The following is a 52,520-nucleotide window of genomic DNA, read 5'->3' on the forward strand; positions in this document are numbered from 1 at the left end:
GAGACCGACACTTGTTTCTGCACACTCTCCCCCAACCCCCCGCTCTCCCGATCTCGCCGCGGCCCACCACACCCGGGCCGCGGGGACGCCACCGGCCGCCTGGGGCGGGCCCGCCCGCCCGGCGTCGGCACACCGCCGACGCCGGGCCCTTTGCCATGTCCGGCCTCCCTCTCCACGCACATCCGTTCTAGGCAACCGGTCGCATCCCCCGGCTCAGCCGTTCGCTCCCGCTCCATTGACCCTCTCGCGAGCGCGGCCATACCGTAGAGACCGGTTGCTATAGAGACCGGTTGCTACGACATCCCCCGAGCCGGAGGCCATGCCTTGCCCGAGCGCCCACTGGCGTTGTTCGCCATGAGTACGAAGACCCTGCCCAGCGTCTACCCGCCCGAGGTACTGGACCGGCTGCGGGCCTCCGTGGAGGTCGATCCGTCGCTGATCGCCGAGGATTTCCGGGATCCCCGGGTGCGGAGCGCCCTCGGCCGGGCCGAGATCCTGCTGACCGGGTGGGGCTGCCCGTTGATCGACGCGGCGGTGCTCGACGCCGCGCCCAAGCTGCGCGCCGTGCTGCACGCCGCGGGCTCGGTCAAGGGCATCATGGCCCCCGGCTGGTGGAAGCGCGGGCTGGTCGTCTCGTCCGCCGCGGACGCCAACGCGCTACCGGTCGCCGAGTACACCCTCGGCATGATCATCCTGGCGGGCAAGGACCTCTTCGCCGCCCGCGAGCGCTACCGCTCGCTGCGCACCTTCCCCCTCGCCGAGATCATCCCCGGCATCGGCAACTTCGGGCGGCGCGTCGGCATCGTCGGCGCCTCGCGGATCGGACGGCGCGTCATCGAGCTGCTGCGCCCGCTGGACTTCGAGGTGTTCCTCGCCGATCCGTACGTCGGCGAGGCCGAGGCGGCCGCGCTCGGCGTCCAGTTGCTGTCGCTGGACGCACTGCTCCAGCGCAGCGACATCGTCTCGATCCACGCCCCCGCGACCCCCGAGACCCACCACCTGATCGGCCGCCGTGAGCTCGCGCTGATGCCGGACCGGGCGGTACTGATCAACACCGCACGTGGCAGCCTGGTGGACCACGACGCGCTGACCGAAGAGGTGCGCACCGCGCGGCTCAGCGCCGTCCTCGACGTCACGGAGCCGGAGCCGCTGCCCACAGACTCCCCACTCTTCGAATCGCCGGGCGTCTTCATCACCCCGCACCTGGCGGGGTCGCAGGGCAACGAGGTACGCCGGCTCGGCCTGTCCGCGGTGGGCGAGTTGGAGCGGCTGCTGGCCGGGGTGCCGCTGTCCCATCAGGTGGATCACACGGAACTGGAACGCGCCGCGTGAGCCAGGCGGCCCCGGCCGGCGCCCGCCCCCGCCCCGCCCCCTAGCAATCGATCTCTATCCGAAATCGCGCCGGACTCCGAGCTACCGGTTCGTACCACCGACCATGAGCAGCGAATTTACCGCGGTCCGAAAATTTCCGCGCACGACATCTTGTCCAGTTGAACCCCCACCTCTAGCTTCCATAGAGACCGATTTCTATGGTCTGAAACACCGGCTCCCCGGGAGGAACCCATGAACAGCAAGCGGGTCAGAGTGGCCACCTGTGCGGCGGTGGTGCTCTCCGTCGTCCTGACCGGCTGCGGCGGCAGTGATGACGGCTCGACCGGGAAGGCCGAGGGCCCGGTCACCATCGAGTACTGGAACTGGCTCGAGGCCAAGAACGTCGACCCGGTGGTCGCCAAGTTCAACGCGACGCACAAGAACATCAAGCTCAAGTTTGTGAAGCAGGCCGACAACCCCGGCACCCAGCAGAATCTGCGCAACGCGGTCGCCGCCCAGAAGCACGTCCCGTGCCTGGTCCAGAACTTCGGCGAGGCGCCGTCCCTGGCCTCCGAGGGGCTGGCCCAGGACGTGACGGACGAGCTCACGCCGTATCTGAAGAAGGGCCTGTTCGCCGAGTCGGCGCTGCCCTCCGCGCGGGCAGTGGACAAGTACTACGCGGTCCCGGGCGGCGCCACGCCCCCGTTCATGATGATCAACCGCAAGGTGTACGACAAGTACGGCGTCAAGACGCCCAAGACCTGGGACGATGTGATCGCCGCGGGCAAGGAGTTCAAGAAGCACGGCATCTACGTCATGAATCTGGCGGGGGAAGACCCGAGCACCCTCATCGAGCTGGTGCAGCAGGCCGGGGGCTCCTGGTACAAGATCGACGGAGACAAGTGGAAGATTGACTTCCTGTCTCCCGAGTCGCTCAAGGCCGCCGATGTCATCCAGCAACTGGTCGACAACGACCTGGTGGCCCATCAGACGTATACGGACCGGCCCGCGCTCATCAACTACTTCGACTCCGGGAAGATGGTGTCCCTGCCCACCTCCACCTGGCAGTTGCAGAACTACGAGCGCGAGTACAAGAAGTCGCTGGGCGACTGGGAACCGGTGGACCGGCCGCAGTTCAAGGACGCCACCGAGTTCGTCACCCCGATGCACTCGCCGACCAGCGGTCTGATCGTGCCCAAGGGCTGCGACCATGCGAAGGAGGCGGTCGAGGCCGCGGTGTGGCTGAACACCTCGAAGGACTCGACCAACGCCTCGTACCAGAAGGACACCAAGCAGTACACCTGGCCGGGCGCGATCCCCGACCCCTCCCCGTGGGTCGACTCGGCGGTGCCGGAGAAGCTCTTCGGCACCAGGAAGTCCGAGGCGCGCGGCGTGATCCTCAAGTCCGTCAAGGCGGGCCGGGACAACTGGGTGGCGGGACCCAACTACACCGGCATGTTCGCCGAGCTCCAGGACCAGTGGGCGAAGGTCACCGCGAAGAAGACCACCATGAAGGCGGCGCTGGAGCATATGCAGAAGTGGACGGTCGCCGACCTCAAGCGGAAGAACATCAACGTCGATGGCTGACACGTCGATGGCCGACACGTCCAAGCCCGACACGTCGAGGGCTGAGACGTCGAGGGCCGAGGCCAAGGCCACGGGCTCTCGGCCCGCGCCAAGCGGGCCGGGTACGCCCGGCGCGGCGGCGCCACGGCTGCCGTGGCGCCGGATGATGGCGCTGAAGGGGGCGTCCTTCACCGCCCCCTTCTTCATCGGCTTCGCCCTCTTCACTCTGGCCCCCGTCCTCCTCGCGCTGCGCGAGAGCCTTTACTCCAAGAAGAGCTCCGGGCTCGGATTCGGTGAGAAGACCGTCGAATTCACCGGGTTCGACAACTTCGCGCGAGGCCTGGAGGACGCCCACTTCTGGGCCGCGATGCTGCGGGTGGCGCTCTTCGCCGCGGTCGCCATCCCCACCATCATGCTGCTCAGCCTGATGATGGCGCTGCTGCTCGATGCGCTGAGCCACCGCCTGGCCGCCCGCTTCCGGGTGCCGCTGCTCATCCCGTACATGATTCCGGGCATTGTCGCCATTCTGATCTGGATCTATATCTACAGCCCGGTCGTGGGGCCGCTGACGCCGTTTCTCGCCCTCTTCGGGATCGACGCGAACTTCTACAGCGGCGAGATGATCTGGATCTCGCTCGGCAATCTGCTGGCCTGGAGCGGCGTCGGCTTCAACATGCTCATCGTCTACTCGGCGCTGCAGGCCGTACCGCGCGAGATCTTCGACAGCGCCCGCGTGGACGGCGCCTCCGAGTGGCGCATCGCCTGGTCGATCAAGGTGCCGCTGGTGCGCCGGTCCCTGGTGCTGATCACCGTGCTCAGCATCATCGGCACCCTGCAGATCTTCAGCGATCCGATGCTGTTCCGGACCATGACCCCGGAGACCGTGACCCGCGACTTCACCCCGATCATGGCGATCTACGACTGGGCGTTCCAGCAGGGCGAGTTCAACTACGCCGCCGCGCTGTCCATCATCCTCGCCCTGGTGGTCGGCGCCGCGTCCGCCGTCTTCTACAAACTCACCAACAAGGCCCCCGTATGACAGCGACACTCCAGCCCGCGCCCGCATCCGCGTCCGCCAAGCGGCGCGCCGTACGCCGCCGCACCGCGCCCGGTGCGGTCCGGCACGGTACGCGCACCAAGGTCCTGGTCATCACCGGTCTGGCGTTCTTCGTCATCTACTCGCTGGCCCCGGTGTGGTGGCTGCTGGTGGCCGCCACCAAGAGCCAGAACGATCTGTACACCTCCGACGGCCTGTGGTTCTCCCGGATCCACCTCGGCGACAACCTCCACCAGCTGTTCACCTACCAGGACGGCATCTTCATCCGGTGGATGTGGAACACCGTCTACTACGGGGTCGTCGGCACCGCCGGGATGACACTGATCTGCGTCGCCTGCGGCTATGGGCTCGCGATGTACGAGTTCCGCGGCCGGGGCGTGCTGATGGGCTGCATCATCGGCTCGTTCCTGGTGCCCAGCGCGCTGCTCACCATCCCCTCGTTCCTCCTCTACAGCGACCTCCAGCTGATCGACACGCCCTACGCGATCATCCTGCCCGGCTTCTTCAACGCCTTCTCCGTCTATCTGGCGAAGGTGTACGCGGAGGGGGCCATCCCGCCCGAACTGCTGGAGGCCGCGCGGATCGACGGTGCGGGCGAGTACCGCATCTTCTTCCAGATCGGTGTCCGTCTGATGTCGACCGGGGCCGCCACCATCTTTCTGCTCGGCTTCGTCGCCAGCTGGAACAACTTCTTCGGACCGCTGATCTTCCTGCGCAGCCAGGAGAAGTGGACCGTGATGCTGGGCCTCTACTCCTGGCTCAAGGTCAAGATGGACACCTCCACCGATCTGACCGGCATGGTCGTCGTCGGCTCGATCGTCTCGCTGCTGCCCATGGTGATCCTGATGATCTCCTTGCAGCGCTTCTGGCGGTCGGGCATCACGCTCGGCAGCCTCAAGTGACGCCGCGCACACCGTGCGCGCAGCGCCCGCCGTGAAGCGGGCGCGACACGCCGGGCCCGACCACACCGCCGTGGGGTGCCGGAGAGGGGCACGTCTACCCTGATCTGGCCGCCCTCTCGGCGGTGTGTTCGGTTTTGGGAAGCGACAGGAGTCCACGATGACCACTTCCACCCCAGTGGAAGCCCCTCCGGAGGGGCCGGGTGAGAGTCGTTTGCGCGCCTGGATGCTCAAGGGCCTGTCCGATATGGGCAAAAAGCCGGGCGCGCAGACCGAGGGCTCCGAGGGCTCCGAGGGCTCCGGGGGCCACCCCGCTCAGCGATGGTGGCGGGTGATGTGCCTGACCGGTGTGGACTACTTCTCCACCCTCGGCTATCAGCCCGGTATCGCCGCCCTGGCCGCCGGGCTGCTGTCCCCCATCGCCACCCTGGTGCTGGTGGCCGTCACCCTGGCCGGCGCGCTGCCGGTCTACCGGCGGGTCGCGCAGGAGAGCCCGCACGGCGAGGGGTCCATCGCCATGCTGGAGCGGCTGCTGACCTTCTGGAAGGGCAAGCTGTTCGTCCTGACGCTGCTGGGGTTCGCCGCCACCGACTTTCTGATCACCATCACCCTCTCCGCGGCCGACGCCTCCACCCACCTGGTCGAGAACCCGCATTTCACCAGCACCCTGCACGGCCATGAGGTCGTCATCACGCTGGGCCTGGTCGCCCTGCTGGGCGCGGTCTTCCTCAAGGGCTTCACGGAGGCCATCGGGGTAGCGGTGGTCCTGGTAGGCATCTATCTGGTGCTCAACGCGGTGGTGATGCTGGTCGGCCTGTGGCATGTGGCCACCGCCTCGCATGTGATCACCGACTGGTCCCAGGCGCTCACCGCCGAACACGGCAATCCGCTCGTCATGGTCGGCCTGGCGCTGGTGGTGTTCCCCAAGCTGGCGCTCGGTCTGTCCGGTTTCGAGACCGGCGTGGCCGTCATGCCCCATGTCGACGGCGGCCCCGGTGACACCGAGGAGCGGCCGGTGGGGCGGATCCGGGACACCAGGAAGCTGCTCACCACCGCCGCGGTGATCATGAGCGTCTTCCTGATCGCCAGCAGCTTCATCACCACCCTCCTCATCCCCCAGGACGAGTTCAAGGACGGCGGCCAGGCCAACGGCCGCGCGCTCGCCTTCCTGGCGCATGAGTACCTGGGCTCCGGGTTCGGCAGCGTCTACGACGCCGCGACCATCGGCATCCTGTGGTTCGCCGGCGCCTCGGCCATGGCCGGGCTGCTCAACCTCATGCCCCGCTACCTGCCCCGCTACGGCATGGCACCCCACTGGGCCCGCGCCGTACGCCCCATGGTCATCGTCTTCATCCTGGTCGCCTTCCTGGTCACCTGGATCTTCGACGCCGACGTCGACGCCCAGGGCGGCGCCTACGCCACCGGGGTGCTGGTCCTGATGACCTCCGCCGCGATCGCCGTCACCATCGCTGCCCGGCGCGCCGGGCAGCGCGGCTGGACCATCGGCTTCGGCGTCATCTCCGCCGTCTTCGGGTACACGACCGCGGTCAATGTCGTGGAGCGGCCCGACGGTGTGAAGATCGGCGCCTGTTTCATCGCGGGCATCATGGCCGTCTCCCTGCTGTCCCGGCTGGCCCGCGCCTTCGAGCTGCGCGTCACCGAGGTGGACCTGGACCCCATGGCCGAGCGGTTCGTCCGTGACACCGCCACCCGCCGGATGCGGTTCATCGCCAATGAGCCCGACAGCCGCGACGCGGCCGAGTACCGCGACAAGATCCAGCAGATCCGGGCGGACAACGACGTCCCCGTCGACGAGGACTTCGTCTTCGTCGAGGTCACCGTCCGCGACCCCTCCGACTTCGAGTCCGCGCTGCGCGTCCGGGGCGAGGTGCTGCACGGGCGCTACCGGGTGCTCACCCTCGACGGCTCCAGCATCCCCAACTCGCTGGCCGCGCTGCTGCTGCATGTACGGGACCTGACCGGGTGCCGGCCGCATATCTACTTCGAGTGGACCGAAGGCAGCCCTTTCGCCCAGTTCCTGCGGTTCTTCCTGTTCGGCCAGGGCGAGGTCGCCCCGGTCACCCGCGAGGTGCTGCGCGAGGCCGAGCCCGACCGGACCCGCCGCCCCCACGTACACGTCGGCTGAGCCGTCACCGGGCCTCCGGGGTGGCCGCTCGACGTCACCTGTCACCGGCCAGCGCGGCGTTGAGCTCGACGACGTTCACCCGCTTCTCGCCGAGAAAGCCGAGGACCCGGCCCTGGACGTGTGCGGCGACGAGTCGGCGTACCGTCGCGGGCCCCAGACCGCGGGCCTTGGCGACGCGGTTGACCTGCTGATAGGCGTACGTCGGCGAGATATGCGGGTCGAGGCCGGAGCCGGACGCGGTGACGGCGTCGACCGGTACGTCCTCGGGGTCGACCCTGTCGTACGCGGCGACGGCTGCGCGCCGCTGCTCGACCGTCTTGACCAGGTCCGGGTTGTTCGGCCCCAGGTTGGACGCGCCGGAGGCCAGCGGGTCGTATCCGCCGGCGGAGGGGCGGGGCCGGAACCACTGGGGGCCGGGGCCGGTGTTCTGGCCGATCAGGCTGGAGCCGACGGTCCTGCCGCGGCGTTCGATCCGCGAGCCGTCCGCCTGGTCCCGGAACGCCAGCTGCGCCACGCCGGTGACGGCGAGGGGGTAGAGGATGCCGGTCACCGCGGTGAACACGAGCAGCAGCCGCAGGGCGGACAGGTGGCGGCGGACCGTGCGGGGAAGGGGGCCAGGCATGGGGTCGCCTTCTTCCTGTGTCGGTGGTCAGCCTGTGTCGGGGTCAGCGCAGTCCCGGGATGAACTGGACGATCAGGTCGATCAGCTTGATGCCGAGGAAGGGCAGGACGAGCCCGCCCAGGCCGTAGACCCGGATGTTGCGGCTCAGCAGGGACGCCGCCGAGGACGGCCGGTAGCGCACTCCGCGCAGCGCGAGCGGGATCAGCGCGACGATGATCAGTGCGTTGAAGACGATCGCCGAGGCGATGGCCGAGGTGGGGCTGTGCAACCGCATGACGTTGAGTTTGTCCAGGCCGGGGTAGACCGCGGCGAACATCGCGGGGATGATCGCGAAGTACTTGGCCACGTCGTTGGCGATCGAGAAGGTGGTCAGCGCACCACGGGTGATCAGCAGCTGTTTGCCGATCTCGACGATCTCGATCAGCTTGGTCGGGTTGGAGTCCAGGTCCACCATGTTCCCGGCCTCCTTGGCGGCCGAGGTGCCGGTGTTCATGGCCACGCCCACGTCCGCCTGGGCGAGCGCCGGGGCGTCGTTGGTCCCGTCGCCGGTCATCGCGACCAGCTTGCCGCCCGCCTGTTCTGTCCTGATGAGCGCCATCTTGTCCTCGGGCGTGGCCTCGGCGAGGAAGTCGTCGACCCCCGCCTCGTCGGCGATCGCCCGGGCGGTCAGCGGGTTGTCACCCGTGATCATGACGGTGCGGATGCCCATCCGGCGCAGCTCCTCGAACCGCTCCCGCATACCGTGTTTGACGACGTCCTTGAGGTGGATGACGCCCAGGACCCGGGCGGTCCCCTCCGTACGCTCGGCGACCACGAGCGGGGTGCCGCCCGATGCGGAGATCCGGTCCACGACGCCCTGGACCTCGTCGCCGGGCCGTCCGCCGTGTTCGTTCACCCAGGCGGTGACCGCCGCGGCGGCGCCCTTGCGGACCTGTCGGCCTTCGACGTTCACGCCGCTCATCCGGGTCTGGGCGGTGAAGGGCAGGTATTCGGCGCGGGCCAGCTCGCCCTCGTCGCGGGCGCGCAGTCCGTACCGCTCCTTGGCGAGGACGACCACCGAACGGCCCTCGGGCGTCTCGTCGGCGAGCGAGGAGAGCTGGGCCGCGTCCGCGAGGTCGTCGACGTCCGTCCCGTCGACCGGCAGGAACTCGGCGGCCTGGCGGTTGCCGAAGGTGATGGTGCCGGTCTTGTCCAGCAGCAGGGTGTTGACGTCGCCCGCGGCCTCGACGGCCCGGCCGGACATCGCGAGCACATTGCGCTGGACGAGCCGGTCCATCCCGGCGATGCCGATCGCGGACAGCAGGGCGCCGATGGTGGTCGGGATGAGCGCGACCACGAGGGCGACCAGGACGACGATGGTCTGCTCGGCGTGCGCGTAGACGGCGAACGGCTGGAGGGTGACGACCGCGAGCAGAAAGATGATCGTGAGCGAGGCGAGCAGGATGTTCAGCGCGATCTCGTTCGGTGTCTTCTGCCGCGCGGCGCCCTCCACCAGGGCGATCATGCGGTCGATGAAGGTCTCCCCCGGCTTGGAGGTGATCTTGACGACGATCCGGTCGGACAGCACCTTGGTGCCGCCGGTCACCGCGGACCGGTCGCCTCCGGACTCGCGGATGACCGGGGCCGACTCGCCCGTGATCGCGGACTCGTCGACCGAGGCCACGCCCTCGACGACATCGCCGTCGCCCGGGATGGTCTGCCCCGCCTCGACGACCACATGGTCGCCCAGCCGGAGGTCGGCCGCGGGCACCGACTCCTCGCCCACCGCGTCGCCGGTGGCCCCGTTGGCGGTTTTCGCACCCGGCCGCCAGCCGGTGAGCCGGCGGGCGACCGTGGCGGTCTTGGTCCGCCGCAGGGTCTCCGCCTGGGCCTTGCCGCGGCCCTCGGCCACGGCCTCGGACAGGTTGGCGAAGACCGCGGTCAGCCAGAGCCATACGGTGATCACCCAGGCGAAGACGCTCGGGTTCTTGATGGCCGAGAGGGTGGTGAGGACCGCCCCGACCTCCACGACGAACATCACCGGGTTCCTGACCATGGTCCGGGGGTCGAGCTTTCCGACCGCGTCGGGCAGGGAGGTGAAGAGCTGTCGGGGGTCAAGCAGACCGCCCGAGACCCGGTGCGCCGTAACTTCGGCGGTGGACGGGGACATCACCGGTGACATCACTGAAGACCTTCCGCGAGCGGGCCCAGGGAGAGTGCGGGGAAGTAGGTGAGACCGACGACGATCAGGACCACGCCGGTCAGCAGCCCGACGAACTGCGGCCGATGGGTGGGCAGGGTGCCTGCCGTGACCGGCACCGGCTGCTGCCGCGCCAGCGACCCGGCCAGCGCCAGCACGAACACCATGGGCAGATAGCGGCCGAACAGCATGACCAGGCCGAGTGCGGTGTTGTACCAGGCGGTGTTCGCGCCAAGCCCGGCGAAGGCGGAGCCGTTGTTGTTGGCGGCCGAGGTGAAGGCGTACAGCACCTCGGAGAAGCCGTGCGGCCCGTGGTTCAGCATGGCGGCCCGCTGGCCGGGCAACGCCATGGCCAGGCCCGCGCCCACCAGCACGATCGCCGGTGTGGTCAGGATGTACAGGGACGCGAACTTGATCTCCCGGCTGCCGAGCTTCTTGCCCAGGTACTCGGGGGTGCGGCCGACCATCAGCCCGGCCACGAAGACCGCGATGATCGCCAGGATGAGGATTCCGTAGAGGCCGGAGCCGGTGCCGCCGGGCGCGATCTCGCCCAGCATCATGTTGAAGATCGTCATCCCGCCGCCGAACGGCGTGTAGGAGTCATATGCCGAGTTGACGGCGCCGGTTGAGGTGAGCGTGGTGGACGCGGCGAACAGGGCCGAGGCCCAGATGCCGAAGCGCTGCTCCTTGCCCTCCATCATTCCGCCCGCCGCATGGCCCGCCTGGCTGCTGACGCTGTGGAGCTCGTCCACGGTCACGACGGCGATCGAGGCGGCCCAGATCACGGCCATGACCGTGACGATCGCATAGCCCTGGCGGTGGTCCCCGACCATCCGCCCGAAGGTGCGCGGCAGGGAGAACGAGATCACCAGCAGGAGGTAGATCTCCAGCCAGTTGGTGAAGGGGTTGGGGTTCTCGAAGGGGTGGGCGGAGTTGGCGTTGTAGAAGCCTCCGCCATTGGTGCCCAGCTCCTTGATCGCCTCCTGTGAGGCGACCGGGCCTCCGATGAGGTTCTGATGGCCCCCGGCAACGGTCCGGATCGACTCGACGCCATGGAGGTTCTGGATCACCCCGCCCGCGACCAGCACGATCGCGAAGACGAAGGCGATGGGCAGCAGCACCCGCAGCACGATCCGGGTGAGGTCCACCCAGAAGTTGCCGACCTGCTCGGTGCGCTCCCGGGTGAAACCGCGGATCAGGGCCGCGACGACGGCGATGCCCACGGCCGCGGAGACGAAGTTCTGCACCGCGAGCCCGGCCATCTGCACCAGATGGCCCAGCGTCGACTCGCCCGAGTACGACTGCCAGTTGGTGTTGGTGGCGAAGGACACCGCGGTGTTGAACGCCTGGTCCGCGGGCATCGGCCGGCTGCCGAGCGAGAGCAGCAGATGGTTCTGCAGCCGCAGGAATCCGTACAGGAAGAGGACGGACACCGCGGAGAACGCGAGCACCCCGCGCAGATAGGCGGGCCACCCCTGGTCGGCGTCGCCGTCCACGCCGCCGAGCCGGTAGACCAGCCGCTCGGCGGCGAGATGCCGGGAGGTGGTCAGGGTGTGGGCGAGGTGGTCGCCCAGCGGCCGGTACGACAGGGCCAGCGCGGCCACCAGCGCGAGGATCTGCAGCCAGCCCGCGAGGGCGCCGGTCACGAGAACTTCTCCGGGAAGATCAGGGCCAGCACGAGATAGCCGAGGAGGGCCACGGCCACGACGAGCCCGACGACGTTGTCGACGCTCAAAGCCGCCCGGCCCCCTTCGCCACCAGGCCGATGACGGCGAACACCACGACGGTGACCGCGATGAACAGCAGATCCGGCATTTGGGCAGCACCCCGAAAGGTCGTGAGGGGACCGCTCCCCCGGCGGGGTGGGCGGTTGTCGGCGGTGACCGGCGCCCTCGCCCAAGCGCCGGATGCCACCGCCGACGCCCCTTGTTAGCGCGCCGGTGCCCCCTGGTCCTGGGACGTCGGCGTGTCTTGCCGCAAATCGGACCGATCGAGTGAGTGTGCCGTGACGCGCGCGCCCCTCAGCCCGCCGCCGGCGGCCGGAAGCGCAGTCGGCAGATGACCGCGTCGGTGTCGCGGCGCAGCGCGTGCGCGACGACGGCGCCGGCGGCTTGGCTGGTGGCGCCCGGGCCGGCGAGCGGCGGCCGGGCGGTTTTCGCGAGCGCACCATGGAAGTGCGGAGCGCGTGAGCGTGTCGCGCCGCGCCTCCACATTGGACAGGAGTCCGCCGATGGCCCGTGGACGGTTGCGGATCTACCTCGGGGCGGCCCCCGGGGTCGGCAAGACGTACGCCATGCTCCAAGAGGGCCAGCGCCTGCGCTCCCTGGGCACCGAGGTGGTCATCGGCCTGGTCGAACCGCACGGGCGGCGCCCGACCGCGGCGCTGGCGGAGGGCCTTGAGAGCATCCCCCGCCACACCCTGGTCCACCGCGGAGTGTCCTTCACGGAGCTGGACCTCGACGCGGTGCTGGCCCGCCGCCCGCAGATCGCGCTGGTCGACGAGTTGGCGCACACCAATGTGCCGGGGTCGCGCAACGCCAAGCGGTGGCAGGACGTCGAGGAGCTGCTGGAGGCGGGCATCGACGTGGTCACCACGCTCAACGTCCAGCACCTGGAGTCCCTGAACGACGTCGTACGCCAGATCACCGGTGTCACCCAGCACGAGACGCTGCCCGACGAGGTGGCGCGCCGCGCCGACCAGATCGAGCTGGTGGATCTGCTGCCCGAGACGCTGCGCCGACGCCTTGTGCATGGCGACGTCTATCCCCCGGACCGTATCGAGGCGGCCCTGACCCACTACTTCCGCGTCGGCAACCTCACCGCGCTGCGCGAGCTGGCCCTGCTGTGGCTTGCCGACCGGGTGGAGGAGGGTCTGCAGCGCTATCGCGCCGAACACGGCATCACTGCCCCGTGGGAGACCCGGGAGCGCATTCTGGTGGGCCTGACCGGCGGCCCGGAGGGCGAGACGCTGATCCGCCGCGCCGCCCGGATCACCGCCCGTACGCCTGGCAGTGAGCTGCTGGCCCTCCATGTCGTGCCCGGCGACGGGCTCGCGCGGGGCGACCCGGCCGCGCTGTCCGGGCAGCGCTCGCTGGTGGAGTCGATGGGCGGCAGCTACCACCAGATGACCGGCGAGGACATCCCCGAGGCGCTGCTGCAGTTCGCGGAGGCCGAGAACATCACCCAGGTCGTGCTCGGCGCCAGTCGGCGCGGCAGGTTCTCCTTGCTGCTGCACGCGGGTGTGGGACAGCGGACCATCCATGACTCGGGCCCCATCGACGTCCATATCGTCACCCATGAGGCGGCGGCGGGCGCCGCCGCGCCCCGGCTGCCCCGGCCCGGCCACGGCGGCACCGGACCGGTGCGGTACTGGTCCGCGCTGGTGGGAGCCGCGCTGCTGCTGCCCCTGCTGACGCTCGTGCTCACCGAGCTGCGCACCGGCGTCGGCCTGTCCGGCGCCCTGGTGCTCTACATGCTCGCCGTCGTGCTGGCCGGGCTCGTCGGCGGACGTCTCCCCGCGCTGCTCACCGCGGTCGCGGCGGGTCTGCTCGCCGACTACTACTTCACCCCGCCGCCGCACTCCTTCAAGGTCGAACGGGGCGTCGACGTCGTCGGGCTGGTCGTGTTCCTCGCCGCCGCGTGGCTGGTGGGCACCGTGGCGGGGACGGCCGCCCGCCATACGCACCAGGCCGTCCGCGCGACGTCCGAGGCCCGGGCGCTGAGCCGGATGGCGGCAGCCATGATGCGCGGGGAGCCCCTGCCGACCCTGCTGGAGCAGGTGCGGGAGAACTTCTCCCTCACCGCGGTCAGCCTGCTGGAACGCGATACGGGCCACGGCCCGGAACCCCGCTGGTACGTCGTCGCCAGCACCGGTGTCCGGCCACCCGAGCGACCGTACGACGCGGATGTGGAGGCGCCCATCGACGACCGTCTCACCCTGGCCGCCCGCGGCCGGGGCCTCAGCGGCGACGACCGCCGCATCCTCACCGCGTGTGCCGCGCAGATCGGCGTCGCCCACACCCGGGGCGGACTCGCCCGGCGCGGCGCGGGGACGGACCTCGACGAGCAGGTACGACCGCGCGCCGGAGCGCTCTATCTGCGCCCGGTCGACCTGGACGAGGCGCTGACCGCGGCCCTCGACGACCTCGGCCCCGGCGGCCACTCCATCTCGCTGCGACTTCCGGAGCGGCTGCCCGATGTCATCGCCGACGCCGCCCTCCTCGCCCGGGTGCTGGCCACGCTGGTGGCCGACGCCCTGCGCCACAGCCCGCCCGACGCCCCGCCGACCCTCACGGCCGAGGCGCTGCCGGACCGGCTGACGGTCCGGATCGCGGGCGACACCACCGGCGCGGCGGCAAACGGCGAGCGCGAGAGCCCGTCGCTGCGGCTGTCCCGCGACCTCACCGAGGCCATGGGCGGCACCGTGGAACACACCACCGGCGGCGGGGCGGCCTCGGTGACGATCACGCTCCCGACCGTGGCATATCACCCCGACGCACATCACCCCGACCCCGACGGGTGACATTAGTGTGTGCCGCACAGTATCGTGTGACGCGTGTCCGTAGAAGAACTGACCCTTGCCCAGGCTCAGGAGCTTCGCCGCGGGACGGTCGTACTGGCCTGTCTGGCGCTGCTCCGGAAGCCGAGTTACGGCTATGCGCTCCTGGAGACGCTGAACGACGCGGGGGTTACCGTCGACGGCAACACCTTGTACCCCCTGCTGCGCCGGCTGGAGAAGCAGGGCCTGCTGACCAGCGAGTGGAACACCGACGAGTCCAGGCCACGGAAGTTCTACCAGGTCAGCCCCGACGGCTCCCGGGTCCGCACCGGTCTGGTGCGCGAGTGGCAGGACCTTGTCTCCTCGATTTCACGACTTACCAAGGAGAACGGATGAGTACGAGCGTGCTCACTGAGCGATATGTGCACGAGGTGGTCCGGCGGCTCCCGGCCGAGCAGCGGGACGATATCGCCGAGGAGCTGCGCACCACCATCGCCGACACCGTCGAGGGGCGCGGCTCGCCCGATCCGCGGGTGGCGGAGCGCGAGGTGCTGAGCGAGCTGGGCGATCCGGTCCGGTACGCCGCTCGTTATACGGAGCGGCCGCTCGCGTTGATCGGCCCCGACCTCTATCCGACGTATATCCGACTGCTCGTCACCCTGCTGTGCACGTTACTGCCGGCGGTCACCTTCGGACTCGTCGTACTGGACGTGCTGGACGACGACAACCTCGGCTCGGCCATAGGCACCGGCATCGACACGTTGTTCACGCTCGGCTGCCAGATGATCGCCGTGCTCACCGTGGTGTTCGGCGTGATGGAGCGGGTCCGGCACCGCAAGGGCGTGGTCGATGCCGCCACTTGGACACCCGACGACCTGCCCGAGGTCCGGCAGCCGGACAAGGGCGGCGTGGCGGCCTGCGCGGCGGCGGTGTGGTACGGGCTGCTGTTCGGGCTGATCATCTGGCAGCACACCGCCGAGCCCTACCGGGTGGACGGCGCGGGCGGCGACGGCAAGCGGATCGAGGTGCTGGATCCGCACCTGTGGTCGGGCTGGGCCTGGCCGATGCTCGCCGGGCTCGCGGGGCTTGTGGTGGTCCAGCTGGCCCGGGTGGCCGCGCGCGGCTGGACCGTCCCCCTGGCCGCTGGGAACGCCGTGGCCCAGGCGATGTTCGTGCTTCCGCTGGCCTGGGTGTTCAACGAAAAGTCCGTCTTCAACCCGGACTTCCTCGATGACGCCGAGACCCTGTGGTCGTCAACGGACCAAGCCTATGCCGGCACGGCGCTCATCGTGCTCGCCCTGGGCGTGAGCGCGGTGTTCAAGAGCTTCCGCGCGGCGCGTGGGTGACGCTCGCCCCGGCCAGGGACTCCCTGATCCGGTTCCGGTCGATCTTGCCGGTGGAGGTCCTGGGCAGCGGGTCCGCCACCGTCTCGATCACGCCGGGAATGGCCGCCCGCACCGTGCGCTCCGCGCAGTACTGCCGCAGGGCCAGCACCCCCACCGAGCCCGGCTCGGCGAGGCGCAGCCGGGCGTGCAGCCGGTGTCCGGCCACCGGGTCGGGGATCGCGACGACGGCGGCCTCGACGACCGCCGGGTGGTCCAGCAGGATGCCCTCGACCTGCTGGGTGCTCACCTGGAAGCCCCGGACCTTCACCATGAAATCGGTGCGCCCGAGGATGCTGAGGGAGCCGTCCTCATGCCGGGTGGCGATATCGCCGCTGTGGTAGTAGAAGACGCCGGGGACGCCGTCCGGATGCGGGCCGAACTTCTCCTCGCTCGGCACATTCGCGTAACCGGTCGTCTGGAAGGGCGTGTTGACCAGCAGCTCGCCCTGTCCGGGGCCGGTCAGCGCGCGCCCGTTCCCGCCGACGATCAGCCAGCTGACACCCGGCAGCGGGCGGCCGATCGGCAGCGGGGTGCGGACCGGGTGGGTGCGGTCCACCTCGTGGAGAAAGCTGTTGTTCGTCTCGGTGCAGCCGTAGTTGTTGTACCAGCGGGCCTTGGGGAAGACCGTGAAGAGCCCGGCCAGCACCCGTGCGGGCATGCTGTCACCGGCGAAGACGAGGTGTTCGGGCCCGGCCGGTGACTCTTCGCCGGCCGCCGCGTCCACGAGCAGTTGGAACAGCAGCGGCACGCCCTGGATGAGCGAGACGCGGTGGTCGACGACCAGATCGCGCAGATAGCCGGCTGAAGCGCCCCGGTCGGGGTCGACCAGGACGACGGTGCCGCCGTACGCGAGGGTGGTCCAGACATCCAGCAGACACAGATCGAAGTTGAGCGGCGCGTAGTTGAGTACGGCCGTGCCCGGCGTGATCCCGAAGGTCTCGGCACCCCATGCGGTGAACCGGGTGACCGCCCCGAACGACAGCGGGACGATCTTCGGGAGGCCGGTCGAGCCGGAGGTGGTGAGCATAAAGCCGATGGCGTCGTCAGCGACCGGTGTCGGCGGCGGCCCTCCGGCGCTCCCGGACACCGTGTACGGGTCCACCACCCGGTCGATCAGCACGCCGGCGGCCAGGCCGAGGACGACACCGCATCCCGCCTGCTCGTACAGCTCCTTGGCCGGTGCGTCGGGCAGTTCATGGGACGGCAGCAGAATGCGGCGCCCGGCCATCAGGGCGCCCAGCACCAGGGCCACCGCCCCGGGGGATTTACGCATCCGCAGGCCCACCGGGCGGGAGGCGTCCGGGGCCGCGGTCTCCACCTGGGCGCGGGCCCGGCAGGCCATGGCGTACAGCTCGGCGTAGCCGATCGCGCGGTCCTCCCAGATGAGCGCGGGCGCGGCGGGCCGGGTGGCCGCGTGCCGGGCGAACCTCGTGACGAACGTGTCGGTCATACGTGTCCCTCTCCGGCCGGCCCCGCTCCGGCCGCCGCGCGTTCGGCCGTGGTCCGGATGGTGCTCACCGAACGGAAGTTTCTGCTGGTCAGCTCAGTGTCGGGGACGACGATGCGATGGCGGTCCGCCAGCCATTCGGCGATCCGCAGCACACCGAGGCTGTCGATCACGGCGGTGGCCAGCAGGTCGTACTCCGCGTCGAGTTCGGCCGCGTCGACGCCGGGCAGAAACCGCTCGACGACGAAGGCCGCGATGTCGTCCTCGGAGACGACGGGAGTGGCCGGCGGTGCGGTGTGGGGCTGGGGGGACATGTTGTTTCCTTCCGCTGATTCCTGGCGTCCTCACACCTCGATGAGCGTGCAGAACCAGTGCATGCCCGGCGCTGCGACGCCCACCAGTGCCACGAGATCCCCCGGCGCCACCTCGCCGTCCTCGATATGGCGCCGCAGACAGATCAGCTGGTCGGCGGCGCCCATATGGCCCAGTTCGCGGGCGAGTTCGGCGTTGGTGCGCTCGATGGGCAGGCCGACGGCGTCGGCGGCCTCGCGGATCGCCTGCTGGTTGTCGTTGAGGTAGATGAGCCGGGCCAGTTGGGTCCGGTCCTTGCCGGCGCGCGAGAGGGCCTGGTCGACCACGTCCGCGATCCGCCCGCTGATCTCCTTCATGAACGCCTGGAAACGCCCGGGGTCGCGGTCGAAGTGGCGGAAGATGCCGACCATCGGGTCCGCGTGCAGATTGGCGCGGCCCACGGGCGGTACGGGAGCGGCGGAACCGCCGAACTCGATGCGGAAGAAGTCCGCGTACTCGGGGTTGGTGAAATGGGCGGAGGAGAGCCGGCGCAGGCGTGGGTGTCCGCGCCGCAGCACGGCGGCGACGGCGCCGTCGCTGGCGATGGCCCCGTTGAAGTCCATCCTGTTGGTGTGCGCCTCACTGGCCGCGTTGACCAGGACCACCAGTACGGTCTCGGTGTCGGCCGAGAGCGCCATCGCACCGGCCGCGTGGTCCAGCGCCACCGACCAGGCGGCGCACACCTGCGTGCACAGCACGGTGGGGGTGCCGTACGCGCCCAGCGCCCGGGCCACGGCCGCCGAGGAGTCCCAGCCCGGATACTCGGGGACATCGGAGTGGCCGACGACGATCAGGTCGATGTCGACGATGTCGAGTTCCGCGTTCGCCAGCGCCTCGCGGGCCGCCTCGGCGGCGAGGTCGGTGGCGGTGACACCGTCGGCCACCCGGTGGTAGGTCCGGTACCCCAGGGCGCCGACGGCCTCGGGGTCGGGCACATACGCACCGGCCGTCTCGGCCACACCGCGCTGTTCACCGAAGGACGTGCCCGTCGCGACGATGCCCATCTCCACTGAAATGGCCACGTGTTGTCCCTTCGCTCCCACGGTGGGTGTTCACCGCTTCAGGGTCGAGCCCCCGGCGTGCGGGGGAACGGGTTCGGTTTCGGACGGACGGCCGGCCGCCGGGGGCGGGGCCGGAAGTTCGACCACCTCGGCCAGCGGGATGTCCAGGACGCTCAGTTGGCGCCGGGCGGTGTGCAGGGCGAGCGCCAGCAGGGCCATGGCCACGGCCAGGATCAGCACGGCCGCCTCCACCCCCAGGGCGTCGGCGAGGACACCGGCCGCCAGCGGGCCGATCCACTGCAGTGCCTGGAAGAAGAACTGGCTGGTCGCGGCCACTCTGCCGAGATACGCGTCCGGGACCAGCCGGACCTCGTACGACTCGATGACGACGTTCATCGGCACCATGCTGATCATGCCGGCCATCAGGACCAGGCCGATCTGCCACGGCTCGGGCACCAGCGCCACCACGGCGAAGGAGGCCACGAACACCCAGGCGGAGAACAGCAGCACCCGGCGCGCGCCCAGTCTGCGCATCAGCCACGGTCCGGCGACGGCCCCGATGACACCGCCGACGACCGCGAGCGAGGTCGCGACGCCGACCTCGGTCGGCCCGCCGCCGCGGTGCCGCACCAGCACGACGAACAGCAGGGTGAGCCCTTGCGCCACGGTGTTGAGCAGGGCTCCCCACGCGAGGGTGAACACGAGATAGTCGCTGCGTCTGATCAGCCGCAGACCGTCCCTCATGTCCTCGGCCAGGCCAGTCCGCTCGCCGTCGGTGTGCCGGTCCGGGCCGAGGGGGCGGCGGATGAACAGCGAGCTCAGGGTGATGAAGACGAAGGAGACGGCGTCGAAGAGGAACGGGATCCAGCGGGCCATCGAGTACAGCAGCCCGCCGAGGGGGGCGCCGACGAGCTGTACGACCATGTCGCGGCCCATGCCCTGCGCCGTCGCGGTGGCGATCTGCTCCTTGGGGACGATCCGGCGCAGCACCGGCGTCGAGACGCCGACCTTCAGCCCGGCGGCCAACCCGCTGACCAGCGCCAGCGCGTCGAGCCCCAGGACCGGCGGGTCCCCCCGGTACACGAGCAGGGCGACGGCGGCCATCGACACCGCCTCGACCAGGGGGACCAGGCACAGGATGGCGCGGCGTGACACGCGGTCCGCGAGCGCTCCGCCCACCGCGAGGGTGCCGAGTTTGCCGAGCATATGCAGCACGGTGATGGTGCCGGCCTGGGTCGCGGACCCGGTGGCGTAGAGCATGAGCAGCGGGAAGGCGAGCGTGGAGACGCTGGTGCCCAGGGTGGACAGACCGTTTCCTGACCACCAGTACAGGTAGTCGCGGTTGCGCCAGAGCGACGGTCGCTTCCCTTGAGCGCCCTGTGTCTCCTCGGACTCCTCGGACTCCTCAGACTTCCCGGACTCCCCGGACTCTTCGGGACGTGACCGCGCCATTGACTGCGCCCCCCCCTGTTCCTTCGCCGTCTCGCCCGTTGGGGCTCCGGGCCCCGCGTGGATCCCGCGCAGCATGCTGGTCGATGCGCGTTGACCCGGGCCAGGCAGTGCACCGGCAATTCACGGGGAGATTTGCCGCTCACCGAGCGGAGCGGTCGGGTGACAAAGAAAGAATGTTTCAAGAGCGCGTAATGTCGGGATGTCCACTTCGGGCCGCATTGGCGGAGTTGTCAACTAGTGGACACTTGGCGCTTTCATGTCAAGACTACCACTCCCACTCGGCCGAGTTGTCGAGTAGGGTCCGGTTCTTGCCACACCGTCACACCTCGGTCTTCTTGCTGTTCTACGGGGACATTGTCATTGCGTGCACATGACTTTTCGGGTTCTGGAGCATGCACAAGCGGGGAAGCAAGGGGGACTCACTCCATGGTGATTCCAAATGAATTCATGTCGTTCGACGGGACCGACATTCATCAGTTGCGCGACTTTCTGCTGAGCCAGCGCCGAATCTCCGGCTGGACTCAAGAAGAGCTCTCCGAGCGCTCCGGAGTGAGCGTGCGGACGATCCGTAATCTGGAGACGGGCTCCAACACCAATCCGCGCAGAACCTCGGTGGCTTTGCTGCTCAGCGCCTTGGGTGCGGCGCCCGCGGCGCCACCGGAAACGGCGCCCTGGGGTGCGGACGACATGGCGGCGCTGCCCGAGCAGCGCCCGGAGGCGTACCGCGTCCGCTCGTCGGAGCCCTCGCCGTGGCACGGCCCCCGGCCGCTCGGCGATCCGTTAGTGGGCAGACAGCTCGATATGCGCCACGTTCTGGCCTCCGCCCAGCGCAGTCGGCTGATCGTCCTCACCGGTCCTGGCGGGGTGGGCAAAACACGGCTGGCCCTCGCGGCGGCGTCGCGGCTGCGCCCGCTGTTCCGCGGTGGAGTCGCCGTCGTCGAGTTGCGCGACTGCCCGCCCGAACATCTCGACCCGGCACACGCACGTGCCGAGTTGACGCGCGTCACACGGGAGTTCACCGGCGTAACCGGACATTCTCTCGCGGGCGCGCGCGGCGGCCGACGGCTGCTGGTGCTCGACGGCGCCGAACATGTCGCGCAGCAGACGGCCCGCGCCGCGCGGCAGTTGCTCGACGAGCATCCCGGGCTCCATCTGCTGGTGACCTCACGCCGTGCCCTGGCCGCCAGCGCGGCCGAGACCTGGGAGGTCGAACCGCTGCGCGTGGACGGCCCCAAGGGCCGTGACATGCCCGTGCCGAGCGCGGTGGAGCTCCTGCTGCGCCGGGTGCAGGCCGCCCTGCCGACCTTGGATCTCGCCCATCACCTCCCGCTGGTCACCACGTTGTGCCAACTCCTGGACGGGGTGCCGCTGGCCATCGAGATCGCCGCACAGCGGCTCCGATCGCTCCCGCTGACCTCTCTCCTCCAGGAAGACACGCTCTTCCATCTGCTCGGCCAGGCCGATACGGGGGGCCTGAGCGCGCATCGCACACTGTCCGACAGCGTGCGATGGAGCTACGATCTGCTCCCCGCGCCACACCGTGAACTGCTGCACGACCTGGTCGCCCTGCCCGACGGCTTCTCGCTCGACGATGTGCTGACCGCCCAGCCGAGCCGCCGCCCCGAGATGGTGCGGGTGGCCCATCTGCTGGCCGAGCTCGCGGACGCCTCGCTGGTCCAGACCCACCGGGAGCGGCAGTACACCTATCGCATCCATGCCCTGGTGCGGCATGTCGTGACGCAGTTGGCCCGCCACTCCCAGAACACCGCCGCCTGAACGGCGGCCGGCCCCCGCTCAGCCTTCCGCCGTTCCGGCGGCTGCCTTGACGGCCCGGAGCGAGAAGTACTCCGGGCCGTCGAGGCAGCCGAACATCAGCTCCTCCAGCCAGGGCAGCAGACTCTCCTCAAGACCGGCCGTGGGGTCGAGCCGGGCGAGCAGCCGTTGCAGTACGAGGACCAGCCATCCCGTACCCCCGGCCGAGGCCCGCTCCCCCGCGAAGGAGTACAGCCAGGTGTACAGACATGAGGCGGCCGCGTGGTGGACGCAGTGCTCCGCGGCCCGGTCCTGTCCCTCGGTCGTCGCCGCGGCCGGCGACTCGGCGGCGATCCGCGTATAGAAGGCCGCCCGGCGGGCCGACAGCGCGTCAAGGACCTTCAGCAGCACATCGGCCTCGGACACCGGCAGCTCGCGCTCCGCGATCAGGCGCGCCTCGGCCACCGCCGGGCCCCACCCCCGGGTGATCTCGTCCTCGGTGGCGTTGGTCAGCCGCAGCGCCCGGCCCGAGGGATGCCACACCGGGGCCTCATGGGACCAGTCGAAGAGCTGCCGCAGCACCCCGTCCTGGCCGGGCGCGGGACGGTCGGCCACCTGGGCCACGGTGGGCAGCTGCGAGGCGATGCCATGGAGGTTGACATGGGTGGTGCCCTCGAAGACGCTCGCGATGGCGTGGTCGCGCTGGAGCTTCTGGAAGACACCGGAGGCCACGCCCTCGCGCAGATAGCCACGCGCCCCCAGGACCCGGGCGGACTCCTGTACGACCTCCTCGCCCAGCGTCGGTACGAGGTACTTGACCACGGAGGACCACAGGCTGAGCCGGGACGGGGCGACCGAGAGCGCGCGTGCCACCGGCAGCGTGGTGCACTCGGCGATCAGCAGGTCGAGATGCGCGTGCACCAAGTGCCGCCGGATGACGGGGATGCGGTAGATCTCCTGCCCGTACAGCACCCGCTCGCGCGCGTGGCGCAGCGCGATGCGCAGCACCGAGTCCATGGTGCCGAGCGACAGCGCGCCGATGGCGGTGCGGGTGATCTGCAGCACCTGAAGGATCTGGGCCAGGCCCGCGCCGGGGCGGCCGAGCAGCGCGCCGGCCGGCACCTCGGTGTCCCGGAAGGTGATCCCGCTCAGATCGTGGCCGCGCAGGCCCACCGTCCGGACGAAGGGGTGGTTGTCCCAACTCCCGGCAGTAAGTTGCCGCTTGTCGACCAGCAGCAGGGAGGGTCCGGTGTTTTCGACGGCCGCGTAGACGCTGAGGAAGCGGCCCCGGGTGGCGTTGCCAACCGGCCACTTCTCCCCGGTGAGGACATATCCGTCACCGTCCGGCGACGCCGTCGTCTCGTTCGTCCCCAGATCGCTGCCGTGGTCCGGTTCGGACACCGCGAAACACGCCAGATCCCCGTCGAGAACACCCCGGGCCACCAGGGCCCGCTGCTCCTCGTCGCCCCACAGCCACACCGGGTTGACGCCGAGCAGCGCCGAGCCGAACATCACCGCGACGGTCAGATTGCGGCGCGAGAGCGCCCGGGTCAGCAGGACCAGCTGCTCCAGGTTGCGCAGCCCGCCGCCGAAGTGCTCGGGCACCAGATACCGGCTGAACCCCCAGGACCGGACCAGGTCCACCGCGCCGGGGGGCAGCGCGCCCAGCTCCTCGTGCTCGACCGTCTCCGCATGGCTGAACGGACCGCCGCTCGCCGCCGGGTCGCCGAGCACCCGCTCGAAGTCCGCGGCCAACGCGTAGGAGGGGCGGTCGGACACCTCGCCGGTCATGCCGTGGGGGCGTCGGCGCCGTAGCGGGCGAAGAGGTCGGACAGCTCCTCCTCGTCGGGAAGCTGCGCCCGGCCGCTCGCCACTTCGGTGGAGACGAACTCGACCACGTCCTTGACGCGCTCCAGTTTCATGGTCTCCTCCGGGGTCAGCGCCCGGAGGCCGTACAGATCCTCCAGGTTGTAGCCGAGTTCCGCGAGTACGAGGGAGTGGAAGCCGAGATCGCCGACGAGCCGGTGGTCGAGCTCGATCTCGTCGAGTTTGCGCGGGGCGACCAGCCGGACCATGCCGCACACCACGGCGGAGACGGCTTCGGCGCCGACGGCGGCAGGAGTGTGAGTCATGTTTCCGACGGTAAGCCCAGCCGGGGGCCCCTCCCAGGCAACTGGCCCGGCAAGCACACGGCAACTCGGCGTGAGGGACACCGGCAGTGCCGACATGCCGCTCAGGAAGTTGGAGTACACATACCGCGGCTCGCCCGCGGGCTCGGCCTTGTCGACCAGCTCCCGCAAGCTCTCCAGCAGGGCCGTCAGCTCGGCGCGGGCCAGGAAGGCACCGAGGCAGAAGTGCGCGCCGTGCGCGAACGACAGGTGTTTGTTGGGGGTGCGGGACAGGTCGAACTCGTCCGGCCGCTCGAAGACCCGCTCGTCGCGGTTGGCGGAGGCCAGCCAGGTGACCACGATGTCCCCCGCCTCGACGAACCGGTCGTCGAGGAGGACGTCCCGGGTCGCGGTCCGGCCGCTGTGCAGGGCCGGGGTGGTCCAGCGCAGCACCTCCTCGACGGCCGAGGCGGTGGCGACCCGGCCGGACTTGAGGGCCTGCCACTGGTCCTCGTGCTCCATCAGCGCCCGCAGGCCGCCGACCATCGAGAAACGGGTCGTCTCATGGCCACCCATGATGATGCTGTAGCAGTTGAAGACGATCTCCTCGTGGGTCAGCGGCCGGCCGTCGATCTCCTTGGTCACCAGCAGGCTGACCACGTCGTCGTACGGTTTGGCGCGGCGCTGTGCGGCCAGCTCCGAGAAGTAGAGCAACAGGCCGTTCCGGGACGCCCAGGTGGCCTCCTCGGTGGGCGCGCCGTCCGCCGAGGACAGCGCGCCGGAGGTGAGGTCGATGATGTGCTGCCGCTCGGCGGCCGGGACGCCGAGCAGATCGCAGATGGCGGCGAGCGGGATATGCGCGGCCACATCGGCGGCGAAGTCCACCTCGCCCCGCTCCACCGCCTCCTCGACCAGCGCGTGCGTACCGCGCCTGACGCTGTCGACCACCACCTCGAGGGAGCGCGGCGAGAACGGCTTCAGCAGGGCGCTGCGCAGCGCCTGATGCGGTCTGCCGTCGGTGACGGCGAGCATCTGCCCGGCCGCCGAATCGCCGCCCGCCAGCAGGGTGTCCAGCACATTGCCGCGTTCGGAGGTGAAGGTCTCGCTGTCGTTGAGCACCGAGACCACATCGGCGTAGCCGCTCACCGCCCAGAACCCGGGGCCGCGCGCGGTCTCGGGCTGCCAGTGCACGGGGGCCTCGGCGCGCAGCCGGCGCCACAGCGGCCCCAGGTCGTGGTGGGCGTGCAGCAGGGGGTCGGCGAGATCCAGCTGGTCGAGCGGTTGTGGGGCGAGAGCCCGGCGGGTGTCCATGGCTGTTTCCTTAAGCGTGGTGGCGGGACGCTGCGATACGGCGTACGGCGTACGGCGTACGGGGAGCGGGGGGCGGCGTACGGGGGCGCTCAGCCCAGGGGCTTGGTCGGGCCGGGGAAGAACGCGGTGGTCGCCCCCGCGGTCTCGGCCCCGTCCACCACGAACTGCTGGCCCGATACGAACGACGCCCGCGGGGAGGCCAGAAAGTGGAACACGTCCGCGATCTCCTCGGGGAGGGCGTGGCGGCGGGCCGGGATGCGCTCGTTGACCTCGTCGAGCATGGCGTCGGTGTACTCGGCGCGCTGCATGGGCGTGAGCACGGCACCGGGCGCCACACAGGCGGTCCTGATGAGGGGAGCCAGCTCGATGGCGAAGGTCTGGCACAGCGAGGCCACCCCCGCCTTGCTGGCGTTGTAGTCCGCGTACAGCGGATAGCCACGGGAGCCGTTGACGGACGCGGTGGCGAGCAGCACGCCCTCGCCGCGGCGCAGCATATGCGGGACGGCGTGGCGCCACAGCGCGAGGACACCCATCAGATTGACGTCCAGGGTGCGCCGCGCCTCCTCCTCGGTCAGGTCGAGGATGCCGTGCCGGACGCTGATACCTGCGTTGGCGATGACGACGTCGATCCGGCCCCGCTCGGCGTGCACCTGGTCGACCACGGCGCGGACGCCCGACCAGTCGGCGACATCCAGCTCGACCCAGCGGACCTGGCCCCCGCCCTCGCGGGGGCCGTCCACCGCGCCGGGGGCGGGCGGTTGGCGATCGAGGTTGACCACGTAGTCGCCGCCGCGGGCGAACCTCTCGGCGGTGGCGTGGCCGATTCCGCTGGACGCGCCGGACACGATGACGGTGCGCATGGGATGTGGCTGCCTTTCCTCGGGAGTCGGCAGGGTGGTGTCGGGGCCGGGCTCAGACGATGACACGGGGGTGCTCCAGGGCGTATCCGCTGAGGTTGCGCCGTAGATTGCGGCTGACGGTCAGCTTCTTCAGCCAGCGGTCGGTCCCGTCGTACCGCGGAGTGAAGGCGCGGCGGCCGTGTACGGCGCGGTAGTTGTCCACGATCAGCAGCGAGCCGGGGCCCACCGCGATCTCCCGCTGGACGCGCCGCAGTTCGTCCATGAGCCGGTCCAGCGCGGCCGCCGCCTCGGTGTCCCCGGGGCCCACACGCATGAAGGGGCGGTCGATGCGCAGATACGGATTGAGCCGGTCGCCGAAGAGCACCGCGGTGGGCACCGGCCGGTCCGTCATGGCGTACAGCCTGGGCAGCGCGGGGTGGCGGGGCGCGGACGCCTCCAGCTGCCGGATGTGTTCGGTGTCCGGCAGGATGTGGAAGCGCTCCTCGGCGAGCACCGTACGGTCGTGATCGCTCAGCCGGACGTCGCGGACGGAGGACACGACGGTCGGCACCCGGTCCCGGTTGCGCAGGCCGAACAGCAGCAGATAGTCGCAGCGGTTGGGGTGGAAACCGTCCTCGGTGTGGAACTCCAGCAGGCTCTCGCTGCCGTAGCCGCTCTGGCGCCGCTCGTCGCCGCGGATCGGCAGGATGTTCTGGATGATGCGGCCCTCCTGGAGGGTCACCCAGCCGAACGGATCGCCCAGCGCGAGACCGCACATCGCCAGCCACAGCTCCTGCGCCCTGGCCGCCCGCCCGCCGATGGCCTCGCGCCAGTGGCCGGGGGTGGGGCCGAGCCGGTCGTCGTCCACCGGGAAGCCGTGCACCAGGCACGCGGCGGTGCTCTCGGTGCGGCGGTAGGAGAGGAGGAAGCCGCGCAGCCCGGCGGGCAGCAGCTCCTCGGCCGCGTGGTCGCCGTCGTAGAACTCCGGCTGGTCGGGGGCCGGTTGGGCGTCCGCGAACCGTGCCGCGACGGCCCGCAGTTCGGCGGCCTCGCGGGCGTCGAGATGGTATTCGAGAGGGGTGTCGGGGCCACCGGGGACCGGACCGCCGGGGGCCGGATCGGCCGCTCCCGGGCGGAGGGCGCGGGCAGCGGGGTACGTGCTTGTCATGTCGATGGTCCTCCACCGGGTCGTGACCGCTCGGGTCGTCCGTCGTTCGGTCCTGTGCGGCCCGCGCACCGCTGCCGGGCCGCGTGGTGGTGCCTCACGGGGCCGGCCGAGCAGGGTCCCGGCCGTATCGGCCCAGTGGTCGTGCGATGGAAATGTCCGGCCGTCGCCGGGGTTCAGTCTCCGCCCGAGGTTCAGACCGGCTCCTGCCAGTCCTCGGCGAAAGCGTCGAGTTCGTGCTGGGACAGGGTGATCAGCGGCTCTTCCGGTTCGCCCGCGTCGGTGTCCATGCCAGTGTTCATGCCCGTGTCCGGAGCGAGTTCCTTCACCGCGTCGGCGAGCGCGGCCACCGTCTTGTGGGTGAACACATCGCGCGGCGCCATGTCCAGGCCGTCCGCGTGGGCCAGGGTGACGAGCTTGACCGAGCTGATCGAGTCGCCGCCGAGGTCGAAGAAACTGTCGTCGATACCGACCCGCTCGACCTTGAGGGCCTGCGCGAAGAGCGCGCACAGCCGCTCCTCGAGGGCGGTACGGGGCGCCCGGGAGGCGGGGGTGCCGGAGAACTCGGGCGCGGGCAGGGCCACCCGGTCGAGCTTCCCGCTCGGCGTGACCGGCAGCCGGTCCAGGACGACGACGGCCGCGGGCACCATGTGGTCGGGCAGGGCGGCGGCGACCCGGCCGCGCAGGGCCGCCGGATCCGGCCGGGCGTCGGCGGCCGGGGCCACGTACGCCACCAGCCGCCGGCCGGCCGGGTCCTCGCGGGCGACCACGACCGCCTGGGCTACCGCGGGGTCGTCGGTCAGCACCGTCTCGATCTCACCGGGTTCGATCCGGAAGCCACGCACCTTGACCTGCTGGTCCGCCCGGCCCAGATACTCCAGGGCGCCGTGCGGCGTACGGCGCGCCAGATCGCCGGTGCGGTACATCCGCGACCCGGCCGGGCCGTACGGGTCGGCCACGAACCGCTCCGCGGTGAGCCGGGCCCGGCCCAAATAGCCGCGCGCCAGCCCCTCGCTCGCCAGATACAGCTCACCCGGCGCCCCCACCGGCACCGGTCGCAGCGCGCCGTCCAGCAGATGGACCCGCGCCCCCGCGACCGGGTGGCCGAGCGGCGGTCTGGTCCGGCCCGCCAGCGGGCGGCTCATCGTGGCCATGACGGTCGCCTCGGTGGGCCCGTAGGCGTTGACCATGCGGCGCCCGGACGACCAGCGTTCGACCAGTTCGGGCGGGCATGCCTCGCCGCCCACGACGAGGGTGACACCGGGCGGCAGACCGTCCTCGGGCAGCACGGCGAGCGAGGACGGCGGGAGCAGCAGCGTGGTCACGCCGTGCCGGGCCACGGTGGCCGCCAGGGCCGGGCCCGGCAGCAGTTGGTCGGCGGGCGCGACGACCGCGCTCGCCCCGGTCAGCAGGGCGGTCGTCAGCTCCCACACCGAGGCGTCGAAGCTCGGCGAGGCGAACAGCAGCACCCGCTCGTCCGCGCGCAGTCGCAGACCGGTGCGCTGCTGGGCGACCAGGGCGGCGAGGCCTCGGTGGGGCACCAGCACACCCTTGGGGCGGCCGGTCGACCCGGAGGTGTAGATGAGATACGCGGTGTTCTCGGGCCGTAGCGGCGCCATCCGGTCGGCGTCGGTCAGGTCCTCGTCCGACAGCCCACCGGTCAACTCCTCGTGGATTTCAAGCAGTTGCGTGTCCGTGCCGTCCAGGCACAGGGTCCGCCCGTCGCCCGCCTCTGCCATCGCCCCGGCCGCCTCGGTGGTGGTCAGGACGAGGGCGGGCCGAGCATCGGCGACGACCTGGCGCAGCCGCTCCGGCGGGTATCCGAGGTCCAGCGGCAGATAGGCGGCGCCCGCCTTGAGTACGGCGACGACGGCGAGCACGGAGCGGGCCGACTTGGGTATGGCGACCGCGACGGTGTCCTCGGGGCCGATGCCCTGCGCCACCAGCGCCCGGGCCAGCCGGTTGGCCCGCGCGTTGAGGTCGGCGTAGCTGACGGCCAGCGGCCCTTCGTACACCGCGACGGCCTCGGGCCGGGCCCGGACCCGCTCCTCGAAGAGCTCGGGGAACGTCCGCGCGACGGGGTGCGACGGGCCGTCGGCGGCGGCGCGGAACCGCTTGTGCTCCCCCGCCGTGAGCAGGTCGATACGGCCGAGCGGCGCCGCCGGGTCGGCCACGAAGCCGTCGAGGACCTTCCCCACCCGGGTCAGCAGGGCCTGGGATGCCTCGGCGGTGAACAGGTCGGCGCGGTAGCTGAGTTCGAGGCTCAGGCGCTCGTCCGGCACCACGACCAGGCTGAGCGGATAGTGGGTGGCGCCGGGCACGGGCCGGTCGTCGACGGAGATCCGCAGGCCGGGGATGTGCTTCTGGACGGCTTCGCCGTCGACGGGGGTGTTCTCGAATCCGACGACGGTGTCGAAGAGTTCCCCGAGGCCCAGGGTCCGCTGCAGTTCGGCGAGGCCCAGGTGCTGGTACGGGCCCAGCTCGGCCTGTCGGCGCTGGAGGTCGGCCAGGAGCTGGACGAGTGGCCGTGCCGGGTCGAGCCGCACCCGGACCGCCACGGTGTTCATGAGCAGGCCGACGATGTCCTCGGAGCCCGGCAGCTCCGGCGGGCGTCCGGCGCAGGTCGCGCCGAACACGATGTCGTCGCGGCCCAGCAGTTGGCCGAGCGCCACCGCCCAGGCGCCCTGGACCACGGTGTTGAGGGTCAGACCCGCGCGCCGTGCCGCGGTGGCGAGCGCGGTGGTCCGCTCGAGGTCGAGGAGTTCGGTCACCAGATGGGGCACGGTGGCGGAGGCGGCCTCGGCGTCGGGGGCGACGAGGGTCGGCTCGTCCAAGCCGGCCAGTTCCTCGGCCCAGGCCCGCGCCGCCCGCTCCGCGTCCTGGGCGGCGAGCCAGCGCAGGAAGTCGGCGAACTGCACGGGCGGAGGGGCCGCCGCGGCGGTGCCGCCCGCGTAGAGGGCGAACAGGTCGCGGAAGAACAGCGGCAGCGACCAGCCGTCCAGCAGCCCGTGGTGGTACGACACCAGCAGCAGGTGGTCGTCGGCCGCCAGCCGGACCAGGGTGGCCCGCAGCAGTGGCGGCTCGGCGAGGTCGAAGCGGCGCAGCCGGTCCTCGTCGATCAGCTCGGCGAGGCGGTGGCGGCGCTCGTCCTCGGCGAGCCCCGACAGGTCGGCCTCCCGCCAGGGCACGCTCATCTCCTCGTGCACCAGCTGGACCAGACGGCCGGAGCTCAGCAGGGTGAAGGAGACCCGCAGGGCGCTGTGGCGGGCGACGGCTGCCCCGACGGCCTCGCGCAGCGCGTCGGGCGTCAGCGGGCCGGTCAGCCGTACGGGGGCTTGGGCCGTGTACACGTCGACGCCGTCGGCGGCGAGCACCGCGTGGAAGTGCATCCCCTGCTGGAGGGGCGTCAGCGGCAGCACCTCGGCGATCCGCCGCCCGTCCTGGTCCAGTTCCGCCCGCTCGGCGTCGGAGAGGGTAACCAGCGGGCCCGCGGGCGCACGGTCCTGACCTCGCGGTTCGTCCCGTACGCCGGTGTCCTCGGCCACTTCGGCGAGCCGGGCGATGGTCGGGTGGAGGAAGATGTCCTTGGTGGTGATGGCCAGTTGGGCGCGGTGGGCGCGGGCCGCCAGCTGCATGGCGATGATGGAGTCGCCGCCGAGGTCGAAGAAGCTGTCGTCCACGCCGATCCGGGGGCGGCCGAGAACATCGGCGAACACCTCGTGCAGCGCCCGCTCCCGCTCGGTGGAGGGGGCCCGGTACTCGCCCGTGGCCTGGAAGCTCGGCGCGGGCAGCGCCGCCCGGTCCACCTTGCCGTTCGGCGTGAGCGGCACGGCGTCGACCACCATCACGACCGCTGGGACCATATACGCCGGCAGCCGGCGCGCGACCGTGTCGCGCAGCGTGACGGGGTCGGGCCGGGCGCCGGGCGAGGGGCATACGTAGCCCACGACGCGCCGTACACCCGACGGGTCGGTGGACACCGCCGCCACCGCCCGCGCCACCGAGGGCTCCGCCGCCAGCGCGGCTTCGATCTCGCCCAGTTCGACGCGGTGGCCGCGTATCTTGACCTGGGAGTCCGCTCGCCCGCAGTACTCCACGGCCCCGTCCGGACCGCGGCGCCCCAGGTCACCGGTGCGATACATGCGGGCGCCCGCCGGGCCGAACACATCGGCCACGAAACGCTCCGCCGTCGGGCCGGGGCGTCCCAGGTAGCCCCGGGAGACCCCGGCGCCGGCGATGTACAGCTCGCCGACCACCCCGTCCGGCACCGGCCGCAGGAACGGGTCGAGCACATACACCCGGGCGTTGTCGGCGGGGTGGCCGATGGCGGGCCGGCCCTCGCCGTGCCAGAGCATCGCGTCGACGGTGCACTCGGCGGGTCCGTAGAGGTTGTAGACCGACAGGCCCGGCACCGCGTGCAGTTCGGCCCACAGGTCGTCCGCCACCTCCTCGCCACCGAGCGCCAGAACACTCACCCGGTGCCGCTCCCCCGACGCCTGGAACATGCCCGCGGCCAGCATCTGGCGGGCGACGGACGGCGTGGTGTCGAGGACGTCGACCTCCGCCGCCACGGCGCGGTCGACCAGCGCCAGGGCGTCCTTGCGCACGGTGTCGTCGACGATGTGCAGTTCATGTCCGGCGACCATCCACAGCAGCTGGCTGAAGGAGGCATCGAAGCCGAGGGAGTTGGTGAGCGCCGCCCGCAGCAGCCGGCCGCCCGCCCGTGTCCGCTCCGGGTCGAAGAAGTTCGCCCGGTGGCTGTGGAACATATTGGCCAGGTTGCGGTGCTCGACGGCGACCCCCTTGGGCCGTCCGGTGGAGCCGGAGGTGTAGATCACATACGCCAGGTGGCCGGGCAGCGGCGCACCGAAGCTCCCGGCGGTGTCCAGGTCCATGGCTTCGGGCGCCACGTCCCCGTCGACCCGCAGTGGCGCGACCTCGTCGACCCGCAGCGTCGCCACCCCTTCGGGTACGGCGTGCGCGGTCTCGGCGGTGGCCAGCACGAGGGCCGGTCCGGCCTCGGCGCAGATCGCCGCGATCCGCTCCGGGGGGTGTTCGGTGTCGAGCGGCAGATATCCGGCCCCCGACTTCCACACCGCCCAGATCGCCGTCACCGCGGCCGTGGTACGAGGCAGCGCGACGCCCACCAGGCGGTCCGGGCCGGCGCCGTGGGCCACGAGCAGCCGGGCGAGCCGGGTGGCGTCGGCGTCCAGCCGCTCGAAGGTGAGGCTGGTCGTGGCGTCGGTGACGGCGATCGCCTGCGGGGTCGTACGGGCCTGCGCCTCGAGCAGCTCGGGCAGGGTCTGGTCCGGGTACGCCACGGTCCGGCCGCTCGCCGCGCCCAGGATCCGCCGCCGCTCGGCGTCGAAGCACCGCGGCAGCCGCCCGGCCGGAGCCTCGGGCCGGTCGGCGATGTCCCGGATCACGGCGCACAGGCGCCGCAGCACCTCGGCCGCCGCCTCGCCGCTGAAGACATCCTCGCGGTAGTTGAGTTCGAAGCGGAGCCGGGCGCCGGGGTGGACGGCCAGGCTCAGCGGATAGTGGGTGCCCTCGAAGGCGTCCTCGACGGCGTCCCGCAGCAGGGTGACGGTGAGCCCCGCCACCGCGGACCCCTGGACGGCTTCGTCGACGGGGACGTTCTCGAAGGCGACGGTGGTGTCGAAGAGTTCGGTGGCGCCGACGGCGCGCTGGATATCGGCGAGACCCAGGTACTCATGCCTGGTCAGGGCCGCCTGCTCGCGCTGGATACGGACCAGCAGATCCGCCACGGGCTCGGCCGGGTCGACCCGTACCCGGGCGGGCACCGTGTTCATCATCAGGCCCACCATGCGCTCGCTGCCCGGGAGCTGGGGCGGGCGCCCGGCGACGGTGTTGCCGTAGACGACGTCCCGCCGCCCGGTGAGCGCCGTCAGCAGCAGTGCCCACGCGCCCTGCACCATGGTGTTGGTGGTGAGATCGCGCGAGCGGGCCGCGTCGGTGAGCCGTGCCGTATCGGCCTCGGACAGCTCCGCGACAACGCGCTGCTGGCCGCGGTCGGAGGTGCCGGTGCCCGCTCCGCCGCCCACCAGCGTCGCGCCGTCGAGCCCGGACAGCGCGGTCTGCCAGGCGCGCTCGGCCTCGGCGTGGTCCTGTTCGGAGAGCCAGCCGAGATATTCGCCGAACGACGGGGCGGCCTCCAGCCGTTCTGCGGTGCCGCCGTCCCGGTAGATACGGAACAGGTCGGCGAGGACCAGGGGCAGCGACCAGCCGTCCAGCAGGATGTGGTGGTTGGTGAGCACGAGGACATGGCGGTCGGGTGCCAGCCGCACCAGGGTGAAGCGCAGCAGCGGTGGCTTCGTCATCTCGAAGCGCCGGGAGCGGTCCTCGGTCAGCAGCCTGGCGAGCCGCGCCCGGCGCTCCTCTGCGCCGTGGCCGGAGAGGTCGACCTCCTCCCACGGTGGCTCGACCGCGCGGGCGATGGCCTGGACGGCCTCGCCCGAGCGGCGCCGCAGAAACCCCGCGCGCAGGCTGGCGTGGCGGGCCGGCAGGGCGAGGCACGAGCGGCGCAGCGCCTCGGTGTCGAGCGGCCCGACCAGTTCCAGGGGGGTCTGCACGGTATAGAAGTCGACCGGCCCACTTGGGCCACGCTCGGTGTCCCCCTCGTCGAAGAGGGCGTGGAAGAGGATGCCCTGCTGCAACGGCGAGAGCGGCAGCACCGCTTCCAGGGATGTCTGTTTCACCGTGTTGTCTCCCACTGGGCTTCGAGCTCGTCGAGTTCTTCCGCGTCGAGGTGCAGCAGGCTCCCTGCGTCCCGCGGTGTCCCGGCGTCGGGGACGGTGTCCTGGGCCACTTCGGCGAGCCGGGCGATGGTTTTGTGGCGGAAGACGTCGTTGCTGGTGACGGTGAGACCCGCCGCATGGGCGCGGGCGGCCAGCTGCATGGCGACGACCGAGTCGCCGCCGAGGTCGAAGAAGCTGTCGTCCACGCCGATCCGCTCCCCGCCGAGCACATCGGTGAACACCTCGTGCAGCACCCGCTCCCGCTCGCTCGTCGGGGCGCGGTACGCACTCGTGGCCTGGAACCGCGGGGCGGGCAGCGCCGCCCGGTCCAGCTTGCCGTTCGGGGTGAGCGGCAGGGCGTCGACCACCACCACGACCGCCGGGACCATATACGCCGGCAGCCGCCGCGCCACGAACTCGCGCAACTCGCCGGGGTCGGTGTCCGCGGCGGCGACGGCGTACGCGACCAGGTGCCGGATCCCCGGCCGGTCCTCGCGGACGGCCGCGACCGCCCCGCCGACCCCGGGCGCCTGTGCGAGTACGGCCTCGACCTCGCCCGGCTCGATGCGATGGCCGCGCAGTTTGACCTGGCTGTCGGCGCGGCCGAGGTAGGCAAGATCGCCGTCCGCCGTCCACCGGGCCAGATCGCCGGTCCGGTACATCCGTGTGCCGGGCGGGCCGAACGGGTCGGCGACAAACCGCTCCGCGGTGACCTTGGGGCGGCCGAGGTAGCCGCGGGCGAGCCCGTCGCCGCTCAGATACACCTCGCCCGCGACACCGGGCGGCACCGGCCGCAGCGCGGAGTCGAGCAGCCGGATCCGGCCGCCGGGGACCGAGTGCCCCATGGGCGGGACGGTACGGCCGGACAACGCCCCGGTCTGGGTGGCAATGACGGTCGCCTCGGTGGGGCCGTAGGCGTTGACCATGTGCCGTCCCGGGGACCAGCGGGCGACCAGCTCCGGCGAGCATGCCTCGGCGCCGACGACCAGGTTGATGCCCCGGGGCAGGCTGTCCGATGGCATGGCGGAGAGCGCCGAGGGGGCGAGCAGCAGACAGTCGACCCCCAGCTCGGCCACCAGCTCGGCCAGCGGTGGCCCGGGCACCAGCCGTTCGGGCGGGGCGACCACCGCGGCGGCGCCGGTCAGCAGCGCCACGCACAGCTCCCACACCGAGGCGTCGAAGCTCGGCGACGCGAACTGCAGCACCCGGGTGTCCGGGGTCAGCTGGAGTTGGTTCTGTTGGTGGCGCAGCAGGGCGGCCAGGCCCGTATGGGTGACGAGGACACCTTTGGGGCGGCCGGTCGAACCGGAGGTGTAGATGACATACGCCGGGTGGCCCGGCCGCAGCGGAGCCCGGCGGTCGCGGTCGTCAAGGTCGGTGTCGGTGTCCGGTGGTCCTGCCAACTGGCCGCCGGGTGCCTCGTCCAGATACAGCCGGGGCACGTTGGCGGCTGTTGTGGTGTCGTCGGCCGCCCGGGTGGTCAGCAGGAGCAGCGGTTCGGTGTCATCGAGCATGGCGGTGATCCGCGCCCGCGGATAGCCGAGGTCGACCGGGAGGTACGCGGCACCCGCCTTCATCACCGCGATCACGGCCGTCAGCGCGACGGCGCCGCGTGGCAGGGCGACGGCCACCAGGCGCTCGGGGCCGGCGCCGCGTGCGACCAGGGCCCTGGCGATACGGTTGGCGCGGCAGTTCAGCTCGGCGTAGTCGAGGGCGCCCTCGGGAGTGAGCACCGCGGGGGCGTCCGGTGTCCGGCGGACCTGCTCCTCGAACAGCTCCGGGAAGGTCCGTGGCGCGATGTCCCGCGCCGGCCCCGGCGGCCGGCCGACGGCCAGCGCCTGGGCGCGCTCGGCGGCCGTCAGGACGTCCACGCGGGCGAGCGGGAGGTCCGGCGGGGCGGCGAGGAACCGGGCGAGGAATTCGGTGAACCGGGCCTGGTGCGCGGCCAGTTCGGCGGCGGTGTAGCGGTCGGGGTTGGCCTCGAACTCGACGCGCGCGCCCTGCCCGTCGGGCCCGGGGTGGCAGGTGATGTTGAGGTCGGTGACCGGGCCGCCGGACAGTGCGGTGAGGCGGGCCTCGAGCCCGGTGAACGCGGTCTCGGAGCCCGCCGGCACGATGTTCACCAGTACGCCGAAAAGTTGCTCATCGGTGCCCAACAGCCGCAGGTCGCGGCGGAGTTCGTCGTACGGGTAGCGCTGGTGGGTGAGGAGTTCGCCGAGCCGCCGTGCGACCTGCCGGACCAGCGCGGTCCGGCCCGCGGCCGGGCTGACGGTGAGCCGCAGCGGGAAGGTGTTCGACAGCATGCCGGGCACGTTGCGCGTCCGGGCGCCGACGCGCGCGGTGACCGGGACGCCCACCGTGAGGTCCTGGGCCCCGGTCATGCCCTGCAGATACGCGGCGACGCCCGCCAGCATCGCCACCGTCCACGGGGCGCGGGCGTCCCGCCCCGCGGCTCCCAGCGCCCGCAGTTCGGCCGCCGACAGCGCCGTCGTCACCGACAGCGCGCGCCCCGCGGCGCCCGTCGGCACCCCCGGAGCGAGCGACACGGCCTCGGGCCGCTCGGCGAAGACCCCGTTCCAGTACTTCTGGTCCGTGACGTAGTCGTCCGACGCGCGGTAGTCCGCCTCCTCCGCCAGCAGCTCCGCCACGCGGCCCAGCGGCTCGCCCGTCGGCTCCGCCCCGGCGGCCAGGGCCTCGTAGTGGGCCGCGATCCGGCGCGAGTGCAGTACGGAGCCGAAGGCGTCGGACAGGATGTGGTGGCTGCGCTGGTACCAGACGTGGTGGTCGGTGCCGATCCGCATGAGGACGTGGCCGGACAGCGCGTCCTGGAACAGGTCGCGCGGGGTGGCGCGGTCGGAGTCGATCAGCGCGTGGGCCGTGGCGAGCGGATCCGGCTCGCCGCTGAGGTCGATCTCCTGCCACGTCGAGCGGCCGGGCCCGACCGGCCGCTGGTACAGCCCGTCCGGCCGCTCCACCAGTTCGACGTCCCAGCTGCCGCTCTCCCCCTCCGCCCGCCGGATCGCCCGCCGCAGCAGCTCCCCGTCCACCGGCCCCCGGAGCTCCATGGCGGCCACCGTGTTGTAGGCCGGGTTGTCGGGCTGGAGGCGCTGGGCGTGGAACACGCCCCGCTGGGCGGCCGTGAGCGGAAGCAGCTCGGTGTCGCGTGAAGTCATCGGGTCGTAACCGCTCTCTCCTGCGCTCGGCGGACCGCTCCGCCGGACTGCCGGACTGCCTGACTCACCAAGGGCTCGCAATCTCGGTCGATGCTGCATCGGTGGCGCGGCCGCTTTCCAGGCAATCGACCGGCAATCGCGGTTGCTGGTCGAAATGCCGCCCGGAGCCGGGCGAGTTACCGGCCGGTTGCCTGGTGGCCGCGTGGCCCTGTGGCGAAGCTGTGCGACAGCCGGGCACGCGGTCGCGCCCCGAAGGACGTACGGGCGTGGCCCGTGCACTCCTGAAAGGACGGGGACGTGACGGGGACGTTGGGAAACCCGGACCGGGGCCTGCTCGACTGGCTGGACGAGGCGTCCACCGAGCGCGGCCTGTACTACGCGAACCACGACGACGGCTGGGACTTCTGGTCCTACCGCGACCTGGGCCGGCTGGTGCTCACCACCGCCGCCGCGCTGCGGGCGAACGGGGTCGGGCGGGGCGAGGTGGTGGCGCTTGTGCAGCGCTCGAGCCCGGGCTTCGTCGCCGGGTTCTTCGGCGCTCTGGCCGCCGGTGCGGCACCGTGCGCCATCGCCCCGCCGTTCGCCTACCAGCGGGCCGACGAGTACGAGGTGCACGCCGCCCATCTGCTGCGGACCGTGCGCCCCGCGGCCGTCGTCTGCGACGACGAGTCGCTGGAGCGCCTGCGTAAGATCGCCGCCGACCTGGGCATCGACGAACCGGTGGCGTTCGACCAGCTCATCGCGGACACCGAGCCGCTGAAGCGGCCACTGCCGCCTCCCGAGACCGCGCTGCTCCAGTTCACCTCGGGGTCGAGCGGTTTCTCGCGCGGGGTACGGATCTCAGCGGAGGCGCTGCGCACCAACATCGGCGGGATGGGCACCTGGCTGGAGTGCGCCCCGCACCGCCCCGCGGCCAGCTGGCTGCCGGTCCACCACGACATGGGCCTGGTCGGCTTTCTGCTGAACGTCGTCGTCACCGGCTTCGACGGGTGGATGCTCCAGCCCGACGACTTCATCCGCTCGCCACTGCGCTATCTGCGCTGCCTCAGCGAGCGGCGCATCGTCATGACGGCCATGCCCAACTTCGGCCTGTCGTACATCCTGCGCCGCGTCAGGCCCGCCGATCTGGAGGGCCTGCGCTTCGATGCGCTCCGGGCCGTGATCATCGGCGCGGAGCGGGTCGACCCGCGGGTGCTGCGCGACTTCCACGCGCTGCTGGGCCCGTACGGCCTCGACCGCGGCGCGCTGGTCCCGGCGTACGGAAGCGCGGAGGCCACCCTCGCGGTGACCGGTCTGCCCCCTGGCGAGGGCTGGACGACGGGGCAGCCTGACGAGGGCAGTGGCGACGCCTCGTCCCTGGCCGGGACGGCGGTGGTCGGCTGCGGCCGGCCGCTGCCGGGCCGTACGGTGACGATCGTGTCCGAGGGCGGGGTGCGGCTCCCCGACGGGCGGGTCGGCGAGATCGTCGTCAGCGGGGTGTCGATCGCGAGCGGATACCTCGGCGACACCGGCTCCGCCTCCGGGACCAGTCTCGGCGAGGAGGGGCTGCGCACCGGAGACGCGGGGTTTCTGCGCGACGGGCAGCTGTTCGTGATCGGCCGGCTGGGCGACGGGCTCAAGGTCAGCGGGAAGATGGTGTTCGCGGAGAGCCTGGAGACCCTGCTGCATCAGCGCGGTGTCCCCGAGCGCCGGGTCGCCGTCCTTCTCGGGGTCCGCGACGCCACGCCCACCGGGGTGGTCGTGTTCGCGGGGGTGCGGCCGGAGTGGCGGCGGATCGCCCATGAGGTGTTGTCCGAATGGCTCGGCGACGCCGCGTTGCTGTCGGTCGAGGTGCCCCAGGGCGGGATCGCGGTCACCTCCAGCGGAAAGCCCCGGCGCCGCGTCATCTGGCAGGCGGTGTGCTCCGGCACGTACGAGGCGGCCACCCAGCCGCTGACCGCGGACTGACCCGGCGCTGCCGGCGCGGGCATACGACTGCCCGGCGCGCTGGTGCGCGCCGGGCAGTAGCCGGGGCCGGGCCCGCCGTCAGCGGCTCGTCATCATCTCCGGGCGTACCAGGTTCTCCGCGACCAGCAGCCCCTTCACCCGCTCCGACAACAGGCCCAGCTGCCGCAGCACATGGATCACCTGCTGGAACAGCAGCTGCCGGTAGGTGGCCATCATCGGGTTGGTGCGGGCGAAGTGCAGCCCCTTGGCCACGTCCAGCTCCATCCGCTCCCACACCTCGCGGAGCATGAAACGGCGGGACATCAGCCGGATGGACTCCAGCAGGAAGTCCTCGCGCTCGCGCATTTCGGCCGAGGTGGCCTGCTCGTACATGCCGGTGAGGGAGGTGACGCCGAACGCGATGTGGCGGGCCTCGTCACTCGCCACCATCTTGGTGATCTGCCGGATCAGCGGATCGCCGAAGCCACTGCTGGCGAGCCGCAGCCCGGTGATCGCCAGGCCCTCCATGACGACCTGCATACCGAGGTAGACGATGTCCCACCTGGACTCCGAGAGCACATCGTGGAGCAGTGTCCCGAGGCCGGGGTTGACCGGGTAGACGGTGCCCAGCTTCTCGTCCATGTAGCGCGCGAATGCCTCGACATGCCGCGCCTCGTCGGCGACCTGGGAGGCGGCGTAGGTCTTGGTGTCCATGTCGGGCACGGTCTCCACCAGCCGGGCCGTGGTCACCAGCGCGCCCTGCTCGCCGTGCAGGAACTGGCTGCACATCCAGGCCTGGTACTCCCAGCGGAACTGGGTGAGCAGTTCGCGTGGCACCGGGCTGCCCTCGCCGACCACGAAGCCGGCGAGCCGCGCCCCGTTCTCCTCCGTCAGCTCGGCCCCGAACCGGACGTCGTGATCCCAGTCGATATCGGTGGCGGCGTTCCACTGCCCGGCCTTGTTCTTCTCGTACAGGCGCCACACTCGGCTGTCGCGCTTGCCGTAATCCCAGTTCAGGCACGCCTGGGTGAGGGATTCGACCTTCATCAGGTCCGCCGTCACGGCGTCCAGGACGAAGAACGGCGAGTCGGCTGCCTCGTCAGGAGGAGCGGTCATGGGAGTGCGATCCCCTCGGGCACAAGGGCGGACGGTCGCCACGATCCTCACTGGGCCCGACCACCACCGGCCAGGCAGGCCCGGGGGCAACTTCGCGGCAGACCGGTTGCCGGTCCCCGTGCCTGGTCCGGGCGCCGCCACCGGGCCACGATGGCCTAAGCGACCCCGAGGAAGTAGAGGGCCACCGCCCCGAGCAGTGCCGGGCGACGAAAGGAGCGGGATGCGAACCCATGCCGCCGTGCCACCCTCCCACCCCGCCGGCACACCGCGTGGCGTGGACACTCCGTGGATCGTCGGCCGGGTGACCGCGCCCAGCCCCCGGCTGCGGCTGTTCTGTCTGCCCCAGGCGGGCGGCAGCGCCGGCTCGTTCGCCCCCTGGCGGCTCACCCCGCCCCACGGCATCGAGCTGGCAACGGTGGAGCTCCCCGGCCGTGGTGTGCGCGCCGCAGAGCCCGTACCGGACACTCTGGAGGAGCTGGCCGACGCGGTGCTCGACGGTATCGCGGGCGAGTTCGACCTGCCGTACACGCTCTTCGGCCACAGCTTCGGCGCGCTCCTCGGCTACGAGATCGCCGTCCGCGCCGGCCGGCGTGGCCTGCCCGCGCCCCGCGCGCTGCTGGTCTCCGCCTCCCGGGCACCGCACACCCCGGTGCCGAAGCGGATCTCCGACCGGGACGACGAGAAACTGCTCGCCTGGCTCGAGGGATTCGGCGGTTTCCCGCCCGACCTGAGGGAGTATCCGTCGTATCTGCGGTACGCGCTGCGCACGGTACGGCGCGACCTCGCGCTCACCGAGGCGTACCGCAGCGCCGGGCCGGTGCCGGTGGGCTGCCCGCTGCATGTCTTCGGCGGCGCTCAGGACCCGCTGGTGGGCAGGGCAGAGCTGGAGCGGTGGCGGTCGTGTGCCTCGGCCGGGTTCACCCTCCAGCTGCTGCCCGGCGGGCACGACTACCTCTTCACCGGTGCTCCGGCCGTGCTCGACGCCGTCACGGCGGTGCTCGGCTGACCGGTGATGTTCTCACCGATACCGGGGCACCGACACCGGGCCCCTTCCCCAGGGAGTTGTGACGCGTGGACGAGCTGACCGGCATCACCGTGTTGGAGGCGGACGGCGAGCGGCTGGGGCCGTTTGTGCACCGGCAGGTCACGGCGATCGACGAGGCCGTCGCCGGGGCCGGGGCCGTGCTGATCCGCGGGGCCGGCGCCGAAGGCGTCGAGGATTTCCAACAGGCCCTGGACGGACTCGGGTTCAAGCCACTGGAGTACACCGAGCGCTCCACGCCACGCAGCGAGGTGGGCGGCGGTGTCTTCACCTCCACCGAGTACCCGGCGCGCGAGGTGATCCCGCAGCACTGCGAGTCGTCGTACGCCGGTGCCTGGCCCGGCCGGCTGGCCTTCTTCTGCGCCACCCCGGCGGCCACCGGCGGCGCCACCCCGATCACGGATGTGGCGCGGGTGCTGGAGGACATCCCGGACGAGGTGGTGCGGGCCATGGAGGCTCGGGGGCTGCGCTATGTGCGCAACTACGGCAGCGGCGTCGGCCTCGACTGGCGCGAGGCGTTCCAGACCGACAGTCGCGCCGAGGTGGCCCGGTTCTGCGCGGCGGGCGGCCTGGAGTGGGAGTGGCTGGAGGACGACCGGCTGCGTACGGTGCGCCGGGCGCCCGCGACCGTCGCGCACCCCCGCACCGGGCGCCGGGCGTGGTTCAACCACCTGGTGCTGTTCCACCAGTCCTCGCTGCCGCAGGGGTTGCGCGGGGACCTGGTGGCGCTGTTCGGCGAGGGCGGGCTGCCCAACGACGTGTTGTTCGGCGACGGGACCCCGATCCCGGACGAGACGGTCACCGCGGTCCGTACGGCCTTCGAGCGCCGTGCGCAGCGCTTCGACTGGCACCGGCACGACCTGCTGGTGATCGACAACATGCGCTGGTCGCACGGCCGGGAGGCGTTCACCGGGGAGCGCCGGGTGCTGGTGTCCATGTCCGACCTGATCAGCAGGACCGATCTGGCACAGCCCGCCCTGCGCGGCTGAGTTGCTGCCGCTGAGCTGCACACCGGCAATGCCGCACCTGGGCAGGGCCGTCGGCGGGCAGGGAAGCTGCCGGTCAGCTGCCTGGCCCGCGGATCGGCCGCGCGACACCATCGTCGCGTGAACGAAGTGTCCAAGTCGCCGATCGAGTCCGTGCTGCCCCTCACTCCGCTGCAGGAGGGCATGCTCTTCCACGCTCTGTACGACTCCGAGGCTGCGGACGTCTACACCATCCAGGCCCCCCTCGAACTGCTCGGAGATGTCTCGGCGAAGGCGCTGCGCGCGGCCTGCGCCGCCACCCTCGCCCGCCACGCCGTGCTGCGCGCCGGTTTCCGCCAGCGGGCGAACGGGCAGGCGGTGCAGCTGATCCGGCGGAACGTACGGACACCGTGGACCGAGCTCGACCTCTCCGCGGACCCCGAGTCCGTACGCCGGAAGAAGCTGCTGGCCTTCCTCGAGGAGGAGCGGTCGCGCCGCTTCGACATGACGGCCCCGCCGCTGATGCGGTTCGCGCTCGTCCGGCTGGCCGAGAGCCAGTACGTGTTCGTCCTGACGTACCATCACATCCTGCTCGACGGATGGTCACTGCCGCTGGTGCTGGAGGATCTGTTCACCTTCTACCACCGGAAAACGGAGGCCGCGGAGGGGGACGACGGCGCGGGCGAGGCGGGGCTTCGGCCGGTCACACCGTTCTCCGACTTCCTGCGGTGGCTCTCCCGGCAGGACCGCCCGGCTGCCGAGGAGGCGTGGCGGTCGGCCCTCCAGGGGCTGTCCGAGCCGACGCTCGTCGCCGCCGGCGCGCCCGTCGCGGGCGACGGGGAGATGCCCGGCCTGACCCTCGTCACACTTCCCGAAGACGCCACCGAGGCGCTGACAGCCACCGCCCGGAAACACGGGCTGACCCTCAACACGGTGGTACAGGGCGTCTGGTCGCTGCTGCTGTCCCTGCTGACCGGGCGGGACGACGTGGTGTTCGGCCAGACCGTGCACGGCCGCCCGCCGCAGCTGCCCGGCGCCGACTCGGTGGTGGGCCTGCTGATGAACGCGCTCCCGGTCCGGGTGCGGATCGACCCTGCGGAGCCGATGGCCGACCTGTTCGCCCGGGTCCAGGACGAGCAGTTCGCGCTGGCTCCGCATCAGCACCTCGGGCTGACCGAGGTACGGCGGCTGTCCGGCCTTGACACGCTGTACGACACCTCGACCGGCTTCGGCGACGCGCCCTTCGACTGGGCGTCCGTCCGGGACACCGTGCCGGGCCTGCGGATCGCCCCGCTCGCCGAAGACTCCCCCGATGCGACGGACGGGGCGGACGCTCAGGCCGGCGGTCAGCAGGAGATCACCGGCGCCACCCACTACCCGCTGAGCGTGGTCGCCATCCCCGGCCCCCGGCTGAGCCTGCACATCAGCTACCGCCGGTGTCTGTTCGACGACGCCCGCCTGGAGCTGATCCGCACCCGGCTGCGGCTGCTGCTGGACGCCTTCAGCCACTCCCCCACCACCCCCGTCGCACATCTGCCGCTGCTGACCGACCGGGAGCGCGAGCAGGTGCTGGGCGCATGGGCCCACCGCTCGGAGACACCGTCGCCCGAGGCGTACGGAGACGATCGGGCGACGCTCCCCCAGCGCTTCGAGGCCCAGGCGAGCCGCACCCCCGACGCCCCGGCCGTGGCCGAAGGGGCGAACACCCTCAGCTACCGTCAGCTCGACGAGGCCGCCAACCGGCTGGCCCGGCTGCTGCTGCGGCGCGGCGTACGGGCGGGAGACCTCGTCGCCGTGGCGCTGCCGCGTGGTGTCGATCTGATCGTGGCGCTGCTGGGGGCCCTGAAGGCGGGGGCCGGATATCTGCCGGTCGACCCCGGATATCCGCCGGAGCGCGTGTCGTTCATGCTCGCCGACGCCGCCCCGTCCGCCGTCGTCTGCGCGGACACCGGCCACCCGGCGCCAGGCCCTGTCCGGGCGGTCTTCTCGGGCCCGCGACGCCAGCTACGGCACCTCGCTGCGTTGTCGGAGTCGCCCAAGTACGCCCAGTACGAGGGCGATCCTCCGCCTTGCGATGCTCCCCCAGCCTTCGGCCGGGAGGTGCCCCCTCATCTGACGCCGCGGGCTGATCCTCAAAGACCGCCCGGACAGGGCCTAGCCGCACACCCGTCGGCGGTCCCGCTCGGCGACCCCGCCGTGCGCGCTGAGTTGGCGGCGCTGCCGGGACACGGGGTGGACGACGCCGAGCGCGGTGCGCCGATCCGCCCCGCCGACCGCGCGTACGTCATCTACACCTCGGGGTCGACCGGCCGCCCCAAGGGGGTGGCGGTGGAACACCGTACGGTCGACAACTACCTGGCCTTCGCCCGCGCCGCCTACCCGGGCCTGGCCACCCAGGCGCTGGTGCACTCGCCACCGTCCTTCGACCTCACCGTCACCGGTATCTTCGGCCCGCTGACCTCGGGCGGTCTGGTGCGCGTGGTCGATCTGGACGACTTCGACGCCCCGCCCGGGGCCGAGGGCGACGGGCCCGCGTTCGTCAAGGCCACGCCCAGCCATCTGCCGGTGCTGGTCGCCTCCGACGCGTGGTACTCACCGAGCGGCGAACTCGTCATCGGCGGCGAGCAATTGACCGGAGAGGCGCTGGCCGCGTGGCGGGCCCGCCACCCACAGGTGACGGTCGTGAACGAGTACGGCCCCACCGAGGCGACCGTGGGCTGTGTGGAACACCGCCTGGAGCCCGGCGACCCGCTGCCGCGGGGTGCGGTGCCGATCGGCCGTCCCGTCCCCGGGGCCCGGATCTATGTCCTGGACCCGTGGCTGCGCCCGGTCCCGGCGGGCATCCCAGGCGAGCTGTACATCGGTGGCGAGGTGCTGGCCCGCGGCTATGTCGGGCGGCCGGGGCTCACCGCGGGCCGGTTCGTCGCCGATCCCTTCGGCGCGCCCGGCGGCCGGATGTACCGCACCGGAGACATCGCCTGGTGGCGGCCCGACGGCAGCGTGGTCTACGGCGGCCGAGCCGACGACCAGGTCAAGGTCCGTGGCTACCGGATCGAACTGGGCGAGATCGAGGCCGTGGTCGGCAGCGACCCCGCCGTCGCCCAGGTGGCTGCGGCGGTACGGGAGGACCGCCCCGGTGCGCCGCGCCTGGTGGCGTACGTCGTGGCGGCGCCCGGACGGGACGCCGAACCGGCCGCGCTGGCCGAACGGATCGCGGCCAAGCTGCCCGCGTACATGCTCCCCTCGGCTTTCGTCACCCTGCCCGCGCTGCCGCTGAGCCCCAACGGCAAGGTCGACCGGGCGGCGCTGCCCGAGCCGGACCCGGCGGAGCCGACAACACCGCCACGGCAGGCGGCCGGGGAGACCGGAAAGACCGGGCCGGATCCGGAGGCTGAGGCGAGGGCGGGGGCTGAGGCGAGAGCCGAGCAAGACGCCGTGGCCACGCTCACCGGGCTCTTCGCGCAGGTCCTCGGCGCGGACAAGGTCGGGGCCTCGGACGACTTCTTCTCCCTCGGCGGCGACTCCATCACCGTGATCCAACTGGTGGCGCGGGCGCGCGAGGCGGGGCTGCGGTTCACCCCCAAGCAGGTCTTCACCTATCGCACGGCCGACGCCCTGGCCGCGTTCCTGCGGCAAGAGGCGCGGCCGACCCCGGCCCCGGCGGCCGGCTCCCCCGCCCCCGACGAGGCGTCCGCCACCGTCCCCGCCACGCCGATCACTCGGTGGCTGCTGGAACACGGCGGCGCGATCGACGCCTTCCACCAGTCGACGCTGCTGCGCGTGGCGCCCGGGCTCGGCACGGACCGGCTGGCCACCGCCGTACGCGCCGTGGTGGAGCGCCACCAGGCGCTGCGCGCCCGGCTGCGCGACGACGGCTCCCTCGCGCTCGCCCCGGTGGACCCGCGCGGGCTGCGTGCGGCGGTCCGGCGGGTCGATGTCTCCGGGCCGGCCTCGGGCGACCTCCGCCGCCGGATCTCGGACTGCGCCGGTGAGGACGCCGACGCCCTCGCCCCGCGCGACGGCGTGATGCTGCGCGCCACCTGGTTCGACGGCGGCGCGAGCCGACCGGGGCGGCTGCTCGTCACCGTCCATCACCTGGCCGTCGACGCGGTCTCGTGGCACATCCTGCTGACCGATCTGTACACCGCCTGCCAGAAACGTACGGGGCGTACGGCGGCAGAGGCCGCCCCGCTGCCGGACCCGGTGCCCGTCCCGCTGCGGGAGTGGAGCCACCGGCTGTACGCCGCGGCGAAGGCTCCCACCGTGCTGGACGAACTCCCCCTGTGGCGCAGGATCCTGCGCGCGGGCGGGATCGCGCCCGCCGACGCCCGGCTCTCGCCGTCCCGGGACATCCACGCCACGGCCGGGGAACTCACCCTCACCCTCCCCGAGGACCTGACCGCGCCGCTGCTCACCACCGTGCCGGCCGCCCTGTCCAGCGACACCAGGGAGGTGCTGCTCACCGGCCTGGCGCTCGCCGTCGCCGCCTGGCGGCGCCCCGGTGCCGACGCCCGCACCGGCGTGCTGGTGGATGTGGAGGGGCACGGCCGTGAGCCCATCGGCGAGGACATCGATCTGTCGGGCACCGTCGGCTGGCTCACCTCCCTCTATCCGGTACGGCTCGACGCCGGGTTCGGCGACTGGGACCCGGACGGCGATCCGGCGCCCGCACGCCTCGGCGAGGCCGTACGCCGGGTCACGGACCAGGTCCGGGAGATCCCGCGGCGCGGTATCGGCTTCGGCCTGCTGCGCCATCTGAACCGGGACACGGCCGACGAGCTGGCGGCCTATCCGGCCCCGCAGCTCGGCTTCAACTACCTGGGCCGACAGGACGGTTCCGCCGACGAGGACTGGAGTGTGGCGCCCGAGTCGGACGCGTTGCCGGGCGGAGCCGATCCGCGGATGCCGATGGCGCATGTCGTCGAGGTGAACGCGGCGGTCGAGGACGGCCCGGCGGGGCCACGGCTGGCCGCACACTGGCTGTGGGCCCCTCGTCTGCTGACCGAGGGCGACGTCGGTGAGCTGGCCCGGCTCTGGTTCGCGACGCTGCGTGCGCTGGTGGCGTACGGGACGAGCGCGGAGGCCCCCAAGCCCGTGCCCACGCCCGTACTCACTCTGGGCTCCGGGGAGCGGGACGAGGCGGAGCTGTCCCGGCTCGGCGCCCGGATCGGCATGCCCGTCGCCGAGTTGCTGCCGCTCACCCCGACGCAGGAGGGGCTGCTCTTCCACGCCCGGTACGACAGCGGGGACCTGGACGTCTACAACGTGCAGATCACCCTGGAGGTGGGGGGCAGGCTCGACGCCGAGCGGTTCCGGGGCGCGTGTGACGCGCTGCTGCGCCGCCACCCGATGCTGCGCGCGGCCTTTCTCCAGCGGCGGTCGGGGGAACCGGTGCAGGCCATCCCGGAACAGGTCCGGATGGACTGGCACACCCACGACCTGACCGGCCTCGACGCGCGGGAGCAGGACGCGCGGCTGGAGGCGCTGCTCGATGCCGACCGGCGGCAACGCTTCGATGTGGCCCGGCCGCCGCTGGCCCGCTGCACCCTGATCACGCTCGCCGAGGACCGGCAGACGCTGGCCTTGAGCATGCACCATCTGCTGGTGGACGGCTGGACCACTTCGCTGCTGCTGCGCGATCTGCTCGCGCTCTTCGACCACGGCGAGGACACCGGTCTGCCGACCCCCGGACACTACCCCGACTATCTGCGGTGGCTGGCCGCGCAGGACCGCGAGGAGGCGCACACCGCCTGGAGCGGCGCGCTGGCGGGCCTGGCCGAACCCACCCTGGTCTGCCCGGACCAGGACACCGCGCGGATTCGCGTCCTGCCGGAGCGCATCGCCGTCGAGCTGTCCGAACCGGACACCGCCGCGCTGCTCGACGCGTCGCGCCGAGCCGGTGTCACGCTCAACACGCTGCTGCGCGCCGCGTGGGCGCTGTGTCTGCACCGCCGGACCGGACACCGGGACATCGTCTTCGGGGCCACGGTCTCGGGGAGAGTGGCCGAGCTCCCCAGGGTCGAGGAGATGGTGGGGCTGTTCGTCAACACCGTGCCGGTACGGGTGCGCCTGGACGCGGCCGAGCCGGTGGCCGAGCTGCTGGCGCGGCTGCAGGAGGAGCACGCCGAACTCCTCCCGTACCACCACCTCGCCCTGACGGACATCCAGCGGGCGGCGGGCCTCGGCACCTTGTTCGACACCTGCGTCGTCTTCGAGAACTTCCCGACCGCCGAGGCCCTGCCCAGCCCGGAGGACGGTCTGCGGCTGACGGATGTGGCCGGGTACGACGCGTACCACTACCCCCTCAAGCTGATGGTCTCGCCCGGCCGGCGGCTACTCCTCGAGGTCAGCTACCGCCCCGACCTGTTCGACGCCGAGGACGGCCGGCAGGTGGTGGCGCGGCTGCGAGAACTCCTGACCGACCTGCCGGCGGCCCTGACGGCCCCGACCGGACACCTACTCACCGATGTCACTGATGTCACTGATGTCACCGCACCGGCCGTCGAACCCGCGGTGCGGCGGCTGTGCGAGCTGATCGCCGAGGTGCTGGGACGCGGGTCCGTCGGGGCGGACGACGATGTGTTCGCCCTCGGCTGCGACTCGCTGACCGCGCTGCGCCTGGCGGGCCGGATCGAAGCGGAGCTGGGTCGGACCGTCGATGTCGCGACCGTGTTCCGCTGCCGCACCGCGCGGTCCCTCGGCGACGCACTCTGACCACGTCTTACGGAACAGGCAGGTGGACCCGCATATGCGATATTCGGCGGTCGTCAATTCATGGAACGAATGGGACCCGCTCCAGGAGATCGTGGTCGGCTCGGCCGACAACGCCTGCTTCGAGCCGACGGAGCCGGGCAGCCGCCCCGCGATACGTGACTCCCCCGACACACCGTTCCCCACCGGGCCGAAATCCCAGGAAGCCGTCGAGCGGGCCAACGAGGAACTGGCCGGTCTGACAGCCCTGTTGGAGTCCCAGGGCATCACCGTGCGCCGCCCGGAGCCGCATGACTTCTCGGCCCCCGTCCGCACCCCCGGCTTCGAGGTCGAGAACCAGTACTGCGCGGTCTGCCCGCGCGATGTGATGATCACGATGGGCAACGAGATCATCGAGGCCACCATGTCGCGCCGGGCCCGGTACTTCGAGTACGAGCCCTATCGCAAGCTGGTGTACGAGTACTGGAACGCCGATCCGCGCGTCGAGTGGACGACCGCGCCCAAGCCGTCGATGCGCGACGGGATGTACCGCGAGGAGTTCTGGGAGTGGCCGCTGGAGCAGCGGCATGCGCGGATGCATTCCTTCGAGTTCTGCGTGGGCCAGGACGAGGTGGTCTTCGACGCCGCCGATATGAGCCGGCTGGGGCGCGACATCCTGGTCCAGGAGTCGATGACCACCAACCGGGCGGGCATCCGCTGGCTGAGGCGGCATCTGGAGCCGCGCGGCTTCCGGGTCCACACGGTCCACTTCCCGCTGGACTTCTTCCCCTCGCACATCGACTGCACCTTCGTGCCGCTGCGCCCGGGACTGGTCCTCACCAACCCCGAGCGGCCGCTGCGCGAAGGCGAGGAGAAGATGTTCCTCGCGAACGACTGGGAGCTGGTCGACGCCCCGCAACCCGTCCTGGGCAATGACGAGATGCCCAAGTACTGCCAGTCCTCCAAGTGGCTTTCGATGAACGTGCTCAGCATGTCGCCGACCAAGGTGATCTGCGAGGAGCGGGAGAAGCCGCTCCAGGACCTGCTCGCCAAGCTCGACTTCGAGGTGTTCACCGTGCCGTTCCGCCACGTATTCGAATACGGGGGCTCCCTGCACTGCGCCACCTGGGATGTGCGCCGCGAGGGCACCTGCGAGGACTACTTCCCCGCCCTCCGGTACGAGCCCCTGTTCTGACCCACCGGCTGGAACACGGGCTGAACCACGAGGCACGAAAAACCGGGTGCCGCGCCCGTGCCGCATTCCCTACACTCACCACGAACCGCGCGCCACCACCGTATGAGGGCGCGCACCGTGACGTATGACGTATGAGGGGAGTCGGCCGTGTGTGACCACACCGCTGGTACCCCTGTTGTCGTTTTCCCGTCACAGTACGAGGTGATCCTGGTGTCTTCGGGCGCCCGGTGCCGGCTGCGCGGCCGGTTCCGGATGCCCGTGACGAACGTATGACGGCTCCCTGGGAGTTCCGCCTGGCCTGACCACAGGCCATGTCGTCCGGGAATCGCGCCGCCCTTTTCTGGATCACTCTGAAAGGCCCTGGGCCGTGCGTACCGACTTCAACCGCCGCCGCCATCCCGCCACCGCGCTTGCTCACCCGCTTGCCGCGGTCCGCAACCTGGGCATCCTCGCCCATGTGGACGCGGGCAAGACCACCGTCACCGAGCGGATCCTGTACCTCACCGGGACCACCCACAAGCGTGGCGAGGTCCACGACGGCACCACCGTCACCGACTTCGACTCCCAGGAGCGCGACCGTGGCATCACCATCTTCGCGGCCGCGGTGAGCTGCGCCTGGGACGGCCACCGGATCAATCTCATCGACACCCCCGGCCACGTCGACTTCTCGGACGAGGTGGAACGCTCGCTGCGGGTGCTCGACGGGGCGATCGCGGTGTTCGACGCCGTCGCGGGGGTCGAACCGCAGAGCGAGTCGGTGTGGCGGCAGTGCGACCGGCACGGCGTGCCGCGCATCGCCTTCGTCAACAAGATGGACCGTGCCGGTGCCGATCTGGACACGGCGGTCGAGTCGATCCGGGAGCGGCTGCATCCGGCGCCGCTGGTCGTCCAGTTGCCGATCGGCACGGAGGACGGTTTCACCGGGGTGGTGGATCTGCTGCGGATGCGCGCGCTGGTGTGGCCCGACGGCCACGGCACGGGCGAGGAGACGTACGAGGAGCGCCCGGTGCCCGACGCCCTGCGGGAGGAGGCGCGGCGGCGGCGCCGGCTGCTGGAGGAGGCGGTGGCGGAGCTCCACCCGGGTGCGCTGGAGGAGTTCTGCGCGGACTCGGCGGTCTCCACACCGACTCTGGCCGCCGCGCTGCGCGAGCTGACCCGCGGCGGCGAGGGTGTGGTGGTGCTGTGCGGTTCGGCCTACCGCAACCGCGGTGTCGAGCCGCTGCTGGACGCCGCCGTGTCGTATCTGCCTTCGCCACTGGACGTACCGGCGGTACGCGGCACCCGGGGCGAGGCGGTGGAGGAGCGGGCCGCCGACCCCAACGGGCCGTTCGCGGCGCTGGTGTTCAAGGTGACGGCGACCGCCACCGGGCGGCTGACGTATCTGCGGGTGTATTCGGGGACGGTCGGCAAGGGAGAGGCGGTGTTGGACGTGGGCGCGCGGCGCACCGAGCGGATCGGCCGCATTCTGCGGGTCCAGGCCGATCGGCATTCGGAGGTGGACCGGGCGGTGGCCGGGGACATCGTCGCGGTGGTCGGGCCGAAGGCCGCCCGCGCCGGGGCCACGCTGTGCACACCGTCGGCTCCGCTGCTCCTCGAGCCGCCCACGGTCGCCGACCCGGTGGTCTCGGTGGCGGTGGAGGCCCGCGGGCGCGCCGACGCCGACCGGCTGGCCACCGCGCTGGCCCGGCTGGTGGAGGAGGATCCCTCGCTCACGGTCAAGACCGACTCCGAGACGGGGCAGACGGTGCTGTCGGGGATGGGCGAGCTCCATCTGGAGGTGGCGGTGGAGAAGCTGCGCCGCGCCCAGGGTCTTGACGTGGCCGTCGGACGGCCGCGGGTGGCCTACCGGGAGACCGTCGTCCGCGGGGTGTCCGGGCTGGTGTGCCGGCATGTCAAACAGGAGGGCGGGGCCGGTCAGTTCGCCCATGTCGTGATCGACACGGAGCCGCTGGAGGTTACGCCCGACGCTGCACCGGCCGCCGGGGGCATGGCCTTCGCGTTCCGCTCGACGGTCGTCGGCGGGCGGGTGCCGCAGGAGTACGTGCGGGCGGTCGAGGCCGGCTGCCGGGACGCCCTGGCCGAGGGTCCGCTCGGCGGCCACCCGGTGACCGGCGTACGGGTCACCCTGACCGACGGGGCCACGCATTCCAAGGACTCCTCGGAGATGGCGTTCCGTACGGCCGGGCGGCTGGCGCTGCAGGCGGCGCTGCGCGCCGGTGCGATGGTGCTCCTGCAGCCGGTGGCCGAGGTCACGGTCACGGTGCCGGAGGACGCGGTGGGCGCGGTGCTCGGCGATCTGGCGGCGCGGCGCGGCCGGGTCTCGGGCACGGCCGCGCGGACGGGCACGGCGGTCATCACGGCGACCGTGCCGCTGGCCGAGCTGTTCGGCTACGCGACCCGGCTGCGCAGCCGGACCCAGGGCCGGGGCACCTTCACCACCCGGCCCGCGGGCTACGCCCCGGCACCCGACGCGGCGACCGCCGGGACACCGTCCCGGTAGCCCGTCGGCGGATCCGAAGATCACACTTCTGAAATCCAGACACCAACGAACGAAACTATGATTCGA

Annotated in this window: 31 protein-coding genes; 15 read left to right on the top strand and 16 right to left on the bottom strand. The window is 71.6% G+C overall.

Annotated elements, in window-relative coordinates; genetic code table 11:
• The first annotated feature begins 324 nt into the window (after nucleotides 1-324).
• The 5 genes from ACWDSL_RS20935 to ACWDSL_RS20955 all read left to right on the top strand — a co-directional run bounded on the left by ACWDSL_RS20935 (nucleotide 325) and on the right by ACWDSL_RS20955 (nucleotide 6,979).
• Entirely contained in the window at nucleotides 325-1,332 is a 1,008-nt protein-coding gene (locus ACWDSL_RS20935) for a hydroxyacid dehydrogenase (protein ID WP_450487460.1), read from the top strand.
• 231 nt (nucleotides 1,333-1,563) lie between these two features.
• Nucleotides 1,564-2,898: an ABC transporter substrate-binding protein gene (locus tag ACWDSL_RS20940; RefSeq protein ID WP_450487462.1), complete on the top strand. Its 1,335-nt coding sequence runs from the start codon at nucleotides 1,564-1,566 to the stop codon at nucleotides 2,896-2,898.
• The gene (locus ACWDSL_RS20945; RefSeq protein WP_450487464.1) at nucleotides 2,891-3,916 is read left to right on the top strand and encodes a carbohydrate ABC transporter permease; all 1,026 of its coding nucleotides are present in this window, start codon (nucleotides 2,891-2,893) and stop codon (nucleotides 3,914-3,916) included. The genes ACWDSL_RS20940 and ACWDSL_RS20945 overlap by 8 nt, the downstream gene beginning before the upstream one ends.
• On the top strand, nucleotides 3,913-4,836 hold the full coding sequence (locus ACWDSL_RS20950) for a carbohydrate ABC transporter permease (RefSeq protein ID WP_089510814.1): 924 nt from the start codon (nucleotides 3,913-3,915) through the stop codon (nucleotides 4,834-4,836). Before ACWDSL_RS20945 ends, ACWDSL_RS20950 begins: the two co-directional genes overlap by 4 nt.
• 157 nt (nucleotides 4,837-4,993) lie before the next feature.
• The gene (locus ACWDSL_RS20955; protein ID WP_450487466.1) at nucleotides 4,994-6,979 is read left to right on the top strand and encodes an amino acid transporter; all 1,986 of its coding nucleotides are present in this window, start codon (nucleotides 4,994-4,996) and stop codon (nucleotides 6,977-6,979) included.
• Between the two features lie 34 nt (nucleotides 6,980-7,013).
• On the opposite strand, the gene kdpC is transcribed toward ACWDSL_RS20955, so the two are convergent.
• From kdpC to ACWDSL_RS20980, 5 genes are read right to left on the bottom strand one after another with little or no spacing between them, the layout of a single operon-like run.
• A complete protein-coding gene (kdpC, locus tag ACWDSL_RS20960; protein WP_450487468.1) occupies nucleotides 7,014-7,601 on the bottom strand; it encodes a potassium-transporting ATPase subunit KdpC in 588 nt (195 codons plus the stop codon).
• Between the two features lie 43 nt (nucleotides 7,602-7,644).
• Complete coding sequence (gene kdpB / locus ACWDSL_RS20965; protein ID WP_450487470.1) at nucleotides 7,645-9,762, bottom strand: potassium-transporting ATPase subunit KdpB; 2,118 nt, start codon at nucleotides 9,760-9,762, stop codon at nucleotides 7,645-7,647.
• Nucleotides 9,762-11,426, bottom strand: coding sequence for a potassium-transporting ATPase subunit KdpA (gene kdpA, locus ACWDSL_RS20970; RefSeq protein WP_450487472.1), 1,665 nt, complete (start codon nucleotides 11,424-11,426; stop codon nucleotides 9,762-9,764). Before kdpA ends, kdpB begins: the two co-directional genes overlap by 1 nt.
• On the bottom strand, nucleotides 11,423-11,515 hold the full coding sequence (kdpF, locus tag ACWDSL_RS20975; protein WP_014181833.1) for a K(+)-transporting ATPase subunit F: 93 nt from the start codon (nucleotides 11,513-11,515) through the stop codon (nucleotides 11,423-11,425). The genes kdpA and kdpF overlap by 4 nt, the downstream gene beginning before the upstream one ends.
• The gene (locus ACWDSL_RS20980) at nucleotides 11,512-11,694 is read right to left on the bottom strand and encodes a hypothetical protein (protein WP_450487474.1); all 183 of its coding nucleotides are present in this window, start codon (nucleotides 11,692-11,694) and stop codon (nucleotides 11,512-11,514) included. Before ACWDSL_RS20980 ends, kdpF begins: the two co-directional genes overlap by 4 nt.
• Nucleotides 11,695-12,010: 316 nt before the next feature.
• Here ACWDSL_RS20980 and ACWDSL_RS20985 point away from each other — a divergent pair, with 316 nt between their 5' ends.
• From ACWDSL_RS20985 to ACWDSL_RS20995, 3 genes are read left to right on the top strand one after another with little or no spacing between them, the layout of a single operon-like run.
• Complete coding sequence (locus ACWDSL_RS20985; RefSeq protein ID WP_450487476.1) at nucleotides 12,011-14,302, top strand: DUF4118 domain-containing protein; 2,292 nt, start codon at nucleotides 12,011-12,013, stop codon at nucleotides 14,300-14,302.
• A gap of 33 nt (nucleotides 14,303-14,335) precedes the next feature.
• The gene (locus ACWDSL_RS20990) at nucleotides 14,336-14,674 is read left to right on the top strand and encodes a PadR family transcriptional regulator (RefSeq protein ID WP_450487478.1); all 339 of its coding nucleotides are present in this window, start codon (nucleotides 14,336-14,338) and stop codon (nucleotides 14,672-14,674) included.
• Nucleotides 14,671-15,624 carry an HAAS signaling domain-containing protein gene (locus tag ACWDSL_RS20995; RefSeq protein WP_450487480.1) on the top strand — a complete coding sequence of 318 codons (954 nt, stop codon included), beginning with the start codon at nucleotides 14,671-14,673 and terminating at the stop codon, nucleotides 15,622-15,624. Before ACWDSL_RS20990 ends, ACWDSL_RS20995 begins: the two co-directional genes overlap by 4 nt.
• Here ACWDSL_RS20995 and ACWDSL_RS21000 read toward each other — a convergent pair.
• From ACWDSL_RS21000 to ACWDSL_RS21015, 4 genes are read right to left on the bottom strand one after another with little or no spacing between them, the layout of a single operon-like run.
• Nucleotides 15,596-17,113 (bottom strand): AMP-binding protein, encoded by a 1,518-nt coding sequence (locus tag ACWDSL_RS21000; protein WP_450487482.1) that lies wholly within the window; start codon nucleotides 17,111-17,113, stop codon nucleotides 15,596-15,598. The genes ACWDSL_RS20995 and ACWDSL_RS21000 overlap by 29 nt on opposite strands.
• Entirely contained in the window at nucleotides 17,110-17,424 is a 315-nt protein-coding gene (locus tag ACWDSL_RS21005) for an acyl carrier protein (RefSeq protein WP_450487484.1), read from the bottom strand. Before ACWDSL_RS21005 ends, ACWDSL_RS21000 begins: the two co-directional genes overlap by 4 nt.
• Nucleotides 17,425-17,454: 30 nt before the next feature.
• Nucleotides 17,455-18,483 (bottom strand): 3-oxoacyl-ACP synthase III family protein, encoded by a 1,029-nt coding sequence (locus ACWDSL_RS21010; protein WP_450487486.1) that lies wholly within the window; start codon nucleotides 18,481-18,483, stop codon nucleotides 17,455-17,457.
• 30 nt (nucleotides 18,484-18,513) lie between these two features.
• A complete protein-coding gene (locus ACWDSL_RS21015; protein WP_450487488.1) occupies nucleotides 18,514-19,914 on the bottom strand; it encodes an MFS transporter in 1,401 nt (466 codons plus the stop codon).
• A 426-nt stretch (nucleotides 19,915-20,340) separates the two neighbouring features.
• Here ACWDSL_RS21015 and ACWDSL_RS21020 point away from each other — a divergent pair, with 426 nt between their 5' ends.
• Nucleotides 20,341-21,690: a helix-turn-helix domain-containing protein gene (locus tag ACWDSL_RS21020; protein WP_450487490.1), complete on the top strand. Its 1,350-nt coding sequence runs from the start codon at nucleotides 20,341-20,343 to the stop codon at nucleotides 21,688-21,690.
• 18 nt (nucleotides 21,691-21,708) lie between these two features.
• Here the strand turns inward: ACWDSL_RS21020 and ACWDSL_RS21025 are convergent, their stop codons facing one another.
• The 6 genes from ACWDSL_RS21025 to ACWDSL_RS21050 all read right to left on the bottom strand — a co-directional run bounded on the left by ACWDSL_RS21025 (nucleotide 21,709) and on the right by ACWDSL_RS21050 (nucleotide 37,020).
• Nucleotides 21,709-23,457: an acyl-CoA dehydrogenase family protein gene (locus tag ACWDSL_RS21025; RefSeq protein ID WP_450487492.1), complete on the bottom strand. Its 1,749-nt coding sequence runs from the start codon at nucleotides 23,455-23,457 to the stop codon at nucleotides 21,709-21,711.
• Nucleotides 23,454-25,085: a cytochrome P450 gene (locus tag ACWDSL_RS21030; protein WP_450487494.1), complete on the bottom strand. Its 1,632-nt coding sequence runs from the start codon at nucleotides 25,083-25,085 to the stop codon at nucleotides 23,454-23,456. Before ACWDSL_RS21030 ends, ACWDSL_RS21025 begins: the two co-directional genes overlap by 4 nt.
• Before the next feature lie 89 nt (nucleotides 25,086-25,174).
• Nucleotides 25,175-25,945, bottom strand: a complete 771-nt coding sequence (locus tag ACWDSL_RS21035; protein ID WP_450487496.1) for an SDR family NAD(P)-dependent oxidoreductase — start codon at nucleotides 25,943-25,945, stop codon at nucleotides 25,175-25,177.
• A gap of 52 nt (nucleotides 25,946-25,997) precedes the next feature.
• Entirely contained in the window at nucleotides 25,998-27,092 is a 1,095-nt protein-coding gene (gene gntD, locus ACWDSL_RS21040; protein WP_450487498.1) for a guanitoxin biosynthesis L-enduracididine beta-hydroxylase GntD, read from the bottom strand.
• A gap of 191 nt (nucleotides 27,093-27,283) precedes the next feature.
• On the bottom strand, nucleotides 27,284-33,808 hold the full coding sequence (locus tag ACWDSL_RS21045; RefSeq protein ID WP_450487500.1) for an amino acid adenylation domain-containing protein: 6,525 nt from the start codon (nucleotides 33,806-33,808) through the stop codon (nucleotides 27,284-27,286).
• Nucleotides 33,805-37,020, bottom strand: a complete 3,216-nt coding sequence (locus ACWDSL_RS21050) for an amino acid adenylation domain-containing protein (RefSeq protein ID WP_450487502.1) — start codon at nucleotides 37,018-37,020, stop codon at nucleotides 33,805-33,807. Before ACWDSL_RS21050 ends, ACWDSL_RS21045 begins: the two co-directional genes overlap by 4 nt.
• Before the next feature lie 297 nt (nucleotides 37,021-37,317).
• Between ACWDSL_RS21050 and ACWDSL_RS21055 the strand changes: the two genes are divergently transcribed.
• The gene (locus tag ACWDSL_RS21055) at nucleotides 37,318-38,967 is read left to right on the top strand and encodes an AMP-binding protein (RefSeq protein WP_450487504.1); all 1,650 of its coding nucleotides are present in this window, start codon (nucleotides 37,318-37,320) and stop codon (nucleotides 38,965-38,967) included.
• 78 nt (nucleotides 38,968-39,045) lie between these two features.
• Here the strand turns inward: ACWDSL_RS21055 and ACWDSL_RS21060 are convergent, their stop codons facing one another.
• The gene (locus ACWDSL_RS21060) at nucleotides 39,046-40,062 is read right to left on the bottom strand and encodes a ferritin-like domain-containing protein (RefSeq protein WP_450487506.1); all 1,017 of its coding nucleotides are present in this window, start codon (nucleotides 40,060-40,062) and stop codon (nucleotides 39,046-39,048) included.
• Between the two features lie 220 nt (nucleotides 40,063-40,282).
• Between ACWDSL_RS21060 and ACWDSL_RS21065 the strand changes: the two genes are divergently transcribed.
• The 5 genes from ACWDSL_RS21065 to fusA all read left to right on the top strand — a co-directional run bounded on the left by ACWDSL_RS21065 (nucleotide 40,283) and on the right by fusA (nucleotide 52,454).
• Nucleotides 40,283-41,068: a thioesterase II family protein gene (locus tag ACWDSL_RS21065; RefSeq protein ID WP_450487508.1), complete on the top strand. Its 786-nt coding sequence runs from the start codon at nucleotides 40,283-40,285 to the stop codon at nucleotides 41,066-41,068.
• Nucleotides 41,069-41,133: 65 nt separating this feature from the next.
• Nucleotides 41,134-42,093 carry a TauD/TfdA family dioxygenase gene (locus tag ACWDSL_RS21070; protein WP_450487510.1) on the top strand — a complete coding sequence of 320 codons (960 nt, stop codon included), beginning with the start codon at nucleotides 41,134-41,136 and terminating at the stop codon, nucleotides 42,091-42,093.
• A gap of 117 nt (nucleotides 42,094-42,210) precedes the next feature.
• The gene (locus ACWDSL_RS21075; RefSeq protein WP_450487512.1) at nucleotides 42,211-48,783 is read left to right on the top strand and encodes a condensation domain-containing protein; all 6,573 of its coding nucleotides are present in this window, start codon (nucleotides 42,211-42,213) and stop codon (nucleotides 48,781-48,783) included.
• A gap of 34 nt (nucleotides 48,784-48,817) precedes the next feature.
• Nucleotides 48,818-49,954, top strand: a complete 1,137-nt coding sequence (locus ACWDSL_RS21080; protein ID WP_450487514.1) for a glycine amidinotransferase — start codon at nucleotides 48,818-48,820, stop codon at nucleotides 49,952-49,954.
• Nucleotides 49,955-50,321: 367 nt separating this feature from the next.
• Nucleotides 50,322-52,454: an elongation factor G gene (gene fusA, locus ACWDSL_RS21085; RefSeq protein ID WP_450487516.1), complete on the top strand. Its 2,133-nt coding sequence runs from the start codon at nucleotides 50,322-50,324 to the stop codon at nucleotides 52,452-52,454.
• The last annotated feature ends 66 nt before the right edge of the window (nucleotides 52,455-52,520 follow it).

This window comes from Streptomyces sp. NPDC000941, from assembly GCF_053599555.1.

Excerpts from the sequence above, each read along its gene's own strand:
- ACWDSL_RS20940 (WP_450487462.1), top strand. The coding sequence starts at position 1,564 with ATGAACAGCAAGCGGGTCAGAGTGGCCACCTGTGCGGCGGTGGTGCTC.
- ACWDSL_RS20945 (WP_450487464.1), top strand. The coding sequence starts at position 2,891 with ATGGCTGACACGTCGATGGCCGACACGTCCAAGCCCGACACGTCGAGG.
- ACWDSL_RS20950 (WP_089510814.1), top strand. The coding sequence starts at position 3,913 with ATGACAGCGACACTCCAGCCCGCGCCCGCATCCGCGTCCGCCAAGCGG.
- ACWDSL_RS20955 (WP_450487466.1), top strand. The coding sequence starts at position 4,994 with ATGACCACTTCCACCCCAGTGGAAGCCCCTCCGGAGGGGCCGGGTGAG.
- kdpC (WP_450487468.1), bottom strand. The coding sequence starts at position 7,601 with ATGCCTGGCCCCCTTCCCCGCACGGTCCGCCGCCACCTGTCCGCCCTG.
- kdpB (WP_450487470.1), bottom strand. The coding sequence starts at position 9,762 with ATGTCACCGGTGATGTCCCCGTCCACCGCCGAAGTTACGGCGCACCGG.
- ACWDSL_RS20985 (WP_450487476.1), top strand. The coding sequence starts at position 12,011 with ATGGCCCGTGGACGGTTGCGGATCTACCTCGGGGCGGCCCCCGGGGTC.
- ACWDSL_RS20995 (WP_450487480.1), top strand. The coding sequence starts at position 14,671 with ATGAGTACGAGCGTGCTCACTGAGCGATATGTGCACGAGGTGGTCCGG.
- ACWDSL_RS21000 (WP_450487482.1), bottom strand. The coding sequence starts at position 17,113 with ATGACCGACACGTTCGTCACGAGGTTCGCCCGGCACGCGGCCACCCGG.
- ACWDSL_RS21005 (WP_450487484.1), bottom strand. The coding sequence starts at position 17,424 with ATGTCCCCCCAGCCCCACACCGCACCGCCGGCCACTCCCGTCGTCTCC.
- ACWDSL_RS21015 (WP_450487488.1), bottom strand. The coding sequence starts at position 19,914 with ATGGCGCGGTCACGTCCCGAAGAGTCCGGGGAGTCCGGGAAGTCTGAG.
- ACWDSL_RS21020 (WP_450487490.1), top strand. The coding sequence starts at position 20,341 with ATGGTGATTCCAAATGAATTCATGTCGTTCGACGGGACCGACATTCAT.
- ACWDSL_RS21025 (WP_450487492.1), bottom strand. The coding sequence starts at position 23,457 with ATGACCGGCGAGGTGTCCGACCGCCCCTCCTACGCGTTGGCCGCGGAC.
- ACWDSL_RS21030 (WP_450487494.1), bottom strand. The coding sequence starts at position 25,085 with ATGGACACCCGCCGGGCTCTCGCCCCACAACCGCTCGACCAGCTGGAT.
- ACWDSL_RS21035 (WP_450487496.1), bottom strand. The coding sequence starts at position 25,945 with ATGCGCACCGTCATCGTGTCCGGCGCGTCCAGCGGAATCGGCCACGCC.
- gntD (WP_450487498.1), bottom strand. The coding sequence starts at position 27,092 with ATGACAAGCACGTACCCCGCTGCCCGCGCCCTCCGCCCGGGAGCGGCC.
- ACWDSL_RS21050 (WP_450487502.1), bottom strand. The coding sequence starts at position 37,020 with ATGACTTCACGCGACACCGAGCTGCTTCCGCTCACGGCCGCCCAGCGG.
- ACWDSL_RS21060 (WP_450487506.1), bottom strand. The coding sequence starts at position 40,062 with ATGACCGCTCCTCCTGACGAGGCAGCCGACTCGCCGTTCTTCGTCCTG.
- ACWDSL_RS21065 (WP_450487508.1), top strand. The coding sequence starts at position 40,283 with ATGCGAACCCATGCCGCCGTGCCACCCTCCCACCCCGCCGGCACACCG.
- ACWDSL_RS21080 (WP_450487514.1), top strand. The coding sequence starts at position 48,818 with ATGCGATATTCGGCGGTCGTCAATTCATGGAACGAATGGGACCCGCTC.